Genomic DNA, 55,659 nt, shown 5'->3' on the forward strand with positions numbered 1-55,659 from the left:
ATCACGAACTCGTCGGGCCTCAGGAGGATGCGGGAGAAGGCCTCGCGCACGCGCTCGCAGGTGGCGTCGTCGGCGATGCCGGTGATCACCAGGTGGCAGCGCGGGCCGACGGGCCCGCCCACTGCGGCCCCCAACGTCTCCTCCCCTCCCCAGGCAACGGGTGCCTCGTCCCAGGTGCCGGCATCCCCCACAGTGACGGCGCCGCCGGCGACCTCCCACGCGCAGACGCGCCCGGGACGGCTGGGCAGCCAGAAGCAGCCGCGCGCGCACATGCCCGCCCCGGCGAGGTCGGCGACGAGCTCGCGCAGTCGCTCGGGATGGAAGGGTCGGTCGGAGACGAGGTCGAGGGTGCGCACGCCGTGCTCCACCGGCCCTCCCCAGGCGCGGGTGGAGGCGGGATGGACTCGGGCGACGGCGGCGCGGGCGTCATGGCGCACCGACATGAGGGCGTTGAGGACCGGCGCATCGAATCCGGGCAGGAGGAGCGCGTCGTGGGCGCGCAGGTGCTCGACGAGGTCCGCGCCCGCACCCTCCTCCCCCACCGCGATGATGACATCGGCGTAGCCGAGCCCCAGCATATGGACCTCGCCGGTGCAGCGGGGGTCGCCCTCGCCCCAGGCCAGACCGCGGTCGGCCAGGGGGATGTGGGTGAGGATCTCGTCGACGGCGGTGACGGTGAGCACCGCGTGGGCGACGCCCGCCAGCGCGACGCCCGGGACGGCCTCGAGTGCCTCTGCCAGGCGCGGTGCGAGGTGGACGATCTCGATCGCCGGGGGCAGGAGGATGACGGTGGCACCGCGCGGATCATCGGCAGCGCGGTCCTGGGCGACGGCGAGGAGCACCTCGCGCAGGGCGCAGGTGGGACAGGGCATCGGCATGTCGATATCGAGCACGGCGGGCTCGGCGAGCGCCGGGGAGGGCTCGCCGTCGAGGGCCTCCGATCCAACCGACGACAGGCTGATGACGCCATGCTCGCCCCGGTCTGGGTGGATCGTGGTGGCGATGACGAGGGCGTCCTCGCCATGGAGGCTGAGAGCCGCCAAGTCCAGCAGCGCGGGATCGACGGCGCCGATGAGGGCGATCCGGTGGCCGGCGTCGGCGTGGGGGCTGCGGGAGGGGGGCGGGTTCGCCCCGGGCGGGGATGAGTCGAAAGTCATGGGGGGCTCCAACTTGACGGTAATGAGATTCAATCCCAATACTGCCCCCATGACCACCTACTGCCAAGTCACGGGGGCCCGACCGGTCTTCGGAAAGTCCGTCTCCCACTCCCACCGCCGCACGAACCGACGCTGGGACCCCAACCTCCAGCGCAAGCGCTACTGGGCGCCCTCGCTCGGGCGCACCATCACACTGACCGTCAGCGCACGCGGGATCAAGACCATCGACAAGAGGGGCATCGACGCCGTCGTGGCTGACATGCTCGCCCGAGGGGAGAAGTTGCGATGAGCACGGCCGCCAAGGGCCTGCGCCCCATCATCACGATGGTGTCCACCGCGGGCACGGGCCGCACCTACGTCACGCGCAAGAACCGCCGCAACACCCCCGATCGCCTCGTGCTGCGCAAATTCGACCCCGTGGTGCGCCGCCACGTCGAGTTCAAGGAGTCCCGCTGATGGCCAAGAACTCCAAGATCGCCGCGGACAAGCGCCGCCGCGCCGTCGTGGCCCGCTACGCCGAGCGCCGCGCCGAGCTCAAGAGGATCTCCGTCAACCCGCACCTGAGCGCCGCCGAGCGAGAGGCCGCCATGGCCGCGCTGCACGCCCTGCCCCGAGACGCCTCCCCCACGCGAGTGCGCAACCGGGACGCCATCGACGGGCGCCCCCGCGGATACCTGCGCGCCACCGGGACCTCCCGCGTGCGATTCCGCGAGATGGCCGCGCGCGGCGAGCTGCCCGGCATCGTCAAGTCGTCCTGGTGACAAGCTGATGACAAGGAGCACGCCATGAGACCCGGAATCCACCCCGACTACCACCCGATCGTCTTCCGCGATAAGAGCGCGGGCTTCGCCTTCCTGACCCGCTCGACCATGACCTCCGCCGAAACCATCGAATGGGAGGACGGCAATGCCTACCCCGTCGTCGACGTGGAGGTCTCCAGCGCTTCCCACCCGTTCTGGACCGGCCAGGGCCGGATCCTGGACACGGCCGGCCGCGTGGAGAAGTTCGAGCGCCGCTACGGCAAGCGCGCCCGCCCCGCCAGTAAGGAGGCCTGAGAATGAAGGTCCGCGCCTCGATCCGCTCCCTGGCCAAGCAGCCGGGCTCGAAGGTGGTGCGCCGTCGCGGTCGCACCTATGTCATCAACAAGAGGAACCCGCGTCTCAAGGCCCGCCAGGGCTGAAGCGCCGCGAGAGCTCACTCCAGGGAGCCCTCCGCTCACCCCCTCGCGCCCCGCGTCGGCATTGATCCGGCGCGGGGCTCGCAATGTTGTCGCAACACATCGGCACTAGCGTCCACCGGCGGAAAAGACCACTCCGCACGCCGTCGACGGCATCAGAATCCCCTACCGCCCGAGGATAGGATCCGGGCCCGCCGAAGGCTCTGGAAAGGACGATATGCATATTCCTGACGGTTACCTCTCCCCGGAGACCTGCGCCGCGACCTTGCTCATCACCGTGCCGAGCCTCGCGCTCGCCGCGCGCAGGGTCGGCGAGGAGATCGGTACCCGCCAGGTCCCGGCCCTCGCCCTGTTCTCATCCTCCAGCTTCCTGATCATGATGCTCAATCTGCCCGTGCCGGGAGGCACGACGGCCCACGCCGTAGGGGCCGTCATCATCGGGGTGGTGCTGGGGCCCTGGGCGGCCATGATCGCCGTCGCGGTGGCTCTGCTCTTCCAGGCCCTGCTCTTCGACGACGGCGGCATACTCACCTGGGGCGCCAACGTACTCAACATGGCGATCCTCATGCCGATCGTCGGCCTGGCGGTCTATCGCCTCCTCTCCAAGGGCTCCATGCTGAACTCGCGGCGCCGTACCCTGGCCGCAGCGCTCGGGGGGTACACGGGGATGCTCGCGGCGGCACTCGCCGTTGCGGTCGAGCTGGGCATCCAGCCGGCCTTTTTCCACTCCGACGATGGGACCCCCCTGTACTCACCCTATTCCCTGTCCCAGACACTGCCGGCGATGCTGGTGGCGCACTTGCTCGTCGCCGGGCCCGCCGAGGCCCTCCTCACCGGTGCCCTGCTCACCCGCATCGCGCGCACGCGCCCCTCGCTCCTGCTGCGCACCCATACCGGGCTCATCGGCGGGGCCGCTGCCGACGGAGCCGCACGCGCGGCCAAAGCTCCCAGGAGCATCCTGGCGCTCATCGCCCTGGCGCCCCTCGGCATGCTCGCAAAAGGCACGGCCTTCGCCGAAGACGCCCCCGAGGATCTCTCCCCCTCCGACCTCGGCCTCAATGCCCTCCCCTCCGGGATGACGCGCTACGCGGAATTCTGGAACCATGCACTGCTCTCGGGCTACGGCGCGGATGGCCCGCATCCCGTCCTCGCGTACTGGGGATCCGCCATCCTGGGCACCCTCACGATCGGGACCCTCGCCATGGTCATCATGCGCCTCGTCCGCCACCCGGCCGGCAGAGCGCCCCATTCCTCCCCGCCCCACCGGCCCACAGGACCGAACACGGCCATCGTGGCGTCGGGACCACCGGCGTCAGACTCGTGAGATCCCCGCACTGGGCCCGCTCCACGCGCCGAGCACTGACGAGGACCCTCGCCGATGCGACGGCGGCCGCCTCGCTCGCGCTGCGCGAGGGCCGCCCGCCGCATCCCGGAACCAGCCCGCCCCGCGGCATCGACGCCAGGTGCGCAGTCCTCCTCTCCCTGGCGGGCCTCATCCGCATCGCCCTCGTCCGCTCCCCGATCACCCTGGCCGTCATCTACGCGTCCGAGGTGATCCTCGCCCGCAGCGCGCGCCTGCCAATGGGGACCTTCCTGCGCCGCAGCCTCCTGCCCGCTCCCCTGTTCACTCTCGCGCCCGCGCTGCCGGCCGCACTGTCCGCAGTCTCACCGGGCCCCGTGCTCTTCGCGCTTCCCGGAGGCCTGACCGTGACGACCATCGGCGTCATCGTGGCTGCGCGCCTTGTCGAGCGCGCTGCCTGCTCACTCGCGCTCGTCGCCCTGCTCGTCATGACCACGCGGTGGTCCGCGCTCCTCGAAGCGCTCACGGCGCTGCGCGTGCCCCGTCTCATCACGACAATCGCGTCGATGGCCCATCGCTACCTGCTGGTCCTGCTCGGCGTTGTTGCCGATGCCATCGACGCGCGGCGCTCGCGCACGGTGCGCCCCAGGCTGGCGCCCGGCGGGACGGGCGCGGCAGTGGCCCATGTGGGAGCGGCCGCCCTCGTACGGGCCGGCGCACTGTCCGAAGAAGTCCACGACGCCATGCTCGCCCGCGGCTTCCGCGGGTCCTTTCCCGCTGTGTCCGGCCCTCGGGGTCTCGGGCACCGGGAGGCGGTCCTGATCGTCACAGTCTTCATCTCATTCCTCCTCTGGGGCGGTCTCGACGTCCTTGCGGGGCAGTGGGGCCCATGGGGGAGGTGGGCGGCGTGAGAGCGTGCCTCCGCTCCCGCGCCGCCTCGTCGTCCCCTCCCTCCGGGGCCGGCGAGCTCCCTCCCCTGATCCGCCTGGTCGGCATCAGCCACGTGTACGACGGCCCGGTCACGGCGCTCGACGACGTCACCCTCGATATCGTCGCCGGTGAGTCGGTCGCGCTCCTCGGCGCCAACGGATGCGGGAAGTCAACCCTCCTGCGCGTGCTCGATGCCCTCCTGGCGCCCACACGGGGATCATTCGCCCTGGAGGGCCGCCCTATCAGTGAGGATTCCCTGGAGGACGAGGAGGCCAATGCCTGGTTCCGCTCGCGCGTCGGGTTCGTCTTCCAGAACACCGATGCCCAGCTCTTCTCGGCCTCGGTGCGGGAGGAGATCGCCTTCGGCGCCCATCAGCTCGGCCTGAGCGTCGATGAGGCCGCGGATCGTACGTGGACCGCGATGCGACGCATGGGGATCGAGGCCCTCGCGGATCGGCCCCCATTCCGCCTGTCGGGTGGGCAGAAGAAGCGTGTGGCCCTCGCCTCCGTCCTCGTCATGGAACCGCGCGTCATTCTCATGGATGAGCCGACGTCGGCTCTCGACCCGCGCTCACGGGCATGGCTCATCGATGTGGTCGACGGCTTGCGCGCCGCGGGCACGACCCTCGTCATCGCCAGTCATGATCTGGACTCCGTCGCCGCGATGACCTCGCGCGCCGTTGTCCTGGGGGAGGACCACCGTGTGGCCGCCGACGCCCCGACTCCCGAGGTGCTGGCGGATCGCGTCCTGCTCGAGCGGGTCAACCTCATCGCCCCGTCCGGCCCCGCCCGCACGGCCGATGGGCATCCCGCCGCGTAGAAGCCAGCACTACCCGTCTCATCAGGGATTACCGTAAGCGTCCTGAAACATTCAGGGAGTTGCATCACCTTGTCAGCGGAGCCGGACCGTCCGGTCGTCCGCAACCCGGGAGGGACTATGCATCTGACGCCCAGGGAGCAGGAGAAGCTGCTCATCGTCGTCGCCGCCGACCTCGCCCGTCGCAGGAAGGAGCGGGGCCTCAAACTCAACCATCCCGAAGCGGTCGCCTACATCACCGCCGAGATCCTCGAGGGCGCCCGCGACGGGCGCAGCGTCGCCGAGCTCATGTCCTATGGGACGACCCTGCTCACACGCGACGACGTCATGGAGGGTGTCGCGGAGATGATCCACTCCGTCCAGGCCGAGGCGACATTCCCGGATGGGACCAAGCTCGTCACCGTCCACGACCCGATCCGGTGAAGGAGAGGCCGATGATCCCAGGAGAGTACCGACTGGCCGATGGCCCCATCACGATCAACGAGGGCCGTCCCACCGTCGAGCTGGCAGTCATCAACACCGGCGACCGCCCCGTCCAGGTGGGGTCGCACTTCCACTTCGCCGAGGTCAACCCCGCCCTCGCCCTCGATCGCGAGGCCGCCCGCGGCTTCCGGCTCGACATCCCCGCCGGAACCGCGATGCGCTTCGAGCCGGGGGACGCGCGCACCGTCCGACTCGTCGCACTGGCCGGCGCGCGCGAGGTCCATGGTCTGGCCGGGCGCACCAATGGCTCCCTCGATCAGGCCGACGACTGACGGGCGAAGGAGGCAGAACCATGAGCAAGGCACTCAGCCGCGAGGAGTACGTGGCCCTGTACGGCCCCACAACCGGCGACGCCGTGCGCCTGGCCGACACTGACCTGTTCGCCAGGATCGAGCGCGACCTGACCAACCACGGCGATGAGGCCGTCTTCGGGGGCGGCAAGGTCATCCGCGATGGGATGGGGCACAACGGCCGCCTCACGCGCTCCAACGACATACCGGACACCGTCATCACCAACGTCATCATCATCGACCATACGGGCATCTACAAGGCCGATGTCGCGCTGCGCGACGGCGTCATCCAGGCCATCGGAGCCGCGGGAAACCCGGATATCAGCGATGGCATCGACATCGTCATCGGCGCCTCCACCGAGATCATCGCCGGCGAGCACCGCATCCTCACCGCTGGCGGCATCGACTCCCATATCCACTTCATCTCCCCCAGCCAGGTGGGAACGGCCCTGGCCTCCGGTGTGACGACGATGATCGGGGGCGGCACCGGCCCTGCGGACGGCACGAACGCCACCACGATCACTCCCGGCTCATGGCACTTGGCCCGGATGCTCCAGGCCGCCGAGTCCTGGCCGATGAACATCGGCTACCTCGCCAAGGGGCATGCCTCGGCGCGGGGCCCCCTCGTCGAGCAGCTCGAGGCCGGTGCCTGCGGTTTCAAGATCCACGAGGACTGGGGCGCCACCCATGCCGTCATCGACGAGGCCCTCAAGGCCGCGGATGAGTACGACGTCCAGGTCGCCATCCACACCGACACGCTCAACGAGTGCGGCTTCGTGGAGGACACCCGGCGCGCCATCGCCGGGAGGGTCATCCACACCTTCCACACCGAGGGCGCCGGCGGCGGCCACGCCCCGGACATCATCGCACTGGCGCAGTACCCCAATATCCTGCCGTCGTCGACGAACCCGACGCTGCCGTACACGCGCAACACCACCGAGGAGCATCTCGACATGCTCATGGTGTGCCACCACCTCAACCCCTCGATCCCCGAGGATGTCGCCTTCGCCGATTCGCGCATCCGCCCCGAGACGATCGCGGCCGAGGATGTGCTGCACGACATGGGCGTCTTCTCGATGACCTCGTCCGACTCCCAGGCGATGGGGCGCGTCGGCGAGGTCATCCTCCGCACCTGGCAGGTGGCGGACCAGATGAAGAAGGCCCGTGGCCGCCTCGCGGGCGACCCCGCCGGTGAGGACAACCTGCGCATCAAGCGCTACGTCTCGAAGTACACGATCAACCCTGCCCGCGCCAACGGCATCGGCGATGTCGTCGGTTCCATCGAAGTGGGCAAGTGGGCCGACCTCGTCCTGTGGGAGCCCCAGTTCTTCGGCGTCAAGCCGGCGATGGTCCTCAAGGGGGGTCAGATCGCCAGCGCGGTTATGGGCGACGCCAATGCATCGATCCCCACCCCTGAACCGAGACTCATGCGTGACATGTTCGGTGCGCAGGGCAGTGCCCCGGCCTCCAACTCGATCACCTTCATGTCGCAGGCGGCGATCGATGCCGGCGTACCCGCCTCCCTCGGCCTGCGCCGCGAGGTGCGCGCCGTCCACGGCGTGCGCGCGCTGAGCAAGGCGGACATGGCCTTCAACGACCGGATGCCCGCTCTCGCCGTCGACCCGGAGACCTACGAGGTCACGGTCGACGGGGAGCGCATCGGCTGCGAGCCCGCCGAAGTCCTCGCAATGGCCCAGCGCTACTTCCTGTTCTGAGGAGGGCCCGGATGATCATCACTGAGATCGTCGGCTCCATCGGCTCCCTGTCGCCCGAGGAGCTGGACTCCTGCCACATCGAGCGCGTGCGCATGCCCCTGTCCGATCTCACCCGGCGCATCCAACGGGTGAGGACCGACCATGGCCGGGAACTGGGCATCCGCCTCGCCCCCGGGGCCGCGGATCTGCGCGCGGGGGACATCCTCGCGCGCGACGAGCGAAGCCTGATCGTCGTCGAATTGGAATCCACGGATGTCCTCGTCATCGCGCCGACCACCATCGAGCAGATGGGCGTCGTCGCGCACAACCTCGGCAACCGCCATCTACCGGCCCAGTTCTTCGGGCCGGAGGAGGATTTCGAGGGGCTGGGGGGCCACGACGGCGTCATGGTCATCCAGTACGACCACACGGCGGAGCACTACCTCGAGCGCATCGGGGTCCCCCACATCCGCCTCCAGCGCGCCATGCGAGTCCCCTTCCGCCATGCCGAGCACACTCACTGACCCGGCGGCGGGCACGGCGCCGGAGGGCGCCGTGCCCGGGTGGCTCCTCCCTCTCGCCCAGCTGTGCGACTCAGCGCTTCCCACAGGCGCCTTCTCGCACTCGCTCGGCATGGAGACCTACATCAGCGAGGGCATCATCCACGACGAGGAGTCCTTCGTGGCCTGGCTGCGCGTTCTCATCGCCACCCAGCTCACCTACTCGGATGCCCTGGGCCTGCGCCTGGCCCATGAGGCGGCTCTCGATGGGAGCACCGCGCGACTGCGGCAGATCGACCTGCTCCTGCGCGCGCAGGCCATTCCCCGGCAGGTGCGCGAGGCGGGCAGAACGATGGGGCGGCGCATGCTCGCCATCGCCCTGGCGAGCGTCCCCCAGGCGCGCGGCGCCCTGGAGGGGTACTCGATGGATGTCATCTCGGGCGCCTGCTCGGGGCACCCCGCTGTCGTCCTCGCGCTCGTCGGCCACGCCCTGAACGCGCCCATCGGGGCCCTGATGGCGAGCTATCTGCAGTCCAGCGTCATCTCGCTGACCCAGAACGCCGTCAGAGCCGTCCCCCTGGGGCAGGACGCGGGCCAGCGCTCCATCGCCACTGTGCGCGATCAGGTGCGCGAAGCCGTCAGGACGGCCCTGTCCCTGGAGGCCGACGAGCTCGGCGCGACGGCCCCGGGGATCGAGATCGCTCAGATGCGCCACGAGCATCAGCGCGCGCGCATGTTCATGTCCTAGCCGTCCGCCCCCGCGCACGCGGCCCCATCCTCAACAGCATCCGCCATCATCTAGGAGAACCCCATGCCCGGATCTTCAGCCCCCTCATCAGCCGCCCCGGCGCGAACCACCCCCGCTTCGGGGACAGGCCCTGTGCGCATCGGCGTCGGGGGCCCCGTCGGCGCCGGGAAGACCCAGCTCATCGAGCGCATCACCCGCGCCATGATCGACGAGGTCTCGATGGCCGCCGTGACCAACGACATCTACACGATCGAGGACGCCAGGATCCTCGCGAAGAACGGCGTCCTGGCCGACGATCGCATCATCGGCCTGGAAACCGGGGGCTGCCCCCACACGGCGATCCGCGAGGATACGTCGATGAACGACGCCGCCATCGCCGAGCTCGTCGGGAGGCATCCGGATCTGGAGATCGTCTTCGTCGAGTCCGGCGGAGACAATCTCTCGGCGACTTTCTCCCCCGAACTCGTCGACTTCTCGATCTACATCATCGACGTCGCCCAGGGGGAGAAGATCCCCCGCAAGGCCGGGCAGGGGATGATCAAGTCGGACCTGTTCATCATCAATAAGACCGACCTCGCCCCCTACGTCGGGGCGGACCTCTCCGTCATGGAGGCGGACTCGCGGACCTTCCGCGGGAACAAGCCATTCTGCTTCACCAACCTCAAGACCGACGAGGGCCTGGGTGCCGTACTGGACTGGATCCGTCACGACGTGCTCATGACGGACCTCGAGCGGTGAGTGGGAGTGATCGGGCCTGGGCGGTTCCTCCCCCGTCCTGGCCGGTTGAGCCCACGGGCGAACTGCACCTCGCCGTGGGCTCGCGCGGCAACCGCTCCGTCGCGACACGGCAGCACCACCGCGGCGCCCTGCGCGTCATCCGTCCCATGTACCTCGACGACAGCTCGCAGGTCACCTATGTGATGGTCAACCCGGGCGGCGGCTACCTGGGCGGCGACACCTACTTCACGGATGTCGTGGTCGACGACGGCGCGCGCCTCTTGCTCACCACCCAGGCGGCCACGAAGGTCTACCGCACACCGGGGAATCGCGCGCGCCAGCGCACCGAGGCCGTCCTCGGTGAGGGAGCCGTCCTCGAGATCATCCCGGACCAGCTCATCGCCTACCGGGGCGCCGCTTACGAGCAGACAACCCATGTCACCATGGCGCCCTCCGCGATCCTCATCAGCCTCGACGTCGTCACACCCGGATGGGCGCCCGACGGGTCCGCCTTCGGCTACGACAGCGTGCGCCTGCGCACGCGCGTCGACATCGCCGGTTCGCCCGTCCTGCTCGACAACCTGCGCCTGGAACCCGCCGACGGCGACATGCGCGCCCTGGGGCTCCTGGAGGGACACAGCCATGTGGGCTCCCTGACCGTCATCGGGCAGAGGACTGACGACGGGATCATCGAGCGGGTCCGCGCGCTGCTGGCCAACGTGGGCGCCGGTGTGCGCGCCGCCGTCACCCGCATCGAGGGCCCCGGGATGCTCGTGCGAGTGCTCGGCCACGACACGGGAACGATCACGGCCCTCTTGCTGGGCGTTGACGCCCTCGTGCGCCGCGAGTGGCTGGGAGCCTCCCCACTCGTACTGCGCAAATACTGACCCCCGCTCTGCCCTGGGCCGCCCGAGGAGGCGTCCCCACCAGACCATCAGGAAGGACCGAGCCATGTCCGCCGCAACCGCATCCCCCACCGAGGCCGCAGCCCTGCTGCCCCAAGTGCTCGGCGCCGGGCATGCCATCGCCCTCGGGCTGGGGCAGATCTTCCTCCAGCCCCGCGCGTGGACCGGGATGCTCATCCTCGCGGGGATCACCGTCCACTGCCCGCTCATGGCGCTCCAAGCGCTACTGGGCACCGTCATCGCCACGGTAGCGGCCCGTTCACTCGGGCTGCCGCTGGAGGCGGGCCTGCAGGGGTACAACGGCGCCCTCGTTGGGCTGGCGGCTTGGTCGACGCTCTCGGCCACATGGCCCGCCACGCTCGTCACCACCGTCGGCGCCGCGGCCTGCCCCGCCATCAGCCGCCTTCTCGCCACGGTCTGCGACCGCTCAGGCCTGCCAGTGCTCACCGCCCCCTTCTGCGTCATCAGCGGGCTGATGACCATGCTGGTGGGCTCGATCGCCCCTACCCCGCACGCCGGTAGTGCCGCCTCCGACGAGAGCGTCGTCGTGCTGCTGGCCGAGGGCGTGCTCACCTCCGTCGCCGAGGTGGTGCTCGCACCATCATGGATCGCGGGGCTGATCATTCTCGTCGGGCTGCTCGTCGCAGGCCGGCGGGTCGCCACAGCCGCGCTGTTGGGGGCCGCTGTCGGCACGATCATGTGCGACCTCGCCTCCGGCGCCGATGCGGCCCACAAGGGACTGGACGGGTACTCCCCCGTACTGACGGCGATCGCCATCGCCGCCGTATTCCTGAAGGACGGCGCGCGCTCATGGATGGTCGCGCTCATCGCGAGCGCACTGACCGTCATTGTCGAATGGGGGCTGGCCCTCGCGCCGATTCCGATCTACACCTGGCCCTTCATCATCACGACGTGGGCGGTCCTCGCCGCAGTGCGATGGCGGGACCGTCGGCGCCGGGACGGCCCGCCCTGACCCGGTGCGGGGCGGAGGGGAAGGACGGCGCGCGCCAGGAGCCGGGACCGAGGAGTCGTTGTCTGCGTCATCACAGCTGCGGCGTCGGCGCTGTGGGAACACCGTCGTCGGGCTCAGCGCGCTGGGGGCGGGGCGCTGCGCTACGACGGCCTCGAATCGGGGGACACGCGGCGGGGCTGGGTAGGCTGCGCTCATGACTGCTCCCGCGACCACGCCCGCGACGGCTCCCGCCACGCCGTCGGCCCCCTCCCCCACCGCCCATCTCGTACTCACCCTGTCCTGCCCGGACCGCCCCGGGATCGTCCACGCGGTCACGGGGGCACTGGCCCGGCGCGGTGGGAACATCACCGAGTCCTCCCAGTTCGGCGATGAGGAGACCGGCCTGTTCTTCATGCGCGTGACGGTGCTCACCCGTGTGCCCCGCTCGGAGTTGGAGGCCGACCTCGCCGAGCTCGCCAGGACCTACTCGATGCGATGGGAGCTGGGCGAGGTGGATCGCCCCCTGCGCACGCTCATCATGGTGAGCAGGGACGCCCACTGCCTGACCGACCTGCTCTTCCGCGCTCACAGCCAGGGGCTGCCGATCGACGTCGCGGGCGTGGTGGGCAACCATGAGGACCTGCGGCCCGTCGCCGAGTTCTACGGCGTCCCCTTCCGCTGCATCCCGGTCACCAAGGAGACCAAGGCGGACGCGGAGGCCGAGCTGCTGGAGCTCGTGGACGAGCTCGGCGTGGAGCTCGTGGTGCTGGCGCGCTACATGCAGATCCTCTCGGAGTCCCTGTGCGAGCGGCTGCGCGGCAACGTCATCAATATCCACCACTCCTTCCTGCCGTCCTTCAAGGGAGCCAAGCCCTACCACCAGGCGCACGCGCGCGGCGTCAAACTCATCGGCGCCACCGCCCACTACGTGACGGCGGACCTGGACGAGGGGCCGATCATCGAGCAGGACGTCACGCGCGCCTCGCACAGCGACTCCCCCGTGGCGCTTCAGCGCAAGGGCCAGGACGTCGAGCGCCGGGTGCTGGCGCAGGCCGTCAAATGGCATGCCGAGCACCGTGTTCTCCTCAACGGCAACCGGACCGTCGTATTCGCCTGACCCTCCTGACCGCGGAGGTCGGGTGAGGGGCCCGGAGGCGGAGGAGGCGCGGAGAGGCCCATGCGGGCTTCTCGGCCAGGGCCGCCGGGGTGGTCGTGACGAGCACCGACGCCGTATCCTGAACCCGCGCGCACCGGGTACGGCGATGGAGCGAGGAGACTGTCATGAGCGGGGCTGACCAGGCTGAGACACGGGGGTCGCAGGAGGAACGGGAGGCGCGGGCGCTGAGATCGCTCCTGATCGATGCCCTGGGGCGCTCGCGCGAACGCCTGGACCGGGCCCTGGAAGGTGTGAGCGCTGAGCAGGCCAATGCCCGGCCGGTCAACGACCTCGCGCCGCGGATCGATTCACTCACATGGCTCGCCTGGCACACGGCGCGGGCGATCGACTTGCAGATCGCGCCCCTGGCGGGTCGCGAGCCGGAGTGGACGTCGGGCGGGCACGCGGCGCGGTTCGCCCTGCCCCTGCCCGAGGACACCGAGGATTGGCGGCACGCGCCCGAGGAGTCCGCGAGGGTGACGGTTCCCGATCTGTCTGTGCTGACGGACTACCTCGACGCCGTCTATACGACCGCCACGGCGTTCCTCGAGTCGCTGGACTCGGCGCGGCTCGGTGATGTCATCGACGAGGCGTGGGAGCCGCCGGTGACGCTCGGAGTGCGCCTGGTGTCGATCATCGACGACGCCTCCCAGCACTCCGGCCAGGCCATCTATGCCCGCCGCCTCCTGGGCCTGCCCGGATGACTCCCCGCCCTCTCTCCCCCTCCACCGAGACCGGTCGAAAATAGGAGCGAGACCGGTCCGGGAACCGGTTTCGCTCCTGATAGCGACCGGTCTCGCTCGTCATTTCGACCGGTCTCGCTCATAGGAGGGGTCAGGCGGCGTGGGGGTTGGTGAGGTCGACGTCGGCGCCTCGGCGCATGACCCGCATGGGGGTGAGCTCGGCGTCGGTGACCAGCACATCGGCCCATAGGCCCGGTCGCAGCGCGCCGATACTGGCGTCCCCGAGGATCGTCGCCCCCTGGACAGAGGCCGCGTACACGGCATCCACCAGGTCCACCCCGCCCTTCCAGGTGGTGCGCACGACGTCGAGCAGGTGCGCCGTCCCGCCGGCGATCGCGTCCTTTCCGGTCAGCCGGGCGACGCCCCCGGAGACGGTGACGGCCTGGGGGCCGAGGACGTAGTCGCCATCGGGCATGCCGGCCGCGGCCATAGCGTCGGTGACGAGGACGACGTTGTCCCGCCCGACCGTTTCGAACACGTCGAGCACGATGGCCGGGTCGAGGTGGGTGCCGTCGCCGATCATCTCCAGGACGCACTCGCCCCGCTGGGCGGCGGCCAGGAACTCCGGCACCGGTCCCGGAGCGCGATGGTGCATGGGCCGCATGCCGTTGAACAGGTGGGTCGCCGTCGAGCGGCCGGAGCGCACCGGCAGGCCAGCCTCGTGCCGCTGCGCCAGGCGGGCGGCGGCGTCGGCCAGGGCGGCCCGCACGGGGGCGGCGCCGGAATCGGTGTGCCCGAAGGAGGGCAGGGCGCCGCCCTCGATGAGCGCCGCGTTGACGCCCTCGTCGCCCGTGATGCCGGGCCTCTCCGGGGCGATCGTCATCGTGACCACGTGACCGCGCCCCAGCTCGATGAGCTCGCGGGTGAGCGGGGCATCGGGGTCGATGATGTAGGTGGGGTCCTGGGCCCCGCAGCGCTCCACGGAGACGAATGGTCCCTCGAAGTGGATGCCGGCGAGCTCGCCCGCCTCGCACAGCCCGGCCAGGACCGCGGTGCGCTCCTTCAAGACATCAGCGGCCGCCGTCACGCAGGAAGCCACGAGGGAGGTGGTGCCGTGGCGGCGGTGCTCCAGGATGGAGACCATCGCCTGCTCGGGGGCGGTGGCGTTGGGGAACGACTCGCCGCCGCCGCCATGGCAGTGCACGTCCACGAGGCCGGGCAGGAGGTAACCGCCCTCGGGGGCCTCCTCGGCGCCCTGGAGCGCCTCGCCGAATCCCGCGCCCGTCGCCGCCGAGGCCTCCCCGACCCAGGCGATATGGCGGTCGGCGATGACGACGAGGCCGTCGTCGATGATGGCGTCCGGTGTGACGACTCGTCCGCGCAGGGCGGTGGCGACGCTGGTCATGCTCGCAGCATAGACCCAGACATCAGACAACCGCGACCGCGCTGGTCGCGTCAACGGGCCAATCGCTCCTCGATGCGGCGCACAGCCCGCTCCACATCCCTCTCGAGGCGCGCCGAGCGCCGGACTCCGGAGGCCCAGATCAACCCCGCGCCGACAGGCCTGACCGCCACCACGCGCCCGCGGTCCACGAGCAGGGGCCGGAACATCCCGTTCATGGAGGGGCAGATGAGGCTCTCACCGGCGTCGTCGGTCAGGCAACTGCGGTCCCTGTAGCCCACGTGGAGCTCATCGAAGGAGGCCAGGAAGAGCGTCCGCTCGGCATCCTCGCGGTTGGCGGCGAGCAGATCGGGCAGGTCCGCGCGCAGGTGCAGCACGGCAGTGCCGGTCGGCGCATCCTCCCCCGCGCCCAGCAGCCGCAGGCTCCCTCGGGCCCCTCCCGAGGCCACCGCCCGGGCCAGCGGCACGGCGCCGGCGCCCGGGTCGGCCGTGTAGTCCTGGGCGTTCGTCATCTCAACGGCATCAGCGAGCGCCCGGGCGGCCTCACCCTTGGGCAGAGTGGTCCAGCGGGAGAGGTCCTCGGCGGTGATCGGACCGTGGCTGGTGGCGTAGCGCCGGGCGATCTCGGCGAGGGCGGCGCGGTGGCCGGCCTCTCCCCTGGCGACTCCCCCGCCACCGCCCGGCCCGCTCTCGGCCCCGGGCAGGGGGCGGGCGTCGATGATGAGGTGCTCGCCGCCCTCGCGCGGTCCCTGGACGAGGGCGCCGATCGCGTGGAGGCCGACGACGAGGTGGCGCCTCGCGTAGCCCTCCGGGGCACCGGAGGCGATGAGATCGGGCAGGACGCCGTCGTCGTCCCATGCCTCGACGATCTCGGCGCGAGTGGCTCCCCGGCGCCCGGCGGCCTCTGCCCGGTCGATCGCCTCCCACGCCGCTCGCGCAGCGCGCTCCATGCCGGCCGAGCCGTGCCCGAAGCGCTCCTCGTCGAGGCGCATCCAGTTGGACAGGCGGTGAACGAGGGCCTGGCGCATCCAGTGGTGATCGACCGCCGTCGTGACGTGGACGGTGCCGCGCATGGGCCAGGAGCGCACGAGCTCGCGGGCGGCGAAGGCCTCCTCGATCCTCGCGCGCCCCACCTGCGCAACGGTGCGCGAGGCGATGGCGTGAGGGATGGCGGAGACCTGCTGGCCCTGGATGGCGAGCTGGCGCCGCACGGCATCGACCGGATCCGGGGCTGCGGTCGCGGGCACGAGCCCCTGCGCCACGATCCGCAGCAGCGAGGCCTGCCGGGGCAGGGGCCCGCCCACAGGGGCCTTGCGAGGAGCGCGAGCGGTCATGGGGACCTCACTATCAGAAGAGGCGCGATTCGACGTCGTCCATGCCGCGCATCGCATCGTAGTCCAGGACGACGCAGCGGATGCCCCGGTCCTCAGCGAGCACGCGCGCCTGGGGCTTGATGGTCTGGGCGGCGAAGACCCCGCGCACGGGGGCGAGCAGGGGGTCGCGCCCGAGGAGGTCGAGGTAGCGGGTGAGCTGCTCGACGCCGTCGATCCCGCCCACGCGCTTGATCTCGACGGCGACGCTCGCCCCCGTGGAGTCCTTGGCCATGATGTCCACCGGGCCGATGGCGGTGGGGTACTCGCGGCGCACGAGGCGGTGGCCGGGCCCCAGGACCTCGATCTGCTCGGCGAGGAGCTCTTGGAGGTGGGCCTCGACGCCGTCCTTGAGCAGGCCCGGTTCGGGGCCCAGGTCCACCGAGTCATCCGAGATGATCTCGTGGATGCGGATGACGAGGCGGTCGTCGGTCTTGGTGGAGGAGACCTCCCAGCGGGCGACGACACCGACCTCGCGGTCCTCCTCGTCCGGCTCCAGCTCGGTCAGGCGCGCCGGCGGGCTCATCCAGTTCAACGGCTTGTAGGAGCCGCCGTCGCAGTGGACGAGCACGGAGCCGTCCGCCTTGACCATGATGAGGCGGTTGGCACGGTCCAGGTGGGCGGACAGGCGGCCGGAGTAATCGACGGAGCAGGAAGCGATGACGACGCGCACCGGCCCACCCTAGCGGGCGACCTCGGTCGCGGACGACACGACAGCGCCCCGGCCAGCCGCGACGCGAGAGGAGTCCCCGTGATCCCCTCCGAGGATCCCCCTCATCCGCCACTGAGCGGGGCTCCTCGACTGGCGAGCCGATCCGCGCACTCGCCCGCGATGGGGGATGATCTGCCTGTTGATCGAGGCTCGCCGAGTCCTGAGGAGTCCCACGAATGAGCAGCACGAGCGCCACGGCACCGCCCGCCCCCATCCCCGCCCCAGATCCGGCGAGCTGGCGCCTTCCCCTGCGCCGGGGGCCGTACCTCACCGGGACGGCCGGACCGGATCGGCTCATCGGCCTCGATGCCGCTCGGGGCCTCGCGCTGTTCGGCATGGCGGCCGTCCATGTGGGCATAACGAGCTGCGGGCTCAACACGCTGCCGGGCTGGCTCAACCTGGCGCACGGCCGCTCCGCGGTGCTCTTCGCGATCATCGCTGGGTTCTCGCTCGGGATCATGTCCGGGCGCAAGACGCCCCACGCGGGCGAGCGCCTCGTGCGCACGCGGCTGCGGATCCTCGTGCGCGCGGTGCTGCTCATGGCGGTCGCCGGGGCGCTCATCACCTTCGCCACCGGGGTGGCGATCATCCTGGGCTACTACGCGGCCTGGTTCGCCGCGGCCCTGCCGGTCCTCCACTGGAGGGCCCGCAGGCTGCTCATCGCCGCGGCGGCGACCGCCGTCGTCGGGCCGCTCGTCCTCAAGGTGCTTCCGCTGGCGATGGCGCGCGGGGACCTGGAGCCCTGGCCCTCCGTCTCCGACGGCTCCGAGGCGCTCCTGGGCCTGTTCGTCACAGGCGTCTACCCCGGCGCGGTATGGATGTCCTTCATCTTCTTGGGGATGGGGCTGGCGAGGATGGGGATCAGTGGGACCGGGCGCCTGGCCCGGCTCGCGGCGATCGGGGTGCTGTGCGCGCTGCTCGGCTACGGCGGCGCTTACGTGCTCACGCGCGCGGCGGGGGCGGAGGAGCCGGACGCCTTCCACCTCATCGTTCCCATGAGCCGGGCTGCCTCCGTCGTCGGCTCCGATATGCGCCCGGAGCCCGAGGCCGAGCGGGCCGTCGCCGTCGAGACACCGAGCTGCGGCGACGGCGAGGCGATCAGCGCCTCCTCCGAGTGGCCGGTGCTGCTGTCGGCCAAGCCCCACACGAACAGCTTCTTCGAGGTCGTGGGCTCCGGCGGAGTGGCAGTCACAGTCATCGCACTGCTGCAACTACTGGCCTCGGCGGGGGCATGGGCGAGGTGGTCGCTCGCGCCGCTGGCCGCCATGGGATCGATGTCGCTGACGATCTACAGCGCGCATATCGTGGCGATCTGGGCCTTCGACCTCATGAGCGCCCAGACGAACAGGCCGCTGATGACCATGATGGGCATCCTGGCGGCCTTCGCGATGGCCTGGCTGGCCGTCTTCGCCCGCGGGCCGATGGAGCATGTCATGCATGTCATCTCCCTGCGGGCCACCCGGGCCCCCAGCAGCCCGCCCTCCCCCGCATAGCAGCGTCACGCCCCTCTCCCCCTCTCACCGAGACCGGTCGATATCGGCAGCGAAACCGGTCCACCTCCCGCGCTCCCCCAGGTGTCCCGCGCATCTCGCACTGAGCGGTGCCGTGCGCACCGAGCAGCGCGCGCTACCCGCACCAGTGGGTGCGAACGGCACCGCCCGACCGATGCACCGATGCTGGTGCAGGGGATTAGAGGAGGGTGGGCTGGGTGGGGGCGGCCGACTCCATCCAGGCGACGAGGGCGGAGTGGGAGGCCTCGTGCATCGCCAGCTTGTAGCGCTGGCCCGCGATGGTGCAGGGGACCTCGAGGACCTTGCCGTTCTCGAAGCGCCTCACGGCCTGGCCGAGCTCGATCGATTCCCGGGCCCAGTGGGCGGCGGGCCGAGGGGACACCGAGACGAGCCGGTACCACCGCAGGGAGTTATCGGTGAACAGCGCGAGCCCGGAGGTCCAGGCCATGCCTCCAGGCCGCTGCAGAGCGCACTCGAAGGAGCCCACGCGCCCGGCGATCGAGCGCAGCCGGGTCAGGAAGATGGCGAGGACGACGACGGGCAGGACCACCAGCGCGAGAACCACGAGCACCTGCCCCATCATCGTCACTCCGCGCTCGTCGTCGTGCCGCTCAGCCCGCCGGCGCTGACGGCCTCGGCGCCGGGAGCCCCAGCGGCGGCGACCTCCGCCCCCGCCAGATCGGCCGCCACGGTGATCGTGTTGTGGTCCACGGAGCAGAAGCCCCTGGCGACCGGCACCTCGACGGGCGTCCCCTCCACGGTGGTCAGCCGGACGATCCCGGTGCCCAGCAGTGCCAGGACCGGCTGGTGCCCGGGCAGGATGCCCATCTCGCCGTCTTCGAGCGGGACGGAGGCCTGAGAGGCCTCGCCCTCCCAGGCCGTGCCCGCGTTGCGGGAGACGATCTCGACCGTGAGCACTGCGGGCGCCATGGCGCTCACTTCCCGGCGAGCTCGGCGGCCCGGCGCTCGAGGTCCTCGATGCCGCCGATGTTGTAGAAGGCCTGCTCGGGGTAGGAGTCGTAGTCTCCGTCGCAGATCCGCTTGAAGGCCTCGACGGTCTCGGCCAGGGGCACGGTGGAGCCGGGCACACCGGTGAACTTCTCCGCCATGTAGGTGTTCTGGCTCAGGAACTGCTCGATGCGCCGGGCGCGGGCCACCGTGACCTTGTCCTCCTCGCTCAACTCATCGACGCCGAGGATGGCGATGATGTCCTGGAGCTCTTTGTTCTTCTGGAGGATGGACTTGACCCGGGTGGCGACGTCGTAGTGCTCCTGGCCCACATACTGGGGGGCGAGCAGCCTCGAGGAGGAGGCCAACGGGTCCACCGCGGGGTAGATGCCCCGCGAGGCGATCTCGCGGGACAGCTCAGTGGTGGCGTCCAGGTGCGCGAAGGTCGTGGCCGGAGCGGGGTCGGTGTAATCGTCCGCGGGCACGTAGATGGCCTGAAGGGAGGTGATGGAGTGGCCGCCGGCCGACGTGATGCGCTCCTGGAGCAGGCCCATCTCATCGGCGAGGTTCGGCTGGTAGCCCACGGCCGAGGGCATGCGGCCCAACAGTGTGGAAACCTCGGAGCCGGCCTGCGTGAAGCGGAAGATGTTGTCGATGAACAGCAGCACGTCCTGGTGCTGGACATCGCGGAAGTACTCGGCCATCGTCAGGGCGGACAGCGCCACGCGCAGGCGCGTGCCCGGCGGCTCGTCCATCTGACCGAAGACGAGGGCGGTCTTGTCGAAAACGCCCGCCTCCTCCATCTCGACGATGAGGTCATTGCCCTCGCGGGTGCGCTCACCCACGCCGGCGAAGACGGAGACGCCTCCGTGGTTCTGGGCCACGCGCTGGATCATCTCCTGGATGAGGACGGTCTTGCCCACGCCGGCACCGCCGAACAGGCCGATCTTGCCGCCCTGGACATAGGGGGTGAGCAGGTCGATGACCTTGATGCCGGTCTCGAACATCTGCTCCTTGGACTCGAGCTGCTCGAAGGTGGGGGGCTGGCGATGGATAGGCCAGCGCTCGGTGACCTCCAGGGTCTCGCCCTCGGCGAGGTTGAGGACCTCACCGGTGACGTTGAAGACGCGGCCCTTGGTGATATCGCCGACCGGCACGGAGATGGGGGCGCCCGTGTCACGGACCTCGGTGCCGCGCACGAGCCCGTCGGTGGGCTTGAGGGAGATGGCTCGCACGATGTTGTCCCCCAGGTGCTGGGCGACCTCGAGGGTGATCTCGCGCGCCTCCTCGCCCTCACTGGTGGCCTGGATGGTCACCTTGAGGGCGTTGTACATGGCGGGGATCGCGTCCGGCGGGAACTCGACGTCGACGACGGCGCCGATGATCCGCGTGACGCGGCCGGTGCCGGGGCCCGCCTCGGTGGTGTCCGGGGCGGCCTGGGTGGTGGTGTCATCCATGATGCGCTCTTCCATGTCTGAGTCTGCGATGCCTATTGACGTTGAGTCGGGTCTTGCGGGCGGCGGGGCCGCCGGGGTTGTCGGTGGGTCTATTCGGCGGCGAGGGAATCGGCGCCGGAGACGATCTCGGAGATCTCCTGGGTGATATCCGCCTGGCGAGCCGAGTTGGCGAGCCGGGTGTAGGTGGTGATGAGCTCCTCGGCGTTGTCCGTGGCCGTGTGCATGGCCTGCTGGCGGCTGGCCAGCTCGGAGGCTGCGGACTGGAGCAGGGCGTTGCGGATGCGCGAGCCCACGTAGCGGGTGAGGAGCGCATCGAGCACCTTGGAGGTGGAGGGCACGAACTCGTAGAGGGGCTGGGTTCCCTTGATGGCGGAGAGCTGGACCGCCTGGGTGGCGGCGATGTCCTCGCGGTTGATCTCGCCCGGGCCGCCCAGGTCCACGACCGTCAGCGGGAGCATCCGGCGGACCTCCGGCACCTGGGAGACCATGGAGACGTAGCGGGTGAAGACGATGTGGACCTCGGCCACTCCCCCGGCGTCGGCGGAGGCGAGGAAGTACTCGAGGAGGAGGGAGGCGACCTCCTCGATGTGCTCGGCGCTGGGGCGGTCGGAATCCCCCGTCCAGGAGTACTCCACGGTGCGGCCGCGGAAGGCGAAGTAGTTCTGCGCGCGGCGCCCGTAGGTGAACAGGATCGGCTCCTTGCCGTCCTCCATGAGGTGCTCGATGAGCCGCTCGGACTCGCGCAGGATGGTGGCGGAGTAGGCGCCGGCCATGCCGCGGTCGGAGGTGACGACGAGCACCGCGACCCGGTTGGTGTCCTCGCGCTCGCGCGTGATGGGGTGGTCGAGACCGGAGTAGGTTCCGACGGCGGCCACGGCCTGGCTCAGCGCGTGATCGTAGGGCCCGGCCTCAGCGGCGCTGCGGCGCGCGGCACCGATCCGGGAGGAGGCGATGAGCTCCATGGCCCGGAACACCTTCTGGAGGGTCTGGGTCGACCGGATGCGCTGCTTGTAGACGCGCTGGTTGCCTGCCACGGGTCAGCCCCTCTTGAGCACGATCTGCTCGCTCGTGCGCTCGGCGACGACCTCGTCCTGCGCGTCGGCGACCTCGCCGGAGAGCATCCGCCCGCCGGAGAGGTAGGTGGTGCGGAAGGACTCGACGGCGGCGCGCAGCTCGGCCTCGGTCTCCTCGGAGAGCTGCCCGGTGTCCCGGATCGTGGCGAGCACGGTGGAGTTGCGGCGCAGGTGGTCCAGGAGGGCCGCCTCGAAGGGCAGGACGTCGGCCACCTCGAGGTCGTCGAGGTACCCGTTGGTGCCCGTCCACACGCTCACCACCTGCTCCTCAACGGGGTAGGGGGTGAACTGGGGCTGCTTGAGCAGCTCCATGAGGCGCTCGCCGCGGGTCAGCTGGGCCCGGGTGGTGGCGTCCAGGTCGGAGGCGAACATGGCGAAGGCCTGCATGGAGCGGTACTGCGCCAGCGTGATCTTGAGGGTCCCGGCGACCTTCTTCATCGCCTTGACCTGGGCCGCTCCGCCGACTCGGGAGACCGAGATGCCGACGTCGACGGCGGGGCGCTGGTCGGAGTTGAACAGATCGGACTGCAGGAAGATCTGCCCGTCGGTGATGGAGATGACGTTGGTGGGGATGTAGGCCGAGACGTCGTTGGCCTTGGTCTCGATGACCGGCAGGCCGGTCATGGAACCGGCGCCGAGGTCGTCGGAGAGCTTCGCGCAGCGCTCGAGCAGGCGCGAGTGCAGGTAGAAGACGTCACCGGGGTAGGCCTCGCGGCCCGGCGGGCGGCGCAGGAGGAGGGAGACCGCACGATAGGCCTCGGCCTGCTTGGACAGGTCGTCGAAGACGATGAGGACGTGCTTGCCGGCGTACATCCAGTGCTGGCCGATGGCCGAGCCGGTGTACGGGGAGAGGTATTTGAAGCCGGCGGGGTCGGAGGCCGGGGAGGCGACGATGGTCGTGTACTCCAGCGCGCCGCGCTCGGCCAGGGCCGCGCGCACGGCGGCGATGGTCGAGCCCTTCTGACCGGTGGCCACGTAGATGCAGCGGACCTGCTTGGCGGGGTCGCCGGTCTCCCAGGCGTCCTTCTGGTTGAGGATGGTGTCCAGGGCGATGGCGGTCTTGCCGGTCTTGCGGTCGCCGATGATGAGCTGGCGCTGGCCGCGGCCGATGGGGATCATCGAGTCGATGGCCTTCAGCCCCGTCTGGAGCGGCTCGTGAACGGACTTGCGGGCCATGACGCCGGGGGCCTGGAGCTCCAGGGCGCGGCGTCCCTCGGCGGCGATCTCGCCAAGGCCGTCGATGGGGCGGCCCAGCGGGTCGACGACGCGCCCCAGGAAGGCATCGCCCACGGGGACGGACAGGACCTCACCGGTGCGGCGCACGGTCTGGCCCTCGTCGATGCCGGCGAAGTCGCCCAGGACGACGACGCCGATCTGGCGCTCGTCGAGGTTCATGGCCAATCCGGCGGTGCCGTCCTCGAAGGTGAGCAGCTCGTTGGCCATAACGCCGGGCAGGCCCTCGACGTGGGCGATGCCGTCGGCGGCGAAGATGACGTGGCCGACCTCCTCGGCGGCGACCTCCGCGGGCTTGTAGGCCCGCGCGAAATCACTGAGCGCCGAGCGGATCTCCTCGGCCTTGATGGTCAGCTCTGCCATCTTTGGTCTCCTTTGCGAAGCATTGAGTCGGTGGGGGCGGCCTGCATCCGGTAGTGGGACACGGGGCTCATCCCGCGAGCTGGGCGCGCAGGTCGGCGACGGCGCTGCGCACGGTGTGGTCGATGATGTGGCTCTTGATGGCGATGCGCACCCCGCCGATGACGGCGGGGTCGATCGAGGTGTTGAGCTCGACCTCGGTGCCGAGCCGCTTGGTGAGGGTGGCCAGCAGCCGGGCCTCCTGCGCGCTGGTCATGGGGACTGCGGTGACGACGTCGGCGATGGTGCGGTGCTGGAGGGCCGCGGCGCGCTCGACGACGCGGCGCAGGTTGCGCCGGGGGCCGCCCTCGGCGTGGTGACGAACGCACCAGCGCACCAGGCTCATGGCGGGCGCGGACAGGTGCGGGCCGAAGACCTCGTCCGCCAGGCGCACCCGCTGCTCGGCGGTGGTGCGCCACGAGGGCTCCAGGGCCTCGCGCAGCTCGCGGTCCTGGCCGATGATCTCCGAGGCCTCGAAGACCTCCCGCTCGATGTCGGCCACGGTGCCATCGGCGTGGGCGCCGGCAAGGATCGCCTCGATGCCCAGGTCATGCAGGGCGGAGACGAGATCGACGGGCTTGGACCAGCGCCCGCGCGCCATGCCGCGCAGAAGCTCGACAACGCGCTCGTCGAGGCGGCCGGAGAAGAGCCGGGAGGCGAGTGCGGCCTTGTCCTCGCCGCTCCGCCCGGGGTCGGTCAGCGGCCCGCGCAGTGGGTGCGCGGCGATCTCGTGGGCCATGGCCAGGATCTGCTGCCCCAACTCCTGGCCGTAGGCGCCCGCGTCGCGCAGGACGGGGGTCCATGCGGCGCGGGTGGCGGCGCGGGTCGCGGATGTGCCCTCGTTCACCGGAGCTCCTCCACGGAGGCGCCGCCGTCGACACCCGGGGACGCGGGGGCGGCCTCGAGCTCATCGAGGAAGCGATCGATGACGCGGCTGGACAGCTCGGTGTCCTTGAGCTGCTCGCCGACGATCCGCTCGGCGAGTGTGGAGGCCAGCAGGCCGACCTCCGTGCGCAGCGAGATCTGGGCGGCCTGGCGCTCGGCGAGGATCTGGCGCTGGGCGGCGTCAAGAGCCCTGCCCGCCTCCCCCTGGGCCTCGGCGCGGGCGGCGGCCACGATGGAGGCGGCCTCGCTCTGAGCCTTCTCCCGGATGGAGGCGGCCTCGCGGCGCGCCTCCTCCACGAGGCGGGCGGCCCGCTGCTCGGCGCCGGCCTGGTCCTTCTTGGCCCTGTCCGCGATGGCGAGGCCCTCCTCGATGCGCGCGGTGCGCTCGTCGAGGACCTTCGTGAAGCGGGGCAGGACGTACTTGATGAGCACCAGCGCCACGATGGCGAAGGAGATCGTGCCCCAGACCAGGTCATAGGTGTGGGGCAGGAGGAGGCTGTTCTCCTCCCCCGACGCCGTCTCCGAGGCCGCGGCGAGGGTGGTGATCATGACGGGGGCCATGGGGATGACCGTCGCCGATCAGAAGGCGAAGCCCGCGGCGAAGCCCAGCAGACCGAGGGCCTCGATGAGGGCCGCGCCGATGAACATATTGGTGCGCAGGGCCCCCGCGACCTCGGGCTGGCGAGCGGTGCCTTCCTGCGTCTTGCCGACGAGGATGCCGATGCCGATGCCGGGGCCGAGGGTGGCCAGGCCGAAGCCGATGGTGGCGATGGATCCGGTCATGTTGCTTCTCCTTGAGAGTCTGAACGAGGGTTCTCGTCATCCCCGGGTGGGCCCGGGTGGCTTGCTGGTGTTCGGGTCGTCGATGGGCGGGAGATAGTCGCTGCGGGAGCGATCAGTGGGTGTTGATCGAGGAGTCGATGTACACGGCGGTGAGCAGGGCGAAGATGTAGGCCTGGAGGGCTGCGACGAAGATTTCGAAGAGGACGAAGGCGATCGAGGCCCCGAAGGTGAGCGCCCCCAGGCCCTTGAGCGCCCCGGTGGCGTGGATGAACAGGGCGTTGGTCGCCGCGTAGCACAGCGCCAGGAGGAAGTGGCCCGAGACCATGTTGGCCAGGAGTCGTATGGTCAGGGTCACCGGCCGCATGACGAGGTTCGAGAAGAACTCGATGGGGATGATGAGGATCCACAGCGCCTTGGGCACGCCCCCGGGGAGCACCTGGGAGCGCAGGTATCCGAAGACGCCGTGGTTCTTGATCCCCGCGTACGTGAAGGCGATGTAGGCGACGACGGCGAAGACGATCGGCATACCGATGACGCTCGTGGCCGCGATATTGAGCCCGGGGATGACGCCGGAGATGTTGAGGAACAGCACGCCCAGGAAGATCGTGGTGATGATCGGGACGTAGGGCGCTGCCCGGCGCTTGCCGATGATCTCCTCGGCGATGTTGACGCGGGCGAAGTCGATGAGCATCTCGCAGGCGCCCTGGAAGCGCCCCGGCACGACGCGCGCCCGCGAGGCGCCGATCGCGAAGAGGAGCACGAGGACTCCGGTCATGATGAGGCGGATCATCATGATGCGGTTCATCTCGAAGGGCGTGCCGACGAAGGCGAAGCCCTCCGGGAAGAAGTCGGAGATCGACGGCGGCTCGAAACCCTCCCGCGAGGCGGGCGCGAGCGCGCTGGTCACGAGAGTCGCGCTCATTGGCACATGGCCTCCTCAAGGCAGTCCGGGGCGATCGATCAGGGCGAGGGCACCGGTGGCGCCCGCCCGGCGGGCGGCGTTCACCGGCATCGCGCCCACCACACTACTCCACGTCGCCCGGTGCGACGACAGTCATCTCGCATCGGCGGGGCGCAGCATGGCCGCCGAATTCCATGGGGGGCAGTCGCATCGGCGACGATGCCTCAGGGGCGGTCGCCCGCGCCGTCGGATCGCGGCGCCGCGGGATCGGCGCCCTCAGCGCACTCCGAGACCCCTGTGATCTCCGCGTTTCCTGTGATCCCTGCGATCTCGATGGTGAGGGCCCGCCCTCTCGCCAGGGTCACGACCTCCACGATGGTCACCACGATGAGGATGAGCGCCAGGGAGGCGAGGAACCATGGGCGGGAGAGCCCCTCCCGATGGGGCCCGGCCAGCAGGACCACTGCCGCCATGACGGCGATCTTGGCTGCGAAGGAGAGCATGACCCCGGCGGAGGCCATGAGGGGGAAGCGCTGCCACGGCACGAGCAGGGCGACGGCGGTGATGACGGTCAAGGCCAGGCCCGCGCCGGCGCCCCAGGCCGCACCGGCCAGGGCCCGGCCACCACCGGCCGCCCCGGCGGCGAGGCAGGCGGCGGCCAGCGCGGTGCCGATGACGCCGACCCGCCGCCCGGCTGCGCGGAAGGCCGCCTCGGAGGTCCGGGCGGTGGGTCGCCCCGCTCCATCGGGCGCGCTCACGGGCGCTCCCCTGCCGCGGGGACGGCGTCGGGGGCCTGGGACTCCTCGGCGGGGTCGGGGGTCGCATGGGGGTGGGGCAGCCTCCGGGGAGCCGCGGATCGGAGCGCTCGGGAGGCCTGGTGGCGGGCGCGCTTCCTGGCCCCGGGACCGACGCCGGGTATGAGGTCGGTGGTCAGGGCCAGCGCGATGACGACGGCGGCGAGGGCGCCGCAGGCCACGCGCGGCCAGGGCTGGATCGCGAGCGCCACAACGGAGAAGGATCCGATGGCGGCCCACAGGTACATGGTGAGGACGGCCTGACGATGCGAGTGCCCGCCCGCGAGGAGCCGGTGGTGCAGGTGGAGCTTGTCGGGGTGGAAGGGGCTCTTGCCCGCCAGGGTCCGGCGGGTGACGGCCATGAGCATGTCCGTCAGGGGGATCAGGAGGATCGCGACGGGCAGGATGAGGGGCAGGAACACGGGCACGGCCGAGGAACCGGTGATCGTGCCCGGGTCGATCTGGCCGGTGACGATGATCGTGCCCGCCGCGGAGACGAGTCCGAGCTGCATGGAGCCCGAGTCGCCCATGAAGATCGTGGCGGGGTGGAAGTTATGGGGCAGGAAGCCCAGGCATACGCCGATGAGGGCGGCCATGATGGTGGCGGCCAGCGAGGTGTAGGCCTGGGGGCTGGTGGCCCTGGTGAGGATGTAGACGTAGACGAAGAAGGCCGTAGCGCCGATCCCGATGATCCCCGCGGCCAGCCCGTCGAGCCCGTCGACGAAGTTGACGGCGTTGACGACCACGATGATGACCAGCACGGTGGCGGCCAGGGAGAGCCGGGAGGAGCCGATGGTCAGGCCCCCCACGGGGAAGGTGATGAGCTGGACCCCCATGAAGGCCATGACGCCGGCGGCGAGGATCTGGCCGGCGAGCTTCGTCATCCAGTCGAGCTCCCACAGGTCGTCGACGACGCCCAGGAGGCACACGAGTCCCGCGCCGATGACCACCGCCCCGGCACTGGCGTCGATCGTGCTGGAGAGGTAGGGGATGCGCGAGGCCACGGCGATGGCGGTGGCCAGGCCGACGAACATGGCGACGCCGCCGAGCCGGGGGATCGGCGCGGTGTGGACGTCCCGGTCCCGCACGGGGGTGAGCGCGTGGGAGACGAGGGCGATATGCCGTACGATCGGCACGGAGATGTAGGTGGCCGCAGCGGCGATGAGCAGGATGAGCAGGTAGACCCTCATGCGCGGCCCTCCCGCGCCGGCTCGGGCGCCGCGCTCGGGCCCGCCTGGGCGGCGAGCAGGGGCTCGAGGACCTCCTCGATCCGGCGGACCGGGATGAGGCCCTCGCGCAGGACACGGGGCCTGGTGGCGTTGTCGCCGGCCAGGGAGACGATGGTCGAGGGAACGGGGCCGGGCGTGGGCCCGCCATCGATGAGCAGGATGCTGGGCTGGCCGCCCTCGGCCGCGAGCGCGCCGGGGGCATCGGTGACCTGACCGGGGAAGGCCAGCCTCGCGCTGGCGGCATCGGTGGCCGGCGGCTCCCCCGTGCGGTTCGCACTGGTGACGGCCATGGGGCCGGTGGCGCGCAGGAGGGGCAGGGTCAGGGGATGGTCGGGCATGCGCACGGCGATGGTCCCGCCGGTCTCCCCCAGGTCCCAGGCCAGCGCCGGCGAAGCGGCGAGGACGAGGGTCAGGGCGCCGGGCCAGAGGGCGTCCATGAGGGCGAGGGCGGCGGGGGACGGATCGGCGACGACGCCGTCGAGCTGGTCGCGCCCCGCCACGAGGACGGGCGGGGGCATCCGGCGCCCGCGCCCCTTGGCGCCCAGGAGGCGCGCGACGGCGGTCGCGTCGGCGGCGGTGGTGCCGATGCCGTAGACCGTGTCGGTCGGGGTGATGACCAGGCCCCCGGCTCGGGCGCGAGCCGCCGCGGCGGCGATGATGTCCGCGCTCTCGCCGTGGTCACCGCCGTCGCCGTCGCGCTCGGGGGCGGAGGCGCCCATGGGGGAACTCGTCTGGGTCACGCCCCATATCCTCGCACGGATCGCGTGGCGGCTCAGGCGCTGCTCGCGGCCTGTCACGGGGCGATCATCGCACGTCGATGGCGAGGATCACCAGGCGCGTCGCGCCCTCGTCGGCACCGGGCTCCTCGGCGGCGACGAGGGCGCGCACCGGGCCCGGCCCGTTGGAGGCCCCCTGGGGGCGGGGCAGGATCACGAGGTCGGAGTAGCCGAAGGGCTCGCCGGGACCGGTCAGCCCCACCAGTGTCCGCCACTGGCCGTCGGTTCCCCGCATGGAGAGGCGCCCGGCGCACCGGACGGCGGGGTCCGAGGAGTGGGACAGGAGGAGCGAGCCGTCGGGCAGACCTGCCATGCCTGCGTTGCAGCCTGGGTCGCTCAGGGCGGGGACCGCCTCGGGGCGAGTCCACGTCATGCCTCCGTCGACGCTCGTGGACTCCAGGCGGGTGCCGCCGTAGGCAGCGTCGCGCGCGCTCATGACGAGTAGGCCCCCGCCGGGGGCTGCTGGGGCGATGGCGTGCTCGTCGGTGCCGCTCGTGGCGGCGCCCCCGGCCAGGCTCGTTGCGGTGGCGTCGACCCGGGGGACAGGGGCGCCGAGGCGCCAGGAGGCGCCGTCGTCGGACAGGAGGCAGGCCGAGCGCAGGGGCCGCGAGCCGTCCTCGCGCGGGGCGAGGGCGACGACCACGGGCTGGACGAGGCCGGTCGGCGTGGCGATGCCGTGACCCGAGACTGGGAAGAGGACGGCGCCGTCGGGCCACTGAGCGCTGGGCAGGGCAGCGTCGGTGGCGTCGCGCCAGCGCCAGGTGGCGCCCTCGTCAGCCGAGACGGCGTGGAGGAGGCGCATGGTGCCGGGCTCGGGGGGCTCGCCGCGCCTCCAGGGGCGCCGGGGAGGGCGGGCGCCGAAGAGCCCCGCGCCCGAGCTCGCCGCGGCCAGGAGGTGGAGGGCCCCGTCGGGGGCGGCGATGAGAGAGGGGTCCGAGACGCCCGTGATCCCGGGCAGGACGGCGGGGTCGGGGTCCAGCGGGACCGACTCGTCCCAGGTGGCGCCGCCGTCGGGGGAGCGGCGCAGGCGGAGGCGGTTGGGGTTGGGCAGGTCGTCGGGGAGGGCGCCGCCCGAGGACCGCCATGCGTCGCCGCCCGCGCGCGGGCGCAGGTCGTGGACGAGGAGGAGATCGCCGCCTGGGCGGGCGAGGAGCGCCGGGACGCGCAGGGATCCGGTGGGGGCGCCGTCGGCGCCGCGCGGTGCGGCCAGGACGGCCAGGCGCTCGACCCGGCCTGCGCGCCAGGGATGGGGCATGGGGTTCGGGGGTCCTCTCAGACGATCCGGTGGGCGGCGGCCCAGCGGGTGAGCTCGTTCCGGTTGGACAGCTGGAGCTTGCGCAGGACGGCGGAGACGTGGGTCTCCACGGTCTTGATGGAGATGAAGAGCTCGGAGGCGCACTCCTTGTAGGTGTAGCCGCGGGCGATGAGGCGCATGACCTCGCGCTCACGCGCGGAGAGACGGTCGAGCTCGGAGTCGGCGACGGCCACCTCCCCGGCCTGCGCGCCGAAGGCGTCGAGGACGAATCCGGCCAGGCGCGGTGAGAAGGCGGCGTCCCCGGCGGCCACGCGCCGAATCGCCATGGCGAGGTCGGTCGTGGAGATCGCCTTGGTGACGTAGCCGCGGGCGCCGGCGCGGATGACGGCGACGACGTCCTCGGCGGCGTCGGAGACGGATAGGGCTAGGAAGCGGGTCCCAGTGGCGTCGGCGCAGCTGGCGGCGACCTCCGCCCCTCCCCCGCCGTTGCCGCCGGGCAGGTGGACATCGAGGAGGACGACGTCGGGGGCGAGGGCTCGCACGGCGGCGATGGCGCCCTCGACGTCGTCGGCCTCGGCGATGACCTCGATGTCGGGGGCGTGGGCGGCCAGCTCGGAGCGCACTCCTGAGCGCACGAGGGCATGGTCGTCGACGACGAGGACCCGCAGGCGCGGGGAGGCCGGCGTCGCGGACGCGCGGGAGGAGTCGGATCGGCGCCCGTCCTCGGGCGGCTGAGCGTTGGTCATGACGGGCTCTCCTGGGTCGCGCGGGAGGTCGCGTGGGCGGGAAGCGCGAGCCTGACCTCGGTGCCGTTGTCGAGGCGGCGGATCCGCGCGGTTCCACCATATCGCTCCATCCTGGCGATGATGGACTCGCGCACGCCGTGGCGGTCGGACGGGGCGGCCTCAGGGTCGAAGCCGGGGCCGTGGTCGCGGATGAAGGCCTCGATGAGGTCCGCGGAGGCCTCCACGTAGAGGGAGACGGGGGGCTCCCCGTGGCGCACGGCGTTGGATAGGGCCTCGCGGCTGGCGGCGACGATGACCTCGGCGACGCGGTCCGGGGCGCGGTCCCCCACGCAGACGACATCGATGGGCACGCCGTGGAGGTCCTCGATCTCCCCGGCGAGGTCCCGGAAGGCGTCGGCCACGGAGGTACCGGCCTCGGGGCGGTCGGTGTAGAGCCAGGCCCGCAGCTCGCGCTCCTGGGAGCGGGCCAGGCGCGCCACTGTCTCGGGCTCGTCGGCGCGCTTGCGGATGAGGGTGAGGGTCTGCAGGACGGAATCGTGGAGGTGGGCGGCGATATCCGCGCGCTCGGCGGCGCGCGCCTCGGCGGTTCTCGTGGCGGCCAGGTCCCGGCTGATGCGCAGCCAGAAGGGGGCGAGGATCGTGGCGATGCCGAGGACGAGGGCGCCGCCGGTCAGGCCGCCCGTGAGCATGGCGCGCGGTGGGATGTCGGAGGCGAGCCACATGAGGATGCCGGTGGCGACCAGGACGAGTCCCGCCGCCAGGCGGGCGAGGGCCCAGCGGTCGCGGGGCTCGCTCGTGCCGTGGGCGCCGGTGACGGCGTCGAGCTGGGACCAGGCCAGGCCCGCGCCCGTGGCGATGATGAGCGCGGGGAGCGCCGTCCCGGCGCGCGGCAGGAGTCCGAAGCGCCAGAGCGCGAGCAGGATCGCCGCGGCGAGGAGGCCGACGGCGCCCTGGAGGGCGCGGTTGCCCTCACCGCCGGAGTCGCCGCGCAGCGAGCGCCAGGCGCGCGCCGCCCAATGCTCTCTCCCCGGGGCTGGCCACGGGGCCGGCACAGGGGCCTGGCGCGGGGCGAGGCGGGAGCGATCGGCGGGCAGGACGCCCGGGGACTGGGCGGCCTCGGCCCAGGGGTCGCCTGCGGGCACGAGTACCCACAGCGCCAGGTAGAGGACGGGACCGATCCCGGTCTGGACGCTCAGCAGGATGAAGGCGAGGCGGATGACGAAGGGATCGAGGCCCAGGTGGGCCCCGAGGCCCGCGGCGACGCCGCCGACCCAGCGCCCGGAGCGCCGCCCGCTACCGGGGCCGAGGACGGGGCGGCGGCCCGGCCGGCGCAGTGGCAGCCGGGACGAGGCGGGGACCTGCGGCGCCCGGGCGCCCAGCAGGGTGCCCGGGCGCAGCGGCTGCGCGGCTCCCCGCCCGGGGGAGCTTCCCACCGAGGCGGGGGCGGCGGGGCTCCCCCAGGATCCGGGGGAAGGGGTGCTCGTCGTGCTCACGGCGCCATCGTGGCACGGGGAGGAGCGCAGGGGGATGCCCGGAAGGGCGAACCAGGGGCGGCCCGGGAGCGTTTCAGGGGCCGCTCAGGGTGTCCCCCGATCGTCTCGCGGGGCGGGTCGCGGCCAGGATGGAGCCATGAGCACGACACCCCCTCCCTCAGAAACGCCCTCCTCCGATCCCCTCGGCGGGCCGGGGGCCCCCTTCTCGGGCGCCCCGCAGTCGGACCCGCAGGCAGGCCCCCAGCCAGGAGCCCCCCAGCCCGGCCGCCCCTTCATGGCAGGCGTGTTCGACTCCCTGCGCCGCAGCGGGGTGGTGCGCACCGAGCGCCGTGTCGTCGGCGGCGTGTGCGGGGGGCTCGCCCAGCGCCTGGGCATCGATCTGATCCTCGTGCGGTGCGTCGTCGCCGTTGTCTGCCTCGCCCTGGGACTCGGCCTCCTCGCCTACGGTTTGGCCTGGGTCCTGCTCCCCGAGGAGCGCGATGGGCGCATCCACCTCCAGCAGGCCTTCAACGGCGATGTGAGCGCGGGATTCGTCGGTGCCCTGGTCTGCGTCATCAGCGGGCTGTCCCGCCCCGAGTGGGGCCTGGGCGACGGCGTGGTCCTCGGCGCTCCGGGCTGGGCGGGAGCGACCTGGGGCCTGCTCTGGACCGCCGGCGTCATCGGATCGATCATCTGGCTGGTCAGCTCGCGGCGCCAGCAGCGCGCAGGCCAGCCCCCACAGCCGGCCCGGCCGGTGGCCGACGGGACATGGTCGGCTCCGGCCGGGCACCCCGGGGCGGGCTGGGGCGCTCCTCAGAGTTCCCCGGCCCCGGGAAGCGGAGCAGCGAGCGGCCCGACCTGGTCGGCTCCCGCACCCGCTCCGTGCGGCCCACAGTTCCCCTACGGCCCGAGGCCCCCGTACGGCCCTCGGGGCGCAGCGGCTCCCGCCTTCGCTCGTCCCCGCCCGCCGCGCCGCCCGGGACCCGGGCGCAGGATGGGCTCCGTCATCGGAGGCCTGCTACTCCTCGCCATCGCGGGCGTGGCGCTGGCGAAGCGGCACCACATGCTGGACAGCCTCTCCTACTCCCACGCGCTCCTCATCGTCGGTTCGATGACGGCGCTCCTGGGCGCGGGTGTCCTCGTCTCCGGGCTGATCGGGCGCCGCGGCGGCTGGATGAGCGCGCTGGGGGCCATCGCCGTCCTCATCACCCTGCCCATGCTCGCCGCCAGTCCTTTCGCCGCCCATGGGCTGGACCGGCTCGTCGCCGACGACGTCCTCCTCGTCCCCTCCGATGAGCAACTCTCCAGCGATGACGTCGATCTGGGGACCTTCGGCGCCGGCGATACGGTCCTCGACCTGCGGGCTCTGGAACAGCGGCACGAAGGCGTCACGGCGCATGTGTCCATGGGTGCAGGGGACCTGAGGGTCTTGGTGGATCGCGATCAGCCGGTGAGGATCCGGACGCGGGTCGGCGCGGGCCAGGTCGACGTGCTCGGCGACCAGAAGTGGGCGGTTGAGGGCACCCAGGACGGGAACAGCATCCACACCGTCTGGCAGGGCTCTACCGACGAGTCGGGCACCGCAGCATCGATCGAGGGCGCGCGCATCGACGCGGTCCTGACCCCCAAGGGCACCGACTCCGACGTTCTGACCATCGACGTGAGCCTCGGCGCCGGGGATGTCACGATCGAGGAGTCCTCCCGCGCCTGGACTGCCTCCTCCCCCACGGCCTCCCCCAGCACGACGGCGGGCGCCTCGCCCTCCGCCTCCCCATCGCCGGTCCTGAGCCCCACGGCGTCCACTTCCGCCAAGCCCTCGGGCTCAGTAGTCCCGAGCCCCACCCCCACGCACTGACCTCACAGAGACGAGACAGCCATGAGCAGCAGCACGAACAGCAGTCCGACGAGCCCGGACGAGGCCGCCGGAACGGGACTTCAGGCCGACGGCGCCCCCACCGAGTCGTTCACGGAGCCACTGGCACCCACCGATGCCTTCCCCGTCGTCGAGCCCCCCGCGGCGAGCCTCGCCGCCGTCGAGCCGGCCACCGAGCCGCTTAGCGCCACCAACCCGGCCACTGAGCCACTCGACGCGAGCCCTGCCATCCCGGGCGCGCCCGATGGCGCCGTATGGTCGGCCTCCTCCGTGCGCGGCGGGATGCGCGGGGCCAGTGCCAGTGCCACTGATCCCGCCGAGGCCGGTCCCGGCACGCCTGGGATCGGCGCGACCACTACCACCCCTGGGACCGCGAGCGCGACAGGCGCTTCAGGCCAGCCGGGGGCCACGAGCGCCCGTCCGCAGACCGGCCGGACCTTCGATACACGGCACGGCTGGCGCGCGGAGGAGCCCGTGCCGTGGAGGCGCGCCAGCACGGGGACGATCATCTGGGGGATACTGCTCCTGGCCCTGGGGGGCCTGACCATCGCGGCGGGCGTCGGGCTGCGCGTCGACCTGCAGCTCGCGACCATCGGGGTCCTGGGCGTCCTGGGCGTCGTCCTGCTGATCCTGGCGATCCTGCCGCATCGAGACCGGATGGGGCGCCCCTGACCAGCGACGATCTCCAGCATTCACAGTAACGGCCCCCGGCCGCCCTGCTCCAGGGCGGCCGGGGGCCGTCGGCACGCGCTCAGCGCTGGAGGACGACGGCGCCCGCCACGGCCTCGGCAGCGGCGTCGCCCAGGTAGTGCCGGACGATCTCGATGCCGAGCTCGGCGGCGGTGGCCATGCCCCGGCTGGTGAGGATGGCGCCGTCAACGACGACGCTGTCCTGGCTCGTGATCGCGCCATGCTCCTCCAGCACGTGCATGAAGCCGGGGTTGGAGGTGGCGCGGCGCCCCTCGAGCAGGCCCAGTTCTGCGAGGATCGAGGGGGCGGCGCAGATCGCGGCCACCGGGCGCCCGGCGCGCACGCGCTCGGTGACGGCCTCGGTGACGACCCGGCTGGCCTTGAGGTTGGGGGCACCGGGGATCCCGCCGGGCAGGAAGAGGAGGTCGTAATCGTCCAGGTCGGTTTCGGCAAGCGTCTTCGCGCAGGTCAGGACGATCTCATGGGAGGAGACAACGGTGCGCTCCTCGGCGACGGCGATCATGTCGCAGGGTATACCGGCGCGGTAGAGCACATCGACGACGGCGAGGGCCTCGACCTCCTCCAATCCCGGTGCGATGAGGGCTGCCACCCGCTTATCGGTCTTCGCCTCGAATGCCATGGCGCTGTCCTTCCCGCGCGCGGCGCGCGCTCGACTGTCCGGCTGCGGCTCCCGCGCCGCGCCTCCAGGCTACTCCGACGGGCGGGCCCGGGCTCAGTCGTCGAGGATCCCGTTCCAGGCCAGGAAGGAGGCGCTGGCGGTCACGGCGGTCTCCCAGCGATCGTCGCCGAAGCCGTGGCCGGCGCCGGGGATGACGCGCAGCTCGGCGTCGCGCAACTCGCGCTCGGCGCGCTGGGAGAGCGCCAGGGGGACGGACTCGTCGCGATCCCCGTGGACGAGGAGGATGGGGCGCGGGAAGCGGGCGAGCTCGGTGACGGCATCGATGCCCCAGGCGTCGCGGGCGTAAGCCCTGGATAGACGGCTGCCCCTGTGCTCGAAGCGATCGGGGACCTCGGTCGGGCTCCGGAAGCGGGCGCGCAGGCCGGCGCCGGGCTGGAGCGCCGGGTACCACAGGACGAGCGCGCCGATCTGCGTGGGGCGCCGGGCGGCCGCGAGCGCGGCCACGGCCCCGCCCAGGGAGAGCCCGAGCAGGGCGATGCGGGAGGAGTCGGCCTCGGGCCAGGCCCCCGCGGCGTCGATGACGGCGAGCAGGTCGGCGAGCTCGGTCAGCGGCGTCATCGCCATGGGATCACCGCCGTTGTCGCTCCCGCCGCCGCCCCGGAAGTCGGGGCAGGCGGCGATGGCGCCCGCGGCGGCCAGGCGCCGGGCGATGGGGGCCACGCGCATCCAGGAGCCGTCCATGCCGTGGCAGCACACGACGAGCGGGTGAGGGCCGGGCAGGATCCGCCCGCTGGGCCCGGCGGGCAGGTAGGCGGCGCCGCCGAGCCGCTGCCCGTCCACGACCAGCTCCAGGGCGCGGGTGGCGAGGACGGTGGGATTCGGGGATGCCGGGGTCACCGGCCCATCCTAGTGCCGCGCTGGGGAGCCCCGCCCCTGCTCCGGCCGCGCCTCAGCGGTAGGCCTCGTGGGAAGCGCTCTCGTCGTAGCCGGCGACGAGGACGAGCGCGGACAAGGCCCGAGGGCCCCCGACGTAGGGCAGGGCCTGGACGAGCGCGGCGGTCACGCGCTCAAGGCTGTTGCCCGCGCGCACAGCGCCGGCGATGTGGGCGCCCAGTTGGGCGGTGGCCCCGATCGCGGTGATCGCCACGAGGCTGATGATCTCCCGCTCGGCGATGGTCAGGACTCCGCGACTGTAGTAGTCGCCGAAGCAGGCGGTCGTCACGAGCTCGGGGGCCACGGCGTCGAAGGGCGCGGGCAGGGAGGCGAGGACCTCCTTGATCTCAGTGCCGTAGAGCGGCTCCTGAATGGCGGCGCCGGCTGAGTGGCGTCCTTGGGCGTCGTCGGGAGCGACGGTGGCGGCGCCGGGCAGGGGCAGCTCGACGCCTTGCTCGGCGAGCACCTCATCGAGGGCTGCGACGGCGTTGAGGGCACGCGGATAGCCGATGTAAGGGGCGCACTGGTAGAGCGCCTCGCGCAGTTGCAGCGGGGTAGCGCCGGCATTGAGCGCGGCGGCGGAGTGGGCGCGCAACTGCGGGAGGGCCTGGAGGCAGCCGAGGACCGTGACGGTGATGATCTCGCGCTCGACGTCGGTGAGGACCCCGGTGGAGAAGACCTCGCCGAAGATCTGGTTCTGGAGGATCTCGTAGAGCTCCGGGTCGGTGGGGTGCGGCTTGGCCGGGACGCCGAAGAGGCGGGTGAATGTCTCTTGGGCCTGCGGTGCGAGTGCCATGGTGGTGATCCTCCTGGGGCGATGGGCGGTCAAGAGCTGCGGGGGATGCCTGAGGCCCGCGTCGTCGTCGAGCCCGGGGTGAGCCGCTCCCCCGGCCGCTGCAGGGCGCCGACGACGTCGTGGGCAACATAGGGCTCCTCCAGGAAGGCGATCTCCTCGTCGGTCAGGGTCAGGTCAAGAGCGCGGACGGCGTCGTCGACGCGGCTGGGGCGCGAGCAGCCGACGATGGGGGCGGCTACGCCCTTGGCCCAGTGCCAGGCCAGGGCGACGTCGGCCATGGGCGCCTCGTGGCGGCGCGCGACCTCGGCGACGCGCTCGATGATCGGCATGTCGAGCTGGCGGTCACGGTCGTACTTGGCGCGCATGGTGCCGTCGGTGGTCGAGCGCGTGGAATCGGAGTCCCAGGTCGGCCGGGTCAGGTGCCCCGAGGCGAGTGGGCTGTAGGGGGTCAGCGACATGCCGAACTGCTGGGCCACGGGGATGAGGTCGCGCTCGTCCTCGCGGTAGAGCAGGTTGTAGTGGTTCTGCATGCTGGCGAAGCGGGTCCAGCCGTTCTGCTCAGCGACGACCTGCATGTTGTGCAGCTGGTAGCCGTACATGGCGCTGGCGCCCAGGGCCCTGACCTTGCCGGCGCGCACGAGCCGGTCGAGGGCCTCCATCGTCTCCTCGATCGGGGTGGCGTAGTCGAAGCGATGGATGATGTAGAGGTCGAGGTAGTCGGTGCCCAGGCGCTCCAGGGTCCCGGCGATCTCCCGCTCGATGGCTTCAGCGCTCAAGTGGCCCTCGTTGAAGTAGACCTTGGAGGCCAGGACGACGTCCTCGCGCTTGACGCCGAGGTTCTTCAGGGCCCGGCCGATGTACTCCTCGCTCGTGCCGTGGGCGTAGACGTTGGCGGTGTCGATGAAGTTGACGCCGAGCTCGAGGGCCCGGGCGATGACGGCCTGGGTCGAGGGCTGGTCGATGACCCACTGGTGGAAGTCGGGGACGACCTGGCCGAAGCTCATGCCTCCCAGGCACAGACGGGAGATCGTGATGTCGGTGGTTCCAAGCGTCGTGCGCTCCATGGTGTTCTCCTCCTGCGAGCCAGCTGCAGTCCCGATTCGTCGCCCCGGCGGTGGGGCGCTCTCGTCCCTAACATTCCCCCCATGCCAGGCCTCAGTGCCAGGCCCTGCCAGGCCCCCTCGGCCGTGACTTGCGAATGAGCGCTACTTCCTCCAACGTCGCAGATGGGGAGGAACAGCGGCCATGCAGGAGACCCATGAGACCGCCTCACCCTCGGTGATGGGGATGTGGATGTGCGGCGGGGCGCGTCCTCGATGGCCCCCGGGGCGCGTCGAAGCCGCCGGCGCGGACGCGCTTCAGAGCCCTTCGACGAGGGCGATGACGCGCTCGGCGTGCTCGGCGGCGCGGTCCTTGATGGAGGCCAGCGCGTCCGGGTCGGTGCGGGACTGGTAGGAGACGCCGTCGGTCCAGATCGTGCCGACGATCTCCATGCCGACCAGCCGACAGGTGGCCTCGATCGGGGCGCACAGCTCCTCGATCGTGTGCCCCGTGGCACCCTCGGGGGCGTACGCGGGCCCGGGTGCGCCGGTGGTCAGCGAGATGATGAGTCTCTTGCCGCGCAGGCGGTCCCCTGTGGAGCCGTGGCTCCAGCCGTGGACGAAGACCTGCTCCACCCAGCGCTGCAGCAGTGAGGGCATGGAGTACCAGAAGACCGGGAACTGGAGGACGACGACATCGGCCGCCTCGAGCTTGGCCTGCTCGGAGGTCACGTCGATGTGGAAGTCCTCGCCGTAGAGGTCGGCGAGGGGAACGACGACGGCGCCCGGCATCCGGTCGGAGAGCTCGTCGAGGATGGTGGCGTTGGCGACAGAGCCTCCCTGGCCGGTGTGGCCGGAGACGATGAGGACTCGGGGCATGGTTCCTCCTTGGTGGGGCGCTGGCGAGCACGAGGTTGGAGCGTCTGTCCGCAGAATAGCGAACCGCGTCCCAGGCACGGCGTTCTCAACCACGGCTGGAGGCCGAAGAGCACCGGCCGCGGCACGCGCGCCCCCTCGGTGGGGAGGCGCGCGCTTCAAGACATCTTGACGAGCACCTTCTTCGAGCAGATGCCGAGGACGCCAATTCCAGCATCGCAGTGGCCTGGGACCATGTCCAGCAGCCGCTCCGATGACACCAGTCATCGGCCTTGACCGGGCGGCACAGCACGATGGCGCGATCGGACATGAGATGCTGGCTGACGACGAGAGGCCGGGTTCGGGGGCGCCCATGGGAAGCCCCGACCACCATCCGAGCATGACGGCGGCCGACGCCTCCTACGAGCGCGCCGGCCGCCGTCATGCCTGGGAGCGCCTCACTCCCACTCGATGGTGGCGGGGGGCTTGCTGGTCACATCCAGCACCACCCGGTTGACCTCGGGCACGGCGTTGGTGATGCGCGTGGAGATGCGGGCGAGGACGTCGTAGGGCAGGCGCGTCCAGTCCGCCGTCATGGCGTCCTCGCTGCTCACGGGGCGCAGCACCACGGGGTGGCCGTAGGTGCGCCCGTCTCCCTGGACGCCCACCGAGCGCACGTCGGCGAGCAGGACCACCGGGCACTGCCAGATCTCGCCGTCGAGCCCGGCGGCGCTGAGCTCCTCACGAGCGATGGCGTCGGCGGCGCGCAGCACGCGCAGATTCTCGGCCGTCACCTCCCCGATGACGCGAATGCCCAGACCCGGGCCCGGGAAGGGCTGGCGGGAGACGATCTTCTCGGGCACACCCAGCTCACGGCCGATGGCGCGCACCTCGTCCTTGAACAGCTCGCGCAGCGGCTCGATGAGCTCGAAGTCGAGGTCCTCGGGCAGGCCGCCGACGTTGTGGTGGCTCTTGATGTTGGCGGTGCCCTCGCCGCCGCCCGACTCAACGACGTCGGGGTAGAGCGTGCCCTGGACGAGGAAGCGGATCTCGCCGCCGGCGGCGCCCACCTCCTCCACGACACGGCGCTGGGCGGCCTCGAAGGAGCGGATGAACTCGCGCCCGATGATCTTGCGCTTGGCCTCCGGCTCGGTGACGCCGGCGAGGGCGTCGAGGAAGCGGTCGGCCTCGTCGACGGTGATGACGCGGATGCCCATGCCCTCGGCGTAGTCGCGCTCGACCTGCTCGCGCTCCCCGTCACGCAGCAGGCCGTGGTCGACGAAGATGCACGTCAGCTGGTCGCCGACGGCGCGGTGGACGAGGGCGGCAGCCACCGAGGAGTCCACTCCCCCGCTCAACCCGCAGATGACGTGGGCACCGCCCACCTGCGCGCGGATCCGGGCCACCTGCTCGTCGATGATGCTGTCCGGGGTCCAGGTGCCGGGGATCCCGGCGCCCACGTGGAGGAAGTTGGCCAGGGCGGCCTGTCCGTGCTCGGAGTGGAGCACCTCGGGGTGCCACTGGAGGCCGAAGAGGCGTCGCGAACGGTCCTCGAAGGCGGCGACGGGCGTCTGCGCCGTGGAGGCGGTGACGGCGAAGCCCTCGGGGGCCGCCTGGACGGCGTCGCCGTGGCTCATCCACACTGCTTGCTCGGCGGGGGTGCCGGCGAAGAGGCAGGACTCGGGGGCCACGGTGGCCGGGGTGTGCCCGTACTCGCGGGTGCCGGTGCGGCCCACCGCCCCGCCGAGAGCCTGCGCCATGGTCTGGAAGCCGTAGCAGATGCCGAGGACCGGCACCCCGACATCGAAGATCGCGGGGTCGATGGAAGGCGCGCCCGCCTCGTAGACCGACGACGGCCCGCCGGAGAGGATGATCGCCGCGGGGCGCTTGGCGAGCATGGCCTCCACGGGCATCGTGTGCGGCACGATCTCGGAGTAGACGGAGGCCTCGCGGACGCGGCGGGCGATGAGCTGGGCGTACTGGGCGCCGAAGTCGACGACGAGGACGGGGCCGGGGCCGGGGCCGGGGCCGGTGGTGCCCGCAGGCGCCTCGGGGGCCGCGATGGCGATCGCCTGGGCGGTGGAGTGGGTGGTCACCGGGCCAGGATAGCCGCCCGGCGACCGGTGGCACCCATCACACGATCGACATCACATGCGGTTGTCTAGACAATTGGTGGAGGAGAGCCCTAGATTATCGACCAGCGGGGGAGCCGATCCCCCACCCCGGGGCAACCCGGATGCACAAGGACCGTGCAGGGACGCACGGCCCGAAGGCCGATGAGGACCCCTGCGCGGCACACAGACAGACCGCACAGTCGGAAGGCATCATCATGACCACCACCCTCGAGCGCGCCGCCGAGTCCACCGCGACCGCCGCCCAGACCCGGACCACCCCCGCCGCCACCCAGACGGCCGCGGAGGCCGACCGCCTGACCTTCGCCATCGCCATCATCGCCGTGGCCACCACGATCCTGCTCATGGCCGCCATCGGCGCCATCACCGCCACCCCGGCGATCCTCTTCGTCTCGGCCGCCCTGGGCCTCATCACCGCCGTGGTGGGCGTCTACACCAGCGTCAACCTGCTCGCCCGCTGAGGCCGAGCCTCCCGACCGACCGGATCCCCCGGCGCCTCACCGGCGCCGGGGGATCCGCGTTCTCCGGGCCGACCACTCGTCCCGGTCGGCGGCCCCGAGCACGGCCCTACAGGGACATGTCGACGACGGCGCGTCCCTGGATCCGGCGGTTGCGCAGCGCCTCGTAGCCGGCCCCGGCCTCCTGCAGGGGGAAGCACTGGGACACCACGTCCTTGTAGTTGATGACGCCGCGCGCCGCGAGGTCGACGACGGCGGGCAGGTCCTGGCGGGTCCGCGCACCGTAGGAGCCCAGGATCCTCTGACTGCGGCGCACGGTGCGGTTGATCTCGACACCCGCGGTCTGCACGCCGGCGCCCAGGCCGATCGGCACCATGCGGCCGCCGTCGGCCAGCACATCGAGGGCGGTGGTCCAGGTGGCGGGGATGCCCAGGGCCTCGAAGGCGACATCGACACCCTTGCCCCCGGTCAGCTTGAGGACCTCCTCGCGGGCGTCGTGAGTCGCAGCGTTGACCACGGCGGTGGCGCCGTAACCCACCATGGGGGCGAGCTTGTCGTCGGAGACGTCGATGGCGATGACCTGACTGGCCCCGAAAGCGCGGGCGATCTGCACGATGTTCGTGCCCACTCCCCCGGTGGCGACGACGGCGACCGTCTCCCCGAAGCGCAGGTCCGCACCGCGGCGCACGGCGCCGTAGCCGGTCATCGCGGCGCAGCCGAGGATGGCGGCGGGCACCATGTCGATCGAGTCGGGCACAACGGCCACGGATGTGGACGGGACGACGGCGTACTCGGCGAGGCCGCCCATGGAGTACATGGCGACGCTCTCGCCCTCCGGGGTGGCCAGCCGGGTGGCGCCGTCGTAGAGGACGCCCTTCAAGCGGTTGAGCTCGAAGAAGGGGCCGCACAGCTCGTCACGCCCCTCGGCGCAGGCATCGCACTGCCCGCAGGGCATGAGGAAGCCCCCGGCCACGTTCTGCCCGACGACCAGGCCGGTGTGCTCGTTGCCGGGGCCGACCTCGACGATGGTGCCGGTGACCTCGTGGCCGAGGACGGCGGGCAGGGGGAAGGCGATGGCGCCGCCGATGACGTGGAGATCGGAGTGGCACAGGCCGCAGGCGGCGACTTTGATGAGGACCTCGCCGGCCTTGGGCCGGGGGGTGCGCAGGGTCTCGACCTCGAGGCCTTTGGCGGTGTCGCGCAGGACGGCCGCACGCATGGTATCGGGGATGTCGGGGTTCTGGACTGCGTCGTTGCTGGTCATGACCGCAAACCTCTTTCGGTGGTGGCAGGCCCGCCACGCGATGGCCGGCCTCGTTGACATGCACCTCAGCCTACCCTATTTGTCCGGACATTTATCGAGGGACTATTGGCCCGAGCCCCCGGCATTCCGGGACCGCCTCATCCCGCGCCGACACTGCGGGGCAGGCGCAGAAGGACGACGACGAGTACCACGGCCTCGAAGCCGAGCAGCGCGTACGCGGCCGTCACCGCGCCGAGTTCCTGGACAATGATGATCGGCACGAGGATGGTCGCGAACCGCGCGATCGACTCCCCCAGCGCACAGGCGCGCCGCTGCGCGGCGACGAGCCACGGCGGCACCCTGGGGTCGATGGCCCCCCGGCAGGCCGGATCGAGACCGATCCACTGCGCGGCGACGAGCCCGAGCAGCCCCAGCGTCGTCCCAGCGCCCCGTCCCGCCCCCAGGGGCGCCGAGGCGCTGGCGACGAGGGCGGTGGCCGCCAGGATCGTCAGGGCGACGCCGAGGACGATCCTGGCGAATCGCAGCCCGTCCACCCTCAGGACGAGGAGCAGCGCCAGGGCGGAGACGGCGATCCAGCCGACGGCCAGGGCGAGGGTCCATGCCGTGGGAACCGCGTTCGCGCCTACGGCGTCGGCCACCATGCGCAGCCCCAGCACCAGCGCCGCGGCGCCCAGCGGGGCCTCGCGCGCCAGCACGAGGACGAAACCGGTCAGCACGGCGGCGCGCACCTGGGGAACGCGCAGGTCCGCGCCGGTGAGGGGCTGCTGCTCGGCGAGCATCTCGGCGTCGAGGCGCGCCCAGTCGATCGCGACAGCGGCCTCGAGAGGACCGTGAAGCTCTTTGAGAGCGGCCACGGATCGGTCGAGGCGCCCGTGAGCGGCGTTCCACACAGGCGATTCCGGCAGGCCGGCGGCCAGGAGCGCATGGACCGCCCCCAGGCCCAGGACGAGGAGCCAGGCGGTCATGATCGCATCCGGCGACCACCGGGAGATGAGGGCGCTGGCCGCCGCTCCGGCGGGGATGAGGGCGAGGGCCTGCGGAGTGAGGCGGCGGTGCCCCCGCAGGGACAGCTCGTGGGCGATCTGGGGCAGGACGAGCAGGAGGGCCCCCGCGCCCAGTCCCACGACGGCGGCGCCCGCGAGCGGCCAGGGCCCGGGCAGGAGGGCGGCCCCCAGAGCCGCGGGGGCGACGAGCACCCCGGCGGCGAGGTTGACCGGCCTGCGCCCCAGGTAGTCGCTCGGCCAGCGGGCGACGAGGGCGCCCAGGGCCATCCCCAGGCCGAGCGCGATGACGAGCGCGGGCACGCCCTCGGCGCGGGCGCCCAGGCTGATGGCGATGACGCCGTGGACGGCGCCCAGCAGCAGGCCGGCCAGCCAGGCGCCGGCCCGCAGGCGCAGCGGTCCGGGCGCCGGGATGACCCCGGCGCCCGGGCGCGTGTGGAAGGAGCCGGCGATCAGCTGTACTCCTTCTCGAAGCGCATCTCGAGCTCCTCGAGGGAGTCGTACTTCGTCTCGGGCACGACCTTCATGTAGAAAAGGAGGGAGCCGACGTTGATGAGGGCGAAGATGAGGTAGGTGCCCGCCCCGCCGATGTACTCCATCATGACAGGGAAGATGTAGGCGACGATGCCGTTGGCGATCCACAGGGCCGCGACCGCCAGGCCGAGCGCGGTGCCGCGGACCTTGGCCGGGAAGATCTCGGAGACGAGCACCCAGGTCACCGTGCCGGACTGCTTGGCGAACACGAACAGGCACACGATGATGAGCACAAGGACCGGCGCGAATGAGTTGAAGCCCGCGGCCCCGGTATCGATGTTGCCCTCGGAGTCCTGGAAGGGCTGGATCATGAAGAAGAAGACCGCCGAGAGGGCCGTCAGCGAGACCACGATCGAGGCCTCCTGGTAGATGCCCACGTGGCGGCGGGCGAACTTGGTCACCAGCCACAGGCCCACGGCGGAGCCGATGAAGGAGATGCCGCCGGAGATCACGTTGAGGGAGATCGAGTCGGTCACGGAGAAGCCCGCGGCGGCCAGGACCTTGGGCGTGTAGTACATCGCGGTGTTGATTCCGGTGAACTGGTCCGCCAGGCCCAGGATGATGCCGATCCACAGCAGTTTGCGGGTCCAGGGGGTGGCCCAGATCTGGGACAGCCCCCACTTCTCCTGCGTCGCCTCCTGGCGCTGGACCTCGATCATCTCGTCGATCTCGTTGGCGATGGGGCCGTCCTTGGCCTCGTCGCGCACTCGTTTGAGGGCGCCGATGGCCTCGGGGATGCGCAGGTTCGCCACGTACCAGCGGGAGGACTCGGGCATCATGCGGATGCCGATCCACAGGAAGATCGCGGGCAGCGAGGCGATGACGAGCATGTAGCGCCAGGCCGCGCCGTTGCCACCGTCGATCATCGCCAGGTCGACGGTGTGCTTGACGGCCTCCCACTGCTGCTCCTCGCCGTTGACGTGGACGGCGGGCCCGCCGTGCGCCTGGGCGAGGGCGGCGTTCATGGAGAAGGCGACGAACTGCCCGAAGACGATCATCATCTGATCGAGGGCGACGAGGGTGCCGCGAATGCGCTTGGGCGCCGTCTCACCGAGGAAGACGGGCACGGTGGCCGAAGCACCGCCCACGGCGAAGCCCAGCACGACGCGGAAGACGTAGAGGACCCAGATGTTCGGGGAGAAGGTGCATCCCAGTGCTCCCACGAGGAACACGATGGCCAGGACGGTGATGTTGTGGCGCCGCCCGTACATGTCGGACAGGCGTCCGCCGAGCCAGGCGCCCAGGGCCGCGCCCAGGCACAGCGTGGCGCCGACGAGCCCCTCCTCGGTGGCGTTGATGTTCAAACCGCCCGCATCGGTGGGCAGGTACATGTAGGGCAGCGCCCCGGAGATCACTCCGGTGTCGTAGCCGAAGAGCAGCGATCCCAGCGTGGCGACGATGGCGATCGCGCCCAGCGAGCGCTTCTTCCCGGATGGTGGCGTCTGCTCCACCAGTTCCGTGATCTTGTCGTGGGTGTAGTAGTCCACCGACGTCGTCTGATCGGACATGGATGTGGTACTCCTTGATCGGGACCGGCCCGCGCCTGTGCAGGCCTGGGTGAAGTATCGCGGACTCAGCGCTGAGGCCGCCAGGAGCTGGGGCCGGCCCGTCGGGCGGGCCCCAGCCGGGCTCAGCCGAGCTCAGCCCTGAGCCGTTCGAGCATCGCTCGGTTGATGTCGTCGGCCCGCTCGTGCCAGCCGAAGACGCATACGGAGACGACGCCGTCGAAGCCCACGTCGCGCAGCGTGGAGAAGACGGTGTCCCAGGGGACCTCGCCGTTGCCGATCTCGTTGTGCTGGTGCACGGTGACATCGGCGCCCGGCGGGTTGATGATGTACCGGTTGCCGTCGTTGGCCCGGTGGTTGAACACGTCGGCCACGTGGACCTCGCGGAGCTTGCCCGCGTCGGAGGCCGTGCGGATCATGCGCTCCACGTCGCCCGCGCCATCGGAGAGGTGGAAGGCGTGCGGGCAGCAGAACTCGTAGCCGATCCAGTCCTTGTTGACGGCGCGCACGAGGCGCAGGGCGTCGTCGTGCAGCTCGATGAAGTCGTAGGGGTGGGCCTCCATGTTGAGGCGGATTCCGTACTTCTCGAAATCCGGGATGAGCTCCTCGATCGATCGGAACCACTGCTCCTCGCTGCCCTTGGCGTCGTTCCGGTCCCCGGAGAACTCCGAGGTGATCTCCCGGACGTCGAGGGCATCGGCGAGCTCGAGCAGGCGCCGCCAGTTGGACACCTGGGCGGCCCGCTCTCGCTCGTCGAGGGAGGACCAGTTGAACACGGGGTTGAGGGTGCGGACCTTGACGCCGGTCTCCTTCTGGGCCTTGTTCAGCTCGGCGACGAAGGCGTCATCGGCGGCCGGGCGGTGGTGCCAGAAGTGGAAGTCGGCGTTCGGCGAGAGCTCCACGTGCTCGAAGCCCAGCTCGGCCGCCTTGTGGAGGGTCTGCGGGGTGGGCATCGTGCGGTAGTACATATTGGGGTCGAGTGCGATATCAACCATGTCGTTCTCCTTCCGTGCGGCGCTCAGCGGGGCTCAGGCGTAGAAGCCCGGCTTGTCGATGAGCTCCACGTCGACCAGCGGCGAGCCGCCATCCTCATGGGACTTCACGGCGGCGTCGACAACGCAGGTGGCGGCGTAGCCGTCCCAGGCGGTGGATCCGGTGTGGCGGTCCTCCGCGACCGCATTGATCCACTCCTGGACCTCCCGGTTGAAGGCGGCCTGGAAGCGGTCGATATGCGACTGGCACATGGCGTTGCGGTTGCCGTGGGAGTCGCGGATGTGGATCCTCTCCTGGTCCCCCAGTCGCACGGCGGCGGTCTCGAGGACGAGCTCGCACTCGATGGAGTAGGCCCACTGGAGGTTGACGTTGACCTCATCGTCGATGCGCACCCCGGACTCGGTGTAGGCCACGACGACGATGGGATCGATGAGGTGGCCGAAGCGGTGGGTGGTGGGCTTGGGGCGGTCGACGCGCACCTTGACGATCTCCTCGCCCAGCAGCCAGCGCATCGTGTCGAACTCGTGGATGGCGGTGTCGTCGATGGCCATGCGCGAGGTGTAGTTCTCCGGCACCGAGGGGTTGCGGTGGCGGTTGTGGACCATGAGGACCTGGCCGTGCTCGCCGGAGTCGAGGACCTCCTTCATCTCGTTGTAGGCGGCGTCGAAGCGGCGCATGAAGCCGACCGTGACGAGCCTCTTGCCGGCCCTCTGCTCGGCGTCCATGATGGCGATACAGTCCTCGGCGGTGGTGGCCAGGGGCTTCTCGCACAGGACGTACTTGCCGGCCTCGATGGCCTTGATGACATCGGGCGCGTGGACCTTGCCGAAGGTGGCGATGAGCACGGCGTCGACGTCGGGATCGTTGATGAGCTCATCGGAGCTGTCGTAGGCCTTCGCACCGTAGGGCTCGGCGGCGGACCTCGCGGCGTCGGGGTTGATGTCGGCGACGGCGACGATCTCGCCGCCCGAGAGATCGTCCTGGATGCGGGCCAGGTGGGCGCGGCCCATGCCGCCGGCGCCGATGAGGCCGATACGGACTGTCATTGTCTTCTCCTCATTGAGAGTCGTGGTACGGGATCGTGATGGACAGGGATCAGGCTCGCCGCCCCGGGGTCAGGCCAGCCCCAGGCCGCACTCGGCCAGGTAGGTGCGCATGTTGATGGCGTTGGCCTTGGGGAAGGACGGGTCGCAGGGGTAGCAGTCCTGCTCGCAGATGGCGTAGATGGGCTTGTCGAGAGCCGCCAGGGCATCGACGAACTCGTGCATCTCGGGAAGGCCGGCGGGCGGGCAGACCGAAGCGCCCTTGGTGACGGCCTCGCCGAAGGGCCAGTCCTTCTCGTGGGCCTCGCGGGTGATGGCCTCATCGAAGGCCTTGATGTGGACGTAGGTGATGCGCTCGGGGTACTTCCGACACAGCTCGACGGGGTCGCCACCGCCGTAGACCACGTGGCCGGAGTCGAGGCAGAGGTTGACGTAGGTCGGGTCGGTGGCGTCGAAGATCCGGGCGATCTCCTCGGGGGTCTCGATGTGGGAGTCGCCGTGGGGGTGGAGGACCATCTTGAGGCCGTATTCGTCCAGCAGCATCTGCCCCAGGGCGTTGGCGTGCTCGACGTAGAGCTTCCAGGCGTCATCACTCAGGACGCGGTCATCGGTCCACTCCCAGGTCTTGTCATCGCGGTAGAGCGGGGGGAGGTGGACGATGTACTCCGCTCCGACGGCGGCGTGGGTCTCGGCAATGGCGCGGAAGGTCTTCAGCGTGGTCTCCCAGGCCTCCTGCTTGTGCAGGATCCCCCAGCCGGTGCCGGCGACGACGCGCATGCCGAACTCGTCGCACCACTTCTGCAGTTCCTTGGGGTCGGTCGGGAAGTACCCGTAGGGGCCGGTCTCGATGATCTCGAAGCCGGCCTCGGCCATCTCCTCCCAGGCCTGGCGGGGGTCCATCTGCTTGGGATCCTCGGGGAACCAGACGCCCCACTGGTCCGGGCAGACGCCGATCGTGAGCTTCGAGTACTTCGGGTCGTTGGTGTTGACAGCCTTCGAGATCGTTGTCGTCGTCGACATCGTGGTGCTCCTTCGCAACAGATGCTCCGAATCGTTTCGGAACCATGCTCAGCATACAGCCCCCACCGTCACAGGGGAAGGTTTTGTGCGGACAAAGTTGTTCGAGAGCGCCCCGGGGCGGCGCACCCGGCCCGTGGGCCCGACGGCCCCTCGGCCGGAGCGCGCCGCCCCGGATCCGCTCTCAGCGCGCCGTCACTCCTCGCGCTGGAACGACATGGTGGCGGCGTAGGTCTTCTCGCTGGGCCAGCGGGACGTGATGGCCTTGGCGCGGGTGTAGAACTTGACGCCCTCGGGGCCGTGGATGTGGGTGTCTCCCAGCAGGGACTCCTTCCACCCTCCGAAGGAGTAGTAGGCGACCGGCGTGGGGATCGGCACGTTGACGCCGACCATGCCGGCCTCGACGTCGAGCTGGAAGCGGCGGGCGATGCCGCCGTCGTTGGTGAAGATGGCCGAGCCGTTGCCGAAGGGCGAGGAGTTGACGATCTCGATGGCGTCGTCGTAGGTGTCGGCGTGCACGATGGAGAGCACCGGGCCGAAGACCTCCTCGCGGTAGAGGTCGGAGTCGAGCGGCACGTTGTCCACGATGGTGGGGCCGAGGAAGTGGCCGTTCTCGTGGCCGGGGATCACCAGAGCGCGCCCATCGAGGACCACCTGCCCGCCCTTCGACTCGCCCTCGTCGATGAGGCCGACGATGAACTCCTTGGACTTGGCGTCGATGACGGGGCCCATCTCGACGCCCTCGTCCATGCCGTAACCGACCTTGATCCTCTCGGCGTGGGCCTTGACGCGCTGGGCGAGGTCGGGGCCGCAGCCGCCCACGGCCACGACGACCGGCAGGGCCATGCAGCGCTCACCAGCGGCGCCGAAGGCGGCGGCGGAGATGTGCTGGGCGGCGAAGTCCAGGTCGGAGTCGGGCATGACGATGGCGTGGTTGTTCGCCCCGCCCAGCGCCTGGACGCGCTTGCCGTTGGCGACGCCGGTGTTCTGGATGATGTGGGCCACCGGCGTGGAGCCGACGAAGGAGATCGCGTCGATCCCCGGGTGCTCCAGGACCTTGGCGACCATGGTGCGGTTGCCGGACACGACGTTGAAGACGCCGTCGGGCAGGCCGGCCTCCTTGTACAGCTCGGCCGTCAGCAGCGCCGCCGACGGCGTGGCGGAGGCGGGCTTGAGGATGAAGGCGTTGCCGGTGGCGATGGCCACCGGGTGCATCCACATGGGCACCATGGCGGGGAAGTTGAAGGGGCAGATGCCGGCGACGACGCCGACGGGCTGGCGGATGGTGTGGATGTCGACGCCGGTGGAGATGTCGAATGAGTACTCGCCCTTGAGGGCGACGTTGATCGACGTGGCGAAGTCGAGGGTCTCGCGGCCGCGCTGGATCTCGCCGATGGCGTCGGAGTAGTTCTTGCCGTGCTCCTCGACGATGAGGCGGGCCATCTCGTCGGAGTGGGCCAGGACCAGCTCGCGCATCTTGAACATGATGGCGGTGCGCTTGGCCAGGGAGTAGCCGGCCCAGCTCCTCTGGGCCTCCCTGGCCACCTCGACGGCGTGATCGAGGTCGGCCTCAGAGGCCTGGAGCAGCTCCTTGACCACCTCGCCGGTGCCGGGGTTCTCGACGGGGAAGCGGCCGATCGGGCTGCCCTCGTAATACGCTCCATTGATCCAGTGCTGGATCGTCTTCATCGTCATTGACTCCTTCGAATCGAGGGGTGGGGCCGGCGATCGTCGCTGGCCGCCGTCGAGACCGGCCGCTTCGCGCGGATACCGGACGTGACGTCGTCACACTACGGCATCCCAGGACCTTTGTCAGCACATTGTGACCTTCGGCCCAGAGTCCGGACAGTGGCCCACGGAGCCCTCCGGCGCAGCCCTCCCTCCGAGCACCGCCCGAGGCGGGGAACCCGGGATCTCCCCCGGCTCCCCGCCTCAGGCGCCCCGATGACCTCCGGCGCCCGCGCGGCGCCTCGGCGCGCTCACAGGTAGTGGCGCTGCGGCCCGCGATCGCGGCAGTAGTCCTCGTAGGCCCTCTGCGTGGACTCCAGGCGGGAGACACCGGAGACGGGCACGTCCCACCAGCTCGACCCGGGCGGGTTGGGTCCGTGGAGGTCGGTCTCGATGTGGATCATCGAGGGCTTCTCGCCGGCGGCGGCCTTGGCGTAGGCCTCGCGGAACTCGGCGATGGAGTGGACCTCGTGGACCTCGATGCCCCAGGAGCGCGCGTTGGCGGCGATGTCGACGCCGGGGATCCGCTCCTCGTCGGCCAGATGGCTGCCCGACCCGCGCCGGCGGTACTTGGTACCGAAGCGCTGGGAGCCGCGGGACTCCGACAGCGACCCGATGGAGGCGAAGCCGTAGTTCTGCAGCAGGACGTAGATGACCTTGATGCCCTCCTGGACCACCGTGGCCAGCTCCATGGGGAGCATCTGGTACGTGCCGTCGCCGACGATCGAGACGACCTCGGACTCGGGGCGGGCGAGCTTGCAGCCCAGGGCGGCGGGCACCTCGTAGCCCATGCAGCTGAAGGCGTACTCCACGTGGTATTGGACGGGCGTGCGGGCCTGCCACAGGGCCTGGAGGTCGCCGGGCATGGAGCCGGCGGCGTTGATCATGATGTCCTCATCGCCCATGAGCTCGTTGAGCGCCCCGAAGACCTCGGTCTGGGCGGGCAGCGGGCCGTGGCCCAGGTGGTAGCACTCGGCGGTGCGGGCCAGCCACCCCTCGCGCTCGGCGGCGATCTCGGCCGAGTAGGCCTCGTCCACGTGGTAGCCGTCCAGCGCCGCTGTCAGGGCGGCCAGAGCCTCGCGGGCGTCGGCCACGACCATCTCGGCGCTCTCCTTGGCGGCGTCGAAGGCGCAGACGTTGATGTTGACGAAGCGGACGTCGGGGTTCTTGAACTGCGTCTTGGAGGCGGTGGTGAAGTCGGAGTACCGGGTGCCCACGCCGATGACGAGGTCGGCCTTGTCGGCGATGTGGTTGCCCGAGTCGCCGCCGGTGGAGCCCACGCCCCCGATGGCGCAGGGGTGGTCGAAGTTGATGGCGCCCTTGCCGGCCTGGGTGTCGGCCACGGGGATGCCGGTGGCCGTGGCCAGGGCGCGCAGCTCCTGCGAGGCCTCGGAGTAGATGGTGCCGCCGCCGGAGATGATCATGGGGCGCTTGGCGGCCTTGATCATGTCCACGGCGCGCGCCAGGGCGGCGGGCTCGGGCAGGGGGCGGCGCACGTGCCACACGCGCTTGCGGAAGAACTCCACCGGCCAGTCGTGGGCCTCGGCCTGGACGTCCTGGGGCATGGCGATGACGACGGCACCGGTCTCGGCGGGGTCGGTGAGCACGCGCATGGCGTTCAGGAGCGAGGGGATGAGCTGCTCGGGCCGGTTGATGCGGTCGAAGAAGCGCGAGACCGGGCGGAAGGCGTCATTGACGGTGACGTCGAGGGTGCGCGGGTCCTCGAGCTGCTGGAGCACCGGGTCCGGGACGCGGGTGGCGAACTGGTCGGAGGGGAAGAGCAGGACGGGGAGCCGGTTGGTGGTGGCCAGGGCCGCGCCGGTGATCATGTTGAGGCTGCCCGGGCCGATCGAGGCGGTGCACATGTAGGTCTGCAGCCGGTTCTTGACCTTGGCGAAGGCCGCCGCCGCGTGGACCTGGCCCTGCTCATTGCGGGGCATGATGTAGGGCATCGGCCCCTCGCCGTCGGCGGGCTCGATCTCGTTCTGGAGGAGCGCCTGACCGATACCGGCGACATTGCCGTGGCCGAAGATGCCGAAGGCGCCGGCGATGAGGCGCTGCTCGACGCCGTCGCGCTCGGAGTACTGGTTGGACAGGAAGCGGATGGTCGCCTGCGCCACGGTCAGGCGGATGGTTCCCGAGTAGGCCTCATTGCTCACGTTCGTGGTCTCTCTCTCGTGCGGCTTCGGACGATGCACAAAGCATGTCATATCAAAAGGTCATTTGGAATGGAGGGGTCGCTGGACGGACGAGCGGCACCGGGCCGGCCCGCCCGGGCATCAGCGCGCCATGGGCAGCCTGGGATCGACCTCCTGGGTCTCCCAGGTGGCACGGATCCAGTGATGGGACGGGTCGTCGGGGGCGAGCCAGACGAGATCCTCATCCGGCCCGGCCATGACGTTGAGGTAGTACATGTCGTAGCCGGGGGCCGCAACGCAGGGGCCGTGGTAGCCGTAGGGCACGAGGGCCACGTCCCCCTTGCGCACGGGCACGCACAGGTCGATGGGGCGGTCCTGGCGCGCGGCGTAGGTCGCGTGAAGGCCGAAGCCGGGGTTGCCCTCGGGGCTGTCGGCGATCTCGAAGTAGTAGATCTCCTCGAGCTCGCGCTCGGCCTCGGAGCGCTCGTCGTGCTTGTGGGCGGGATAGGAGGACCAGTTGCCCCCGGGGGTGAGGACCTCGCAGCACAGCAGGTGGCTGGTCTCGACCCCATTGGCCAGGCAGTAGTTGTTGACCTGGCGCGAGCAGTCGCCGGCGCCGCGCAGGTCCACCCGCACCTGCTCGCGCCCGTAGTAGGCCACGGGCAGATCGCGCGTGGCGATCGCCGAGGGAAGGGCGAAGCGCCCGCCTCCGGGCGAGGAGAGGGTGAAGTCCTTGTGACGGGGGATGTAGAGATAGTCGGTGATGCCGGTGAAGACGCTGGCGCGCCCGTCGAGCTCGTAGCCCCGGCCATCGACCTCGACGGCGCAGCCGCCCTCGAGCGGGAGCACAAGCAGCTCGGACTCCCCGGTGGACAGGGTCTGCGAGGAGCCCGGCTCGAGCACGGCCACGCGCAGCCCGGAGTAGGTCCACCCCGCGCTCTCGGGGGTGATGTCGACGGCGAGGCCGTCGTGGCCGGAGGAGCCGGCGGGGATGTGGATGTCGGTGACGCTGGGGACGGGGATCGCGGTGTGTCCAGTGGTCATGAGAGCAGTCCTACGGTGGAGTCGACGGCGGCGGCGACGTCGTCGTCGGGCGGATAGAGAAGTGAGCGGCCGATGACGAGGCCCTTGACCGTCGGCAGGGCCAGCGCCCGCGCCCAGGCCTCGCGCGCCTCATCGGCGCGCTCGCTGACCGCGCCCCCCAGGATGAGGGCCGGCAGTGTCGACGCCTCCATCACCCGCTCCATCTCCGCCACGGCGGGGAGCTTGAGCCAGGTGCGGGCCGAGGTGCGCCCCAGACCGGAGGCGATGGCCATCGCGGAGATGACCGCGTCGGGGCTCAGGTCGTTGATGATACGTCCTTCCTCCCAGCGGGAGATGAAGGGCTCGACCATCGCCATGACCCGGTTCTCGGCGAGCTCGTCGACGGCGCGCGCGCAGGCCGCCAGGGTGTCGGCCGTGGCCGGGTCGGAGTAGTTGATGCGCAGGAGCATCTTGCCGCCATCGAGACCGGCCCCGACGACGCCGCGGGCATCGTAGCCGGTGAAGCGGTCGTCCATCTCGAAGGAGGCCCCGGCCAGACCTCCCCGGTTCATCGAGCCGTAGACGAGCTTGCCGTCCAGGGCGCCCAGCAGGGCGAGGTCCTCGATGAGGTCGGCGGTGCCCAGGAAACCGTTCACGCCGGGACGGCCCAGGGCCTCGACGCAGCGCGCGAGGACATCCTCGCGCGAGGACATGGCCAGGGGATCGGGCCCGGCCGAGAGCGCGCCGCGGGCGGGGTGGTCGCAGGCGATGATCATGAGCTTGCCGCCGTCGGTGGGCAGGGCGCCGCGGGGGCGATCGGCCAGGGCCCGGGCGATGCGCTCGGGGTCATTGGCCCGGATCTCGACGAGTCGTTCGGTCAGTCCTGCCATGTCACAGATCCTTCAGGCTCGGGGCGCACCGGTCGCGGTGGCGCCGCATGACGTTGAGGAGCTCGGGCTCGGTGGGCATCGCCGTCGAGCACTCGATGCGCTCGCAGACGATGGCGCCCGCGGTGGAGGCGGCGAAGATCGTCTTCTCCAGGGACCAGCCCGACAGCAGGCCGTGGCAGACGGCCCCGCCGAAAGCGTCCCCGGCGCCCAGGCCGTTCTTGGTCTCGGCGGGGGTCACGGGCATCTCGATGCGCTCGTCGCGGGTCTTGGCCAGGGTGCCCAGCGGCCCCTGCTTGACGATGGCGAGCTCGACGCCGGCCTCCAGGAGGGCATCGGCGGCGCGGTCCGGCTCGGTCTCGCCCACGGCGACCTCGCACTCCTCGCGGTTGCCGATGGCCACGGTCACCTTGGGCAGGATCTTGGCGACCTCCTCGTGGGCGGTGGCGCGGTCGGGCCAGAACATCTCGCGGAAGTCGAGGTCGGCGATCGTGTGCGCCCGACGCCCCCGGGCGTCGAGCGCAGCATGGTGGGCCCCCCGGGAGGGGGACTTGGTCAGCCCTGTGGCCGAGACCCAGAAGATGCGGGCGTCGCGCACGGCGTCGAGGGGGATGTCGGCGCCGTCGAGCTCGAGGTCAGGGGCGGAGGGCTCGC

The 55,659-nt window shown here is 71.1% G+C and carries 58 protein-coding genes (2 of these 58 cut by a window edge); 22 read left to right on the top strand and 36 right to left on the bottom strand.

Annotated features, from left to right (window positions below):
- Positions 1-1,157, bottom strand: partial view of a CobW C-terminal domain-containing protein gene (locus tag B1H50_RS00440; RefSeq protein ID WP_080461837.1) — the 5' portion only. The gene continues 61 nt to the left of window position 1, outside the view; the window shows 1,157 of its 1,218 coding nt (coding positions 1-1,157); its start codon is at positions 1,155-1,157; its stop codon lies off the left edge, out of view.
- Positions 1,158-1,206: 49 nt separating this feature from the next.
- Between B1H50_RS00440 and rpmB the strand changes: the two genes are divergently transcribed.
- The 18 genes from rpmB (at position 1,207) to B1H50_RS00530 (ending at position 13,530) form a co-directional block, all read left to right on the top strand.
- Positions 1,207-1,446, top strand: a complete 240-nt coding sequence (gene rpmB, locus B1H50_RS00445; protein ID WP_080461838.1) for a 50S ribosomal protein L28 — start codon at positions 1,207-1,209, stop codon at positions 1,444-1,446.
- Positions 1,443-1,613, top strand: coding sequence for a 50S ribosomal protein L33 (gene rpmG, locus B1H50_RS00450; protein ID WP_080461839.1), 171 nt, complete (start codon positions 1,443-1,445; stop codon positions 1,611-1,613). Before rpmB ends, rpmG begins: the two co-directional genes overlap by 4 nt.
- Positions 1,613-1,918 carry a 30S ribosomal protein S14 gene (gene rpsN, locus B1H50_RS00455; protein ID WP_080461840.1) on the top strand — a complete coding sequence of 102 codons (306 nt, stop codon included), beginning with the start codon at positions 1,613-1,615 and terminating at the stop codon, positions 1,916-1,918. The genes rpmG and rpsN overlap by 1 nt, the downstream gene beginning before the upstream one ends.
- 24 nt (positions 1,919-1,942) lie before the next feature.
- On the top strand, positions 1,943-2,212 hold the full coding sequence (locus B1H50_RS00460) for a type B 50S ribosomal protein L31 (RefSeq protein ID WP_080461841.1): 270 nt from the start codon (positions 1,943-1,945) through the stop codon (positions 2,210-2,212).
- Positions 2,213-2,214: 2 nt separating this feature from the next.
- Positions 2,215-2,337, top strand: a complete 123-nt coding sequence (gene ykgO / locus B1H50_RS00465) for a type B 50S ribosomal protein L36 (protein ID WP_080461842.1) — start codon at positions 2,215-2,217, stop codon at positions 2,335-2,337.
- Positions 2,338-2,551: 214 nt separating this feature from the next.
- The gene (gene cbiM, locus B1H50_RS00470; protein WP_080461843.1) at positions 2,552-3,658 is read left to right on the top strand and encodes a cobalt transporter CbiM; all 1,107 of its coding nucleotides are present in this window, start codon (positions 2,552-2,554) and stop codon (positions 3,656-3,658) included.
- The gene (locus B1H50_RS00475) at positions 3,655-4,545 is read left to right on the top strand and encodes an energy-coupling factor transporter transmembrane component T family protein (RefSeq protein WP_158082809.1); all 891 of its coding nucleotides are present in this window, start codon (positions 3,655-3,657) and stop codon (positions 4,543-4,545) included. The genes cbiM and B1H50_RS00475 overlap by 4 nt, the downstream gene beginning before the upstream one ends.
- On the top strand, positions 4,542-5,384 hold the full coding sequence (locus B1H50_RS00480) for an energy-coupling factor ABC transporter ATP-binding protein (protein ID WP_198939959.1): 843 nt from the start codon (positions 4,542-4,544) through the stop codon (positions 5,382-5,384). The genes B1H50_RS00475 and B1H50_RS00480 overlap by 4 nt, the downstream gene beginning before the upstream one ends.
- A 117-nt stretch (positions 5,385-5,501) precedes the next feature.
- Positions 5,502-5,804: an urease subunit gamma gene (locus B1H50_RS00485; protein ID WP_080461845.1), complete on the top strand. Its 303-nt coding sequence runs from the start codon at positions 5,502-5,504 to the stop codon at positions 5,802-5,804.
- 11 nt (positions 5,805-5,815) lie between these two features.
- Positions 5,816-6,136 (top strand): urease subunit beta, encoded by a 321-nt coding sequence (locus B1H50_RS00490; protein ID WP_080461846.1) that lies wholly within the window; start codon positions 5,816-5,818, stop codon positions 6,134-6,136.
- A 20-nt stretch (positions 6,137-6,156) separates the two neighbouring features.
- On the top strand, positions 6,157-7,869 hold the full coding sequence (gene ureC / locus B1H50_RS00495; RefSeq protein ID WP_080461847.1) for an urease subunit alpha: 1,713 nt from the start codon (positions 6,157-6,159) through the stop codon (positions 7,867-7,869).
- A gap of 11 nt (positions 7,870-7,880) precedes the next feature.
- Positions 7,881-8,372 carry an urease accessory protein UreE gene (gene ureE / locus B1H50_RS00500; protein ID WP_080461848.1) on the top strand — a complete coding sequence of 164 codons (492 nt, stop codon included), beginning with the start codon at positions 7,881-7,883 and terminating at the stop codon, positions 8,370-8,372.
- Positions 8,353-9,096, top strand: a complete 744-nt coding sequence (locus tag B1H50_RS00505) for an urease accessory protein UreF (protein WP_080461849.1) — start codon at positions 8,353-8,355, stop codon at positions 9,094-9,096. The genes ureE and B1H50_RS00505 overlap by 20 nt, the downstream gene beginning before the upstream one ends.
- Before the next feature lie 63 nt (positions 9,097-9,159).
- A complete protein-coding gene (ureG, locus tag B1H50_RS00510) occupies positions 9,160-9,834 on the top strand; it encodes an urease accessory protein UreG (protein ID WP_080461850.1) in 675 nt (224 codons plus the stop codon).
- Positions 9,831-10,700, top strand: coding sequence for an urease accessory protein UreD (locus B1H50_RS00515; RefSeq protein WP_080461851.1), 870 nt, complete (start codon positions 9,831-9,833; stop codon positions 10,698-10,700). Before ureG ends, B1H50_RS00515 begins: the two co-directional genes overlap by 4 nt.
- Positions 10,701-10,764: 64 nt before the next feature.
- Positions 10,765-11,691: an urea transporter gene (locus B1H50_RS00520; RefSeq protein WP_080461852.1), complete on the top strand. Its 927-nt coding sequence runs from the start codon at positions 10,765-10,767 to the stop codon at positions 11,689-11,691.
- Between the two features lie 193 nt (positions 11,692-11,884).
- Complete coding sequence (gene purU / locus B1H50_RS00525; protein WP_080461853.1) at positions 11,885-12,787, top strand: formyltetrahydrofolate deformylase; 903 nt, start codon at positions 11,885-11,887, stop codon at positions 12,785-12,787.
- A 164-nt stretch (positions 12,788-12,951) separates the two neighbouring features.
- Entirely contained in the window at positions 12,952-13,530 is a 579-nt protein-coding gene (locus B1H50_RS00530) for a DinB family protein (RefSeq protein ID WP_080461854.1), read from the top strand.
- Between the two features lie 130 nt (positions 13,531-13,660).
- Here the strand turns inward: B1H50_RS00530 and B1H50_RS00535 are convergent, their stop codons facing one another.
- From B1H50_RS00535 to nucS, 3 genes are read right to left on the bottom strand one after another with little or no spacing between them, the layout of a single operon-like run.
- Positions 13,661-14,914, bottom strand: a complete 1,254-nt coding sequence (locus tag B1H50_RS00535) for an N-acetylglucosamine-6-phosphate deacetylase (protein ID WP_080461855.1) — start codon at positions 14,912-14,914, stop codon at positions 13,661-13,663.
- Positions 14,915-14,964: 50 nt separating this feature from the next.
- A complete protein-coding gene (locus B1H50_RS00540) occupies positions 14,965-16,245 on the bottom strand; it encodes a DNA glycosylase AlkZ-like family protein (protein ID WP_080461856.1) in 1,281 nt (426 codons plus the stop codon).
- A 13-nt stretch (positions 16,246-16,258) separates the two neighbouring features.
- Positions 16,259-16,954, bottom strand: a complete 696-nt coding sequence (gene nucS, locus B1H50_RS00545; protein WP_080461857.1) for an endonuclease NucS — start codon at positions 16,952-16,954, stop codon at positions 16,259-16,261.
- A 215-nt stretch (positions 16,955-17,169) separates the two neighbouring features.
- On the opposite strand from nucS, the gene B1H50_RS00550 reads away from it, so the two are divergent.
- Positions 17,170-18,486: a DUF418 domain-containing protein gene (locus B1H50_RS00550; protein ID WP_080461858.1), complete on the top strand. Its 1,317-nt coding sequence runs from the start codon at positions 17,170-17,172 to the stop codon at positions 18,484-18,486.
- 196 nt (positions 18,487-18,682) lie between these two features.
- Here the strand turns inward: B1H50_RS00550 and B1H50_RS00555 are convergent, their stop codons facing one another.
- From B1H50_RS00555 to B1H50_RS00625, 15 genes are all read right to left on the bottom strand, one after another.
- Positions 18,683-19,087: a DUF2550 family protein gene (locus B1H50_RS00555; protein ID WP_080461859.1), complete on the bottom strand. Its 405-nt coding sequence runs from the start codon at positions 19,085-19,087 to the stop codon at positions 18,683-18,685.
- Positions 19,088-19,089: 2 nt separating this feature from the next.
- On the bottom strand, positions 19,090-19,434 hold the full coding sequence (locus B1H50_RS00560) for a F0F1 ATP synthase subunit delta/epsilon (RefSeq protein WP_080462063.1): 345 nt from the start codon (positions 19,432-19,434) through the stop codon (positions 19,090-19,092).
- 5 nt (positions 19,435-19,439) lie between these two features.
- Entirely contained in the window at positions 19,440-20,909 is a 1,470-nt protein-coding gene (gene atpD, locus B1H50_RS00565) for a F0F1 ATP synthase subunit beta (protein ID WP_080462062.1), read from the bottom strand.
- An 89-nt stretch (positions 20,910-20,998) separates the two neighbouring features.
- Positions 20,999-21,943 (bottom strand): F0F1 ATP synthase subunit gamma, encoded by a 945-nt coding sequence (locus B1H50_RS00570; RefSeq protein WP_080461860.1) that lies wholly within the window; start codon positions 21,941-21,943, stop codon positions 20,999-21,001.
- A 3-nt stretch (positions 21,944-21,946) separates the two neighbouring features.
- On the bottom strand, positions 21,947-23,578 hold the full coding sequence (gene atpA, locus B1H50_RS00575) for a F0F1 ATP synthase subunit alpha (protein ID WP_080461861.1): 1,632 nt from the start codon (positions 23,576-23,578) through the stop codon (positions 21,947-21,949).
- Between the two features lie 67 nt (positions 23,579-23,645).
- A complete protein-coding gene (locus tag B1H50_RS00580; protein WP_080461862.1) occupies positions 23,646-24,461 on the bottom strand; it encodes a F0F1 ATP synthase subunit delta in 816 nt (271 codons plus the stop codon).
- Positions 24,458-25,060 carry a F0F1 ATP synthase subunit B gene (locus B1H50_RS00585; RefSeq protein WP_080461863.1) on the bottom strand — a complete coding sequence of 201 codons (603 nt, stop codon included), beginning with the start codon at positions 25,058-25,060 and terminating at the stop codon, positions 24,458-24,460. Before B1H50_RS00585 ends, B1H50_RS00580 begins: the two co-directional genes overlap by 4 nt.
- An 18-nt stretch (positions 25,061-25,078) precedes the next feature.
- The gene (atpE, locus tag B1H50_RS00590) at positions 25,079-25,282 is read right to left on the bottom strand and encodes an ATP synthase F0 subunit C (protein WP_073451362.1); all 204 of its coding nucleotides are present in this window, start codon (positions 25,280-25,282) and stop codon (positions 25,079-25,081) included.
- 112 nt (positions 25,283-25,394) lie between these two features.
- Positions 25,395-26,204, bottom strand: coding sequence for a F0F1 ATP synthase subunit A (atpB, locus tag B1H50_RS00595; RefSeq protein ID WP_080461864.1), 810 nt, complete (start codon positions 26,202-26,204; stop codon positions 25,395-25,397).
- A 203-nt stretch (positions 26,205-26,407) separates the two neighbouring features.
- Positions 26,408-26,941, bottom strand: coding sequence for a hypothetical protein (locus B1H50_RS00600; protein ID WP_229657883.1), 534 nt, complete (start codon positions 26,939-26,941; stop codon positions 26,408-26,410).
- Complete coding sequence (locus tag B1H50_RS00605; protein ID WP_080461865.1) at positions 26,938-28,167, bottom strand: MraY family glycosyltransferase; 1,230 nt, start codon at positions 28,165-28,167, stop codon at positions 26,938-26,940. The genes B1H50_RS00600 and B1H50_RS00605 overlap by 4 nt, the downstream gene beginning before the upstream one ends.
- The gene (locus B1H50_RS00610) at positions 28,164-28,946 is read right to left on the bottom strand and encodes an L-threonylcarbamoyladenylate synthase (protein WP_229657882.1); all 783 of its coding nucleotides are present in this window, start codon (positions 28,944-28,946) and stop codon (positions 28,164-28,166) included. The genes B1H50_RS00605 and B1H50_RS00610 overlap by 4 nt, the downstream gene beginning before the upstream one ends.
- Positions 28,947-29,010: 64 nt before the next feature.
- Entirely contained in the window at positions 29,011-30,237 is a 1,227-nt protein-coding gene (locus B1H50_RS00615) for a sialidase family protein (RefSeq protein WP_080461866.1), read from the bottom strand.
- 17 nt (positions 30,238-30,254) lie between these two features.
- Positions 30,255-30,983: a LuxR C-terminal-related transcriptional regulator gene (locus B1H50_RS00620; protein WP_229657881.1), complete on the bottom strand. Its 729-nt coding sequence runs from the start codon at positions 30,981-30,983 to the stop codon at positions 30,255-30,257.
- Complete coding sequence (locus tag B1H50_RS00625) at positions 30,980-32,476, bottom strand: ATP-binding protein (RefSeq protein WP_229657880.1); 1,497 nt, start codon at positions 32,474-32,476, stop codon at positions 30,980-30,982. The genes B1H50_RS00620 and B1H50_RS00625 overlap by 4 nt, the downstream gene beginning before the upstream one ends.
- A gap of 136 nt (positions 32,477-32,612) precedes the next feature.
- Here B1H50_RS00625 and B1H50_RS09675 point away from each other — a divergent pair, with 136 nt between their 5' ends.
- Positions 32,613-34,310 (top strand): PspC domain-containing protein, encoded by a 1,698-nt coding sequence (locus B1H50_RS09675; protein WP_158082810.1) that lies wholly within the window; start codon positions 32,613-32,615, stop codon positions 34,308-34,310.
- Positions 34,311-34,331: 21 nt separating this feature from the next.
- Positions 34,332-35,000: a hypothetical protein gene (locus B1H50_RS00635; RefSeq protein ID WP_080461868.1), complete on the top strand. Its 669-nt coding sequence runs from the start codon at positions 34,332-34,334 to the stop codon at positions 34,998-35,000.
- A 79-nt stretch (positions 35,001-35,079) separates the two neighbouring features.
- Here B1H50_RS00635 and B1H50_RS00640 read toward each other — a convergent pair whose 3' ends face one another.
- The 6 genes from B1H50_RS00640 to guaA all read right to left on the bottom strand — a co-directional run bounded on the left by B1H50_RS00640 (position 35,080) and on the right by guaA (position 41,345).
- Positions 35,080-35,658 carry a DJ-1 family glyoxalase III gene (locus B1H50_RS00640; protein WP_080461869.1) on the bottom strand — a complete coding sequence of 193 codons (579 nt, stop codon included), beginning with the start codon at positions 35,656-35,658 and terminating at the stop codon, positions 35,080-35,082.
- Between the two features lie 93 nt (positions 35,659-35,751).
- The gene (locus tag B1H50_RS00645) at positions 35,752-36,555 is read right to left on the bottom strand and encodes an alpha/beta hydrolase family protein (RefSeq protein WP_080461870.1); all 804 of its coding nucleotides are present in this window, start codon (positions 36,553-36,555) and stop codon (positions 35,752-35,754) included.
- 52 nt (positions 36,556-36,607) lie between these two features.
- On the bottom strand, positions 36,608-37,387 hold the full coding sequence (locus B1H50_RS00650) for a carboxymuconolactone decarboxylase family protein (protein ID WP_080461871.1): 780 nt from the start codon (positions 37,385-37,387) through the stop codon (positions 36,608-36,610).
- 29 nt (positions 37,388-37,416) lie between these two features.
- Positions 37,417-38,451 (bottom strand): aldo/keto reductase, encoded by a 1,035-nt coding sequence (locus B1H50_RS00655; protein ID WP_080461872.1) that lies wholly within the window; start codon positions 38,449-38,451, stop codon positions 37,417-37,419.
- 294 nt (positions 38,452-38,745) lie between these two features.
- On the bottom strand, positions 38,746-39,306 hold the full coding sequence (locus B1H50_RS00660) for an NAD(P)H-dependent oxidoreductase (protein WP_080461873.1): 561 nt from the start codon (positions 39,304-39,306) through the stop codon (positions 38,746-38,748).
- 434 nt (positions 39,307-39,740) lie between these two features.
- Positions 39,741-41,345, bottom strand: coding sequence for a glutamine-hydrolyzing GMP synthase (guaA, locus tag B1H50_RS00665; protein WP_080462067.1), 1,605 nt, complete (start codon positions 41,343-41,345; stop codon positions 39,741-39,743).
- Between the two features lie 266 nt (positions 41,346-41,611).
- Here guaA and B1H50_RS00670 point away from each other — a divergent pair, with 266 nt between their 5' ends.
- The gene (locus B1H50_RS00670; protein ID WP_080461874.1) at positions 41,612-41,875 is read left to right on the top strand and encodes a hypothetical protein; all 264 of its coding nucleotides are present in this window, start codon (positions 41,612-41,614) and stop codon (positions 41,873-41,875) included.
- A 106-nt stretch (positions 41,876-41,981) separates the two neighbouring features.
- Here B1H50_RS00670 and B1H50_RS00675 read toward each other — a convergent pair whose 3' ends face one another.
- From B1H50_RS00675 to iolC, 11 genes are all read right to left on the bottom strand, one after another.
- Positions 41,982-43,136 (bottom strand): zinc-binding dehydrogenase, encoded by a 1,155-nt coding sequence (locus tag B1H50_RS00675; protein WP_080461875.1) that lies wholly within the window; start codon positions 43,134-43,136, stop codon positions 41,982-41,984.
- 137 nt (positions 43,137-43,273) lie between these two features.
- Complete coding sequence (locus tag B1H50_RS00680; RefSeq protein WP_229657879.1) at positions 43,274-44,440, bottom strand: MFS transporter; 1,167 nt, start codon at positions 44,438-44,440, stop codon at positions 43,274-43,276.
- Between the two features lie 149 nt (positions 44,441-44,589).
- Positions 44,590-46,179, bottom strand: coding sequence for an MFS transporter (locus B1H50_RS00685; RefSeq protein ID WP_080461876.1), 1,590 nt, complete (start codon positions 46,177-46,179; stop codon positions 44,590-44,592).
- A gap of 122 nt (positions 46,180-46,301) precedes the next feature.
- Entirely contained in the window at positions 46,302-47,171 is an 870-nt protein-coding gene (locus B1H50_RS00690; protein ID WP_080461877.1) for a sugar phosphate isomerase/epimerase family protein, read from the bottom strand.
- Positions 47,172-47,204: 33 nt separating this feature from the next.
- On the bottom strand, positions 47,205-48,215 hold the full coding sequence (locus B1H50_RS00695) for a Gfo/Idh/MocA family protein (RefSeq protein WP_080461878.1): 1,011 nt from the start codon (positions 48,213-48,215) through the stop codon (positions 47,205-47,207).
- A 69-nt stretch (positions 48,216-48,284) separates the two neighbouring features.
- A complete protein-coding gene (locus B1H50_RS00700) occupies positions 48,285-49,214 on the bottom strand; it encodes a sugar phosphate isomerase/epimerase family protein (protein ID WP_080462069.1) in 930 nt (309 codons plus the stop codon).
- A 210-nt stretch (positions 49,215-49,424) separates the two neighbouring features.
- Complete coding sequence (locus tag B1H50_RS00705; RefSeq protein WP_080461879.1) at positions 49,425-50,918, bottom strand: CoA-acylating methylmalonate-semialdehyde dehydrogenase; 1,494 nt, start codon at positions 50,916-50,918, stop codon at positions 49,425-49,427.
- Between the two features lie 290 nt (positions 50,919-51,208).
- The gene (gene iolD / locus B1H50_RS00710) at positions 51,209-53,116 is read right to left on the bottom strand and encodes a 3D-(3,5/4)-trihydroxycyclohexane-1,2-dione acylhydrolase (decyclizing) (RefSeq protein WP_080461880.1); all 1,908 of its coding nucleotides are present in this window, start codon (positions 53,114-53,116) and stop codon (positions 51,209-51,211) included.
- A gap of 120 nt (positions 53,117-53,236) precedes the next feature.
- Positions 53,237-54,139, bottom strand: coding sequence for a 5-deoxy-glucuronate isomerase (iolB, locus tag B1H50_RS00715; protein ID WP_080461881.1), 903 nt, complete (start codon positions 54,137-54,139; stop codon positions 53,237-53,239).
- A complete protein-coding gene (locus B1H50_RS00720; protein WP_080461882.1) occupies positions 54,136-55,008 on the bottom strand; it encodes a Cgl0159 family (beta/alpha)8-fold protein in 873 nt (290 codons plus the stop codon). The genes iolB and B1H50_RS00720 overlap by 4 nt, the downstream gene beginning before the upstream one ends.
- Before the next feature lies 1 nt (position 55,009).
- Positions 55,010-55,659 carry the 3' portion of a 5-dehydro-2-deoxygluconokinase gene (iolC, locus tag B1H50_RS00725; RefSeq protein WP_095532444.1) on the bottom strand. 340 nt of this gene lie beyond the right edge of the window, so 650 of the gene's 990 nt are visible here — the last part of the coding sequence; its start codon lies off the right edge, out of view; its stop codon occupies positions 55,010-55,012.

The sequence above is a fragment of the Actinomyces gaoshouyii genome (assembly GCF_002072175.1).
GTDB lineage: Bacteria > Actinomycetota > Actinomycetes > Actinomycetales > Actinomycetaceae > Actinomyces > Actinomyces gaoshouyii.

What these genes read in the sequence shown, in the direction of transcription:
- rpmB (WP_080461838.1), top strand. Translation starts at nt 1,207, where the DNA reads ATGACCACCTACTGCCAAGTCACGGGGGCCCGACCGGTCTTCGGAAAG.
- rpmG (WP_080461839.1), top strand. Translation starts at nt 1,443, where the DNA reads ATGAGCACGGCCGCCAAGGGCCTGCGCCCCATCATCACGATGGTGTCC.
- rpsN (WP_080461840.1), top strand. Translation starts at nt 1,613, where the DNA reads ATGGCCAAGAACTCCAAGATCGCCGCGGACAAGCGCCGCCGCGCCGTC.
- B1H50_RS00460 (WP_080461841.1), top strand. Translation starts at nt 1,943, where the DNA reads ATGAGACCCGGAATCCACCCCGACTACCACCCGATCGTCTTCCGCGAT.
- ykgO (WP_080461842.1), top strand. Translation starts at nt 2,215, where the DNA reads ATGAAGGTCCGCGCCTCGATCCGCTCCCTGGCCAAGCAGCCGGGCTCG.
- cbiM (WP_080461843.1), top strand. Translation starts at nt 2,552, where the DNA reads ATGCATATTCCTGACGGTTACCTCTCCCCGGAGACCTGCGCCGCGACC.
- B1H50_RS00485 (WP_080461845.1), top strand. Translation starts at nt 5,502, where the DNA reads ATGCATCTGACGCCCAGGGAGCAGGAGAAGCTGCTCATCGTCGTCGCC.
- B1H50_RS00490 (WP_080461846.1), top strand. Translation starts at nt 5,816, where the DNA reads ATGATCCCAGGAGAGTACCGACTGGCCGATGGCCCCATCACGATCAAC.
- ureC (WP_080461847.1), top strand. Translation starts at nt 6,157, where the DNA reads ATGAGCAAGGCACTCAGCCGCGAGGAGTACGTGGCCCTGTACGGCCCC.
- ureE (WP_080461848.1), top strand. Translation starts at nt 7,881, where the DNA reads ATGATCATCACTGAGATCGTCGGCTCCATCGGCTCCCTGTCGCCCGAG.
- B1H50_RS00505 (WP_080461849.1), top strand. Translation starts at nt 8,353, where the DNA reads ATGCCGAGCACACTCACTGACCCGGCGGCGGGCACGGCGCCGGAGGGC.
- ureG (WP_080461850.1), top strand. Translation starts at nt 9,160, where the DNA reads ATGCCCGGATCTTCAGCCCCCTCATCAGCCGCCCCGGCGCGAACCACC.
- B1H50_RS00520 (WP_080461852.1), top strand. Translation starts at nt 10,765, where the DNA reads ATGTCCGCCGCAACCGCATCCCCCACCGAGGCCGCAGCCCTGCTGCCC.
- purU (WP_080461853.1), top strand. Translation starts at nt 11,885, where the DNA reads ATGACTGCTCCCGCGACCACGCCCGCGACGGCTCCCGCCACGCCGTCG.
- B1H50_RS00530 (WP_080461854.1), top strand. Translation starts at nt 12,952, where the DNA reads ATGAGCGGGGCTGACCAGGCTGAGACACGGGGGTCGCAGGAGGAACGG.
- B1H50_RS00535 (WP_080461855.1), bottom strand. Translation starts at nt 14,914, where the DNA reads ATGACCAGCGTCGCCACCGCCCTGCGCGGACGAGTCGTCACACCGGAC.
- B1H50_RS00540 (WP_080461856.1), bottom strand. Translation starts at nt 16,245, where the DNA reads ATGACCGCTCGCGCTCCTCGCAAGGCCCCTGTGGGCGGGCCCCTGCCC.
- B1H50_RS00550 (WP_080461858.1), top strand. Translation starts at nt 17,170, where the DNA reads ATGAGCAGCACGAGCGCCACGGCACCGCCCGCCCCCATCCCCGCCCCA.
- B1H50_RS00555 (WP_080461859.1), bottom strand. Translation starts at nt 19,087, where the DNA reads ATGATGGGGCAGGTGCTCGTGGTTCTCGCGCTGGTGGTCCTGCCCGTC.
- B1H50_RS00560 (WP_080462063.1), bottom strand. Translation starts at nt 19,434, where the DNA reads ATGGCGCCCGCAGTGCTCACGGTCGAGATCGTCTCCCGCAACGCGGGC.
- atpD (WP_080462062.1), bottom strand. Translation starts at nt 20,909, where the DNA reads ATGGATGACACCACCACCCAGGCCGCCCCGGACACCACCGAGGCGGGC.
- atpA (WP_080461861.1), bottom strand. Translation starts at nt 23,578, where the DNA reads ATGGCAGAGCTGACCATCAAGGCCGAGGAGATCCGCTCGGCGCTCAGT.
- B1H50_RS00585 (WP_080461863.1), bottom strand. Translation starts at nt 25,060, where the DNA reads ATGGCCCCCGTCATGATCACCACCCTCGCCGCGGCCTCGGAGACGGCG.
- atpE (WP_073451362.1), bottom strand. Translation starts at nt 25,282, where the DNA reads ATGACCGGATCCATCGCCACCATCGGCTTCGGCCTGGCCACCCTCGGC.
- atpB (WP_080461864.1), bottom strand. Translation starts at nt 26,204, where the DNA reads ATGAGCGCGACTCTCGTGACCAGCGCGCTCGCGCCCGCCTCGCGGGAG.
- B1H50_RS00605 (WP_080461865.1), bottom strand. Translation starts at nt 28,167, where the DNA reads ATGAGGGTCTACCTGCTCATCCTGCTCATCGCCGCTGCGGCCACCTAC.
- B1H50_RS00615 (WP_080461866.1), bottom strand. Translation starts at nt 30,237, where the DNA reads ATGCCCCATCCCTGGCGCGCAGGCCGGGTCGAGCGCCTGGCCGTCCTG.
- B1H50_RS00620 (WP_229657881.1), bottom strand. Translation starts at nt 30,983, where the DNA reads ATGACCAACGCTCAGCCGCCCGAGGACGGGCGCCGATCCGACTCCTCC.
- B1H50_RS09675 (WP_158082810.1), top strand. Translation starts at nt 32,613, where the DNA reads ATGAGCACGACACCCCCTCCCTCAGAAACGCCCTCCTCCGATCCCCTC.
- B1H50_RS00635 (WP_080461868.1), top strand. Translation starts at nt 34,332, where the DNA reads ATGAGCAGCAGCACGAACAGCAGTCCGACGAGCCCGGACGAGGCCGCC.
- B1H50_RS00640 (WP_080461869.1), bottom strand. Translation starts at nt 35,658, where the DNA reads ATGGCATTCGAGGCGAAGACCGATAAGCGGGTGGCAGCCCTCATCGCA.
- B1H50_RS00650 (WP_080461871.1), bottom strand. Translation starts at nt 37,387, where the DNA reads ATGGCACTCGCACCGCAGGCCCAAGAGACATTCACCCGCCTCTTCGGC.
- B1H50_RS00655 (WP_080461872.1), bottom strand. Translation starts at nt 38,451, where the DNA reads ATGGAGCGCACGACGCTTGGAACCACCGACATCACGATCTCCCGTCTG.
- B1H50_RS00660 (WP_080461873.1), bottom strand. Translation starts at nt 39,306, where the DNA reads ATGCCCCGAGTCCTCATCGTCTCCGGCCACACCGGCCAGGGAGGCTCT.
- B1H50_RS00670 (WP_080461874.1), top strand. Translation starts at nt 41,612, where the DNA reads ATGACCACCACCCTCGAGCGCGCCGCCGAGTCCACCGCGACCGCCGCC.
- B1H50_RS00675 (WP_080461875.1), bottom strand. Translation starts at nt 43,136, where the DNA reads ATGACCAGCAACGACGCAGTCCAGAACCCCGACATCCCCGATACCATG.
- B1H50_RS00685 (WP_080461876.1), bottom strand. Translation starts at nt 46,179, where the DNA reads ATGTCCGATCAGACGACGTCGGTGGACTACTACACCCACGACAAGATC.
- B1H50_RS00690 (WP_080461877.1), bottom strand. Translation starts at nt 47,171, where the DNA reads ATGGTTGATATCGCACTCGACCCCAATATGTACTACCGCACGATGCCC.
- B1H50_RS00695 (WP_080461878.1), bottom strand. Translation starts at nt 48,215, where the DNA reads ATGACAGTCCGTATCGGCCTCATCGGCGCCGGCGGCATGGGCCGCGCC.
- B1H50_RS00705 (WP_080461879.1), bottom strand. Translation starts at nt 50,918, where the DNA reads ATGAAGACGATCCAGCACTGGATCAATGGAGCGTATTACGAGGGCAGC.
- iolB (WP_080461881.1), bottom strand. Translation starts at nt 54,139, where the DNA reads ATGACCACTGGACACACCGCGATCCCCGTCCCCAGCGTCACCGACATC.
- B1H50_RS00720 (WP_080461882.1), bottom strand. Translation starts at nt 55,008, where the DNA reads ATGGCAGGACTGACCGAACGACTCGTCGAGATCCGGGCCAATGACCCC.